33 protein-coding genes (1 of these 33 cut by a window edge) are annotated in these 46,446 nt (G+C 36.9%); 12 read left to right on the plus strand and 21 right to left on the minus strand.

Going from position 1 to position 46,446, the window contains the following annotated elements; genetic code table 11:
• From BC008_RS25315 to BC008_RS25330, 4 genes are all read right to left on the minus strand, one after another.
• Positions 1 to 1,224 carry the start of a carboxypeptidase regulatory-like domain-containing protein gene (locus BC008_RS25315; RefSeq protein WP_027841450.1) on the minus strand. The gene continues 2,187 nt to the left of window position 1, outside the view, so 1,224 of the gene's 3,411 nt are visible here — the first part of the coding sequence; its start codon is at positions 1,222 to 1,224; the stop codon falls past the left edge of the window.
• Positions 1,225 to 1,439: 215 nt separating this feature from the next.
• Positions 1,440 to 2,330 carry a fimbrial biogenesis chaperone gene (locus tag BC008_RS25320; protein ID WP_027841449.1) on the minus strand — a complete coding sequence of 297 codons (891 nt, stop codon included), beginning with the start codon at positions 2,328 to 2,330 and terminating at the stop codon, positions 1,440 to 1,442.
• 51 nt (positions 2,331 to 2,381) lie between these two features.
• The gene (locus BC008_RS25325) at positions 2,382 to 2,918 is read right to left on the minus strand and encodes a hypothetical protein (RefSeq protein WP_161938158.1); all 537 of its coding nucleotides are present in this window, start codon (positions 2,916 to 2,918) and stop codon (positions 2,382 to 2,384) included.
• A gap of 255 nt (positions 2,919 to 3,173) precedes the next feature.
• Positions 3,174 to 3,737 (minus strand): hypothetical protein, encoded by a 564-nt coding sequence (locus BC008_RS25330; protein ID WP_027841448.1) that lies wholly within the window; start codon positions 3,735 to 3,737, stop codon positions 3,174 to 3,176.
• A 906-nt stretch (positions 3,738 to 4,643) separates the two neighbouring features.
• Between BC008_RS25330 and BC008_RS25335 the strand changes: the two genes are divergently transcribed.
• On the plus strand, positions 4,644 to 6,089 hold the full coding sequence (locus tag BC008_RS25335) for a sensor histidine kinase (RefSeq protein WP_027841447.1): 1,446 nt from the start codon (positions 4,644 to 4,646) through the stop codon (positions 6,087 to 6,089).
• A 588-nt stretch (positions 6,090 to 6,677) separates the two neighbouring features.
• Here the strand turns inward: BC008_RS25335 and BC008_RS51530 are convergent.
• The 3 genes from BC008_RS51530 to BC008_RS25350 all read right to left on the minus strand — a co-directional run bounded on the left by BC008_RS51530 (position 6,678) and on the right by BC008_RS25350 (position 10,550).
• Entirely contained in the window at positions 6,678 to 8,246 is a 1,569-nt protein-coding gene (locus tag BC008_RS51530) for a CAP domain-containing protein (RefSeq protein ID WP_235595938.1), read from the minus strand.
• 389 nt (positions 8,247 to 8,635) lie between these two features.
• Complete coding sequence (locus tag BC008_RS25345; protein ID WP_082650628.1) at positions 8,636 to 9,775, minus strand: tetratricopeptide repeat protein; 1,140 nt, start codon at positions 9,773 to 9,775, stop codon at positions 8,636 to 8,638.
• Positions 9,776 to 9,932: 157 nt separating this feature from the next.
• Positions 9,933 to 10,550, minus strand: coding sequence for an RNA polymerase sigma factor (locus tag BC008_RS25350; protein ID WP_027841444.1), 618 nt, complete (start codon positions 10,548 to 10,550; stop codon positions 9,933 to 9,935).
• A gap of 200 nt (positions 10,551 to 10,750) precedes the next feature.
• On the opposite strand from BC008_RS25350, the gene BC008_RS25355 reads away from it, so the two are divergent.
• On the plus strand, positions 10,751 to 11,341 hold the full coding sequence (locus tag BC008_RS25355) for a hypothetical protein (protein WP_027841443.1): 591 nt from the start codon (positions 10,751 to 10,753) through the stop codon (positions 11,339 to 11,341).
• Positions 11,342 to 11,701: 360 nt separating this feature from the next.
• On the opposite strand, the gene BC008_RS25360 is transcribed toward BC008_RS25355, so the two are convergent.
• The 3 genes from BC008_RS25360 to lysS form a co-directional block, all read right to left on the minus strand.
• On the minus strand, positions 11,702 to 12,166 hold the full coding sequence (locus tag BC008_RS25360) for a hypothetical protein (protein WP_027841442.1): 465 nt from the start codon (positions 12,164 to 12,166) through the stop codon (positions 11,702 to 11,704).
• A gap of 946 nt (positions 12,167 to 13,112) precedes the next feature.
• On the minus strand, positions 13,113 to 13,808 hold the full coding sequence (locus tag BC008_RS25365) for a hypothetical protein (protein ID WP_027841441.1): 696 nt from the start codon (positions 13,806 to 13,808) through the stop codon (positions 13,113 to 13,115).
• Positions 13,809 to 13,959: 151 nt separating this feature from the next.
• Positions 13,960 to 15,495 (minus strand): lysine--tRNA ligase, encoded by a 1,536-nt coding sequence (gene lysS / locus BC008_RS25370; RefSeq protein WP_027841440.1) that lies wholly within the window; start codon positions 15,493 to 15,495, stop codon positions 13,960 to 13,962.
• 334 nt (positions 15,496 to 15,829) lie between these two features.
• Between lysS and BC008_RS25375 the strand changes: the two genes are divergently transcribed.
• Together BC008_RS25375 and BC008_RS25380 are read left to right on the plus strand one after the other, a co-directional pair.
• Positions 15,830 to 16,783, plus strand: coding sequence for an SDH family Clp fold serine proteinase (locus BC008_RS25375; protein WP_058184002.1), 954 nt, complete (start codon positions 15,830 to 15,832; stop codon positions 16,781 to 16,783).
• Between the two features lie 762 nt (positions 16,784 to 17,545).
• Positions 17,546 to 19,780 carry a pentapeptide repeat-containing protein gene (locus BC008_RS25380; protein ID WP_058184003.1) on the plus strand — a complete coding sequence of 745 codons (2,235 nt, stop codon included), beginning with the start codon at positions 17,546 to 17,548 and terminating at the stop codon, positions 19,778 to 19,780.
• 64 nt (positions 19,781 to 19,844) lie between these two features.
• Here BC008_RS25380 and BC008_RS25385 read toward each other — a convergent pair whose 3' ends face one another.
• Entirely contained in the window at positions 19,845 to 20,969 is a 1,125-nt protein-coding gene (locus BC008_RS25385; protein ID WP_058184004.1) for a calcium-binding protein, read from the minus strand.
• A gap of 853 nt (positions 20,970 to 21,822) precedes the next feature.
• Between BC008_RS25385 and BC008_RS25390 the strand changes: the two genes are divergently transcribed.
• A complete protein-coding gene (locus BC008_RS25390) occupies positions 21,823 to 23,037 on the plus strand; it encodes a glycosyltransferase family 4 protein (RefSeq protein ID WP_027846666.1) in 1,215 nt (404 codons plus the stop codon).
• Between the two features lie 24 nt (positions 23,038 to 23,061).
• Here BC008_RS25390 and BC008_RS49675 read toward each other — a convergent pair whose 3' ends face one another.
• Both BC008_RS49675 and BC008_RS25395 read right to left on the minus strand, forming a co-directional pair.
• The gene (locus BC008_RS49675; protein WP_161938159.1) at positions 23,062 to 23,217 is read right to left on the minus strand and encodes a hypothetical protein; all 156 of its coding nucleotides are present in this window, start codon (positions 23,215 to 23,217) and stop codon (positions 23,062 to 23,064) included.
• A complete protein-coding gene (locus tag BC008_RS25395) occupies positions 23,210 to 25,639 on the minus strand; it encodes an ATP-binding cassette domain-containing protein (protein WP_027843422.1) in 2,430 nt (809 codons plus the stop codon). Before BC008_RS25395 ends, BC008_RS49675 begins: the two co-directional genes overlap by 8 nt.
• A gap of 208 nt (positions 25,640 to 25,847) precedes the next feature.
• Between BC008_RS25395 and BC008_RS25400 the strand changes: the two genes are divergently transcribed.
• Both BC008_RS25400 and BC008_RS25405 read left to right on the plus strand, forming a co-directional pair.
• Positions 25,848 to 26,741: a phosphate/phosphite/phosphonate ABC transporter substrate-binding protein gene (locus BC008_RS25400; protein ID WP_027843423.1), complete on the plus strand. Its 894-nt coding sequence runs from the start codon at positions 25,848 to 25,850 to the stop codon at positions 26,739 to 26,741.
• Positions 26,742 to 27,464: 723 nt separating this feature from the next.
• Complete coding sequence (locus tag BC008_RS25405) at positions 27,465 to 28,919, plus strand: serine/threonine-protein kinase (protein WP_027843424.1); 1,455 nt, start codon at positions 27,465 to 27,467, stop codon at positions 28,917 to 28,919.
• Positions 28,920 to 28,973: 54 nt separating this feature from the next.
• Here BC008_RS25405 and BC008_RS25410 read toward each other — a convergent pair whose 3' ends face one another.
• Entirely contained in the window at positions 28,974 to 29,942 is a 969-nt protein-coding gene (locus BC008_RS25410) for a c-type heme family protein (RefSeq protein WP_027843425.1), read from the minus strand.
• 1,236 nt (positions 29,943 to 31,178) lie between these two features.
• Here BC008_RS25410 and BC008_RS25415 point away from each other — a divergent pair.
• The 3 genes from BC008_RS25415 to BC008_RS25425 all read left to right on the plus strand — a co-directional run bounded on the left by BC008_RS25415 (position 31,179) and on the right by BC008_RS25425 (position 36,426).
• Positions 31,179 to 33,107, plus strand: coding sequence for a serine/threonine-protein kinase (locus BC008_RS25415; RefSeq protein WP_027843426.1), 1,929 nt, complete (start codon positions 31,179 to 31,181; stop codon positions 33,105 to 33,107).
• 489 nt (positions 33,108 to 33,596) lie between these two features.
• Positions 33,597 to 35,567: an acetate--CoA ligase gene (gene acs, locus BC008_RS25420; protein ID WP_027843427.1), complete on the plus strand. Its 1,971-nt coding sequence runs from the start codon at positions 33,597 to 33,599 to the stop codon at positions 35,565 to 35,567.
• Between the two features lie 373 nt (positions 35,568 to 35,940).
• On the plus strand, positions 35,941 to 36,426 hold the full coding sequence (locus tag BC008_RS25425) for a DUF4365 domain-containing protein (protein WP_027843428.1): 486 nt from the start codon (positions 35,941 to 35,943) through the stop codon (positions 36,424 to 36,426).
• A 94-nt stretch (positions 36,427 to 36,520) separates the two neighbouring features.
• Here the strand turns inward: BC008_RS25425 and BC008_RS25430 are convergent, their stop codons facing one another.
• The 4 genes from BC008_RS25430 to BC008_RS25445 form a co-directional block, all read right to left on the minus strand.
• Complete coding sequence (locus tag BC008_RS25430; protein WP_027843429.1) at positions 36,521 to 37,462, minus strand: hypothetical protein; 942 nt, start codon at positions 37,460 to 37,462, stop codon at positions 36,521 to 36,523.
• Positions 37,463 to 37,470: 8 nt separating this feature from the next.
• The gene (locus tag BC008_RS25435) at positions 37,471 to 38,145 is read right to left on the minus strand and encodes a glutathione S-transferase family protein (RefSeq protein ID WP_027843430.1); all 675 of its coding nucleotides are present in this window, start codon (positions 38,143 to 38,145) and stop codon (positions 37,471 to 37,473) included.
• Between the two features lie 143 nt (positions 38,146 to 38,288).
• On the minus strand, positions 38,289 to 38,729 hold the full coding sequence (locus tag BC008_RS25440) for an acyl-CoA thioesterase (RefSeq protein ID WP_027843431.1): 441 nt from the start codon (positions 38,727 to 38,729) through the stop codon (positions 38,289 to 38,291).
• A gap of 107 nt (positions 38,730 to 38,836) precedes the next feature.
• Entirely contained in the window at positions 38,837 to 39,430 is a 594-nt protein-coding gene (locus BC008_RS25445; protein ID WP_027843432.1) for a TetR/AcrR family transcriptional regulator, read from the minus strand.
• Positions 39,431 to 39,822: 392 nt separating this feature from the next.
• Between BC008_RS25445 and BC008_RS25450 the strand changes: the two genes are divergently transcribed.
• Positions 39,823 to 40,791, plus strand: a complete 969-nt coding sequence (locus BC008_RS25450) for an ABC transporter ATP-binding protein (protein WP_027843433.1) — start codon at positions 39,823 to 39,825, stop codon at positions 40,789 to 40,791.
• A gap of 11 nt (positions 40,792 to 40,802) precedes the next feature.
• Here the strand turns inward: BC008_RS25450 and BC008_RS25455 are convergent, their stop codons facing one another.
• The 3 genes from BC008_RS25455 to BC008_RS25465 form a co-directional block, all read right to left on the minus strand.
• The gene (locus BC008_RS25455) at positions 40,803 to 42,080 is read right to left on the minus strand and encodes an MFS transporter (protein WP_058184005.1); all 1,278 of its coding nucleotides are present in this window, start codon (positions 42,078 to 42,080) and stop codon (positions 40,803 to 40,805) included.
• Between the two features lie 793 nt (positions 42,081 to 42,873).
• On the minus strand, positions 42,874 to 44,109 hold the full coding sequence (locus BC008_RS25460; protein ID WP_027843435.1) for an MFS transporter: 1,236 nt from the start codon (positions 44,107 to 44,109) through the stop codon (positions 42,874 to 42,876).
• A 209-nt stretch (positions 44,110 to 44,318) separates the two neighbouring features.
• Positions 44,319 to 45,107 (minus strand): Tab2/Atab2 family RNA-binding protein, encoded by a 789-nt coding sequence (locus BC008_RS25465; protein WP_027843436.1) that lies wholly within the window; start codon positions 45,105 to 45,107, stop codon positions 44,319 to 44,321.
• Between the two features lie 215 nt (positions 45,108 to 45,322).
• On the opposite strand from BC008_RS25465, the gene BC008_RS25470 reads away from it, so the two are divergent.
• Positions 45,323 to 46,186 carry a GUN4 domain-containing protein gene (locus BC008_RS25470; protein ID WP_027843437.1) on the plus strand — a complete coding sequence of 288 codons (864 nt, stop codon included), beginning with the start codon at positions 45,323 to 45,325 and terminating at the stop codon, positions 46,184 to 46,186.
• Positions 46,187 to 46,446: the final 260 nt, after the last annotated feature.

Raw genomic sequence — 46,446 nt, forward strand, 5'->3', positions numbered from 1 at the left:
AGGTAAATCTGCTAGTAGACTTAAATCGGCAGTGTTTAATTCTAAATCTATCTTGAGCTTTTCTTTGAGAACTTCTTTACTAACGTAAATAATGCCATTAATCTGCTTGAATAATTCAGGCTTAATATCTACAACTCCCAAAGGGCTTTGAACCTGAAAATTATCATTGTCCACTTCAAACGTAAATTCAGCAATCTCAGCAAAACTTTCTAGAGGTATCAGTAAAGTATTATCTAACTGAAGAATATCTAGAGTACCGACTTCCCTACCATTAATGATTACTCCAACTAAAAAAGGTTCTCCGGGTCTTTGTGCTAGTTGAAGTGAATATTTTTGATAACTTTGAGTATTTTCATTATCTTGTAGTGTTTCCTGCTTTTGATTCGCTAATCTTACTCGAAGACTATCGGTATTCTTATTTAGATTATTGCTATTGTTTTCAGAGCTATTTTTGGTTTTTAGGTTATTATTCGAATTTTTATTAGTTGATATATTTCCTTGAGAAGAAGCGATTTCAATAGATTTTTTACCGTCGTCACTTAATTTTATTGCTTCGCTATTTGATTGCTGCAAAGAAGTAGATATGGCAGTAACAATTAATTCTTGAACTATTGATAGAAATTTAACTGCATTAAATTTAGTATTCCTAGAAATTGTTGTACTATTAAGATTATCTTTATGTCGTTCTGTTTTTTCTGTACTATTAGTTTCTTCAGGATTAGCATCTCTTGAAACTGGGACTTTACCAATTTTTAAATCACTAATAAGAATTGGTTTTTTAAAGGATGGTTTTTTAATGATTTGTGATTCGACCTCAACTGCACTATTATTAGTAGTGATATTGTCAATCGAAGCATATAAAGAAACACTGATAATTTCTTGAACAGCAGCGAGAATTTTCCCCACCGTATTTTTTTGCTTAGCCTTTTGAACTGCTAATTTTGTTGTAGAATCATACTCTTGTGGAAATGTATTTACCTGAGAATTATTTTGGGGAGTTATATTATGATTTTTTTGTTCTAATAATGTATTGGTAGCTGATAAAGAATTTGATTGACTGGTACTATCAGCTTTTTGACTTGAATAATTTTTTACCGCAAAAGCTTTTACTTTATCAGGTTTTCGCAGCTTTTGAGCGACTAGATATTTGTCTGCAGACACCTTATCAGATGTCATCATCAGAATAATTGCTGGGGGTGTAGGTGGTAAAGCTGGGTAGAGCATATCTAAGTAATAAAATTCAAATAACTAGCCAAAATATCCAGCTGTTAACTCTAATTAAAAGAAGTTAAAAATAGCTTATGTAGTTTTGCAATTTTGCAAATTTTTAAATCTTCGATTTTTCAAATTCTCGACTTTTCAAATTCTTAAATTTTTAGACTCTTGACTTTTTAAATATCTCAGAATAAAAGTATCTTTAAGTCTTCTTATAAATAGAATCAAAACTTTTTATTTACGGACTTAGAAGTATTAGATAAAGGCGGAACAGTGAAAGGAATACCCTTATCAATAGGAATTCCACTTAAATCACCATTAATGTCTAAAATGTATTTTCCTGGTGGTAATTTCTTTGCTACTGGAAGTATCTGCTGACGACGGGTTGTAGCTAAAACAGGCTTGATTTTAATTTTTCCTGCAGCTAAGACATTAGCCGGTAATTTTATTTTTGATTTATCTAAACCTGGTATATTTTTAGTTACTTCTGAACCTGGATACTTAGCTGCTTCCCAAATAGCATACTGTCCATTCATACGCACATGGGCATTTCCTTGACTGGAAATATCAAAAACCGCTGTTGTCAAACCATTGGAATTAGTATCTAAGTTTACAGAATTAAGAATGCCAACTCTTTTTATTTCACCAGAATAAGCATAAATAACTACCCCCATGCTAGCAACAGTAATTAAAGAGTTTGGATTCCGGTTTTTATTTTGTCGTGGAATTTCTTCAAGGTTGATGATCGCTCGATGTTCTCCAGGAGCCAGTTTAACTTTGGGACGAATAGCAAAGCGAATTGTTTGTTCGCCACCAGGGGGAATAGTAAATCTAGAAGGGGTAAAAATAATTGCTTGGTCTAAAGTCTGCTCGGTGGATTCTATTTCTTGTAATTTGCTATTTTTGTCCAGAGTCCACGAGCGGATATTAGCCTTCATTTGTACTGGCTTATCGTCAAAATTTTTAATTTTGAGGGACTGTGAACGCTTTTTACCACCAATGGGAATTTCAAAACGAGGGGGACTAACACTAACCTCAATTCCATCGACGCTCTCAATCCCAAGTGTTAAAAGTGCAATCAAACTTAAACCAATACTTTTGAATTTATGTAACATTTGAACCTTTATACTCCTCACAGATCGAACAAAATATTTTAGGAATACCTTTTACAAACAACCACTATCGTTGCGTTTGACGCATACTGATATTTGTCCTTGGTAACTACCTGCATTCCCAGTTTTAAATGCATCCCCAAACAGCAGGCGTACGCCTCCTTCTACTACACTTGTGCTGGTATTAGGGTCGTTAGATACTTCCCTAATGTCTAACGGTTCCAGGGTTACACTCAGAAAAGGATTGCCATTTTCATTAGAAGTTGTAATTGTGTATTGGGCTACTAAGTCGGGTACATCTTCAGTTGGAACTCGCATTCGCCAAAGTTGTGGTAGCTCGCGGGAAATTACTTCATTAAATGAGGGAGCTACTAGTAACTGTCCTTGAGTACTTGCAGTTCCGCTCTGGCTTGGTAAAATATCTTGAGGTCTTAAAGGAGAAATATTTACAGGTTCGGAGCTAAAAGATAATTCGTAATCACTGCTAGGATCTGGTGGTGGTGATGTTTGCGCCGTAACTTGTAATTGAGGTATGACTAAAAGTGCCATAACCATCAACCAGTAGTATCTCAAATTGAGTTGGCAACTCATGGTATTTAAAATTTATGTTGCAGATATTTCTTTGAAAGTAGTATTGGGAAGGGAAAATAATATTGTGTTTGGATGAGTATTGTGTCCGTATTAAATACTTGTCATTAAATTTTCCTCGCTCTCAACTCTGTTTGAGAGAGTTTGTGGAGTCTTCTGATTACTTTGAATTTTCTTTTTACAGGGATAACCTGATTTGAAATATTACTGGAAGCAGGCGAAACGCCTGCACCCGAATAATTTGTAATTGGATCTGGATTAGAGTTGTGCTTCTGCTTTCACTCTAACCATACCTCCGCTATATGTTCCAGTAGCCCTAGCATTTGTCAGATCAAATACAAAGTCAGCACCACCAACCAAAGGTGTGGTTGCAGTTGGACTTCCATTAGGTTGAGTGGGTGTAACGCTAGTGATTGTTGCAGTAGATGCAGTATCTGTAGTGCTTGTCAATGTGTCTTGAGTTGCTTCAATGGTCACATCAACATTTGTACCACTATTAGCCCAAACGGCGTAGAGTTCTTTAACTTGTTTTGGTACCGCTGATAATTGATTTCCATCAGCAAGAGATGGTCTTGGGGCTACAGTAAGGTTGGTATTCCCATCAGTTGTATTGTTAGTTGGGTCAAAATCTTTGTCATTTGCTCCCAAATCTCCTTGAGTAATATCCAAACTGATATTTTCAAAAGTCCGCAAGAACATTGTCGGTTGAATAGTGATTTCAACATTGACCTCTTGCTCTACTGCATTTGCAGGCGCACCTATTACAATGCTACCAACTGCACTCAAGCTAGCAGCAATAATTGCTAAAAATTTGGTTTTCATTAAAATTTTCCTTCAGTTTTGTGGTGTAAATGTTGGAAGTTTGATTAACTCTCTTTTTCCCAATCTTCAAAACTAATTGGATTATGCTAATTAATTTTTGTTTTTAGATTCCCTGGTAATCCCGAGAGTCGAGGGTCGAATTATTTTTGCAAATATGAGATTTATTACAATATTAAATTTCTAGATAGGTATATCACCTCCTTAATTAATTAAGCTAAATACTTTAATGTTTATCCCATAATTGAGTTGCAAAAAATTACTTATAATTCATAGCATCTAATATTTATGTGGAGTTATTATTGATGATGTAATTTACATTTTTGCAATCTGCGATAAATACATGTTTATGGGGCGTTTAACCGCAAATCTTAACCTTACAAGAATGAGATAAACTAAAGATATATATGGTATTAATTCTGTATAAGATAGCTTTTTAGTCAAAAAATATATTTTAATTATTCTTTTGGTAATAAATGCAACTATTAAGGAGAAAAAGTAGAATTTTCGGGTTAAAGTTTGTAGCCCCACATATACATTATGCAATCAAGATGCAAATATAAATTCATAATTGAGCACCGTTATGAATTTACTCAAAAACCAAAGTAAAAAGTGTCAAAAAATACATGTCCAGTTATTAGTATTACAAATCTCCCCTGCTGAGGAGTTACATAAAGAATTTAACCTCTGTAACTAAAAGATTACTTCAGTAAGAATATGGAATTATTAGTTAACTAAATCGAAAAATAATTAGTATTAATACTTAAGTAAACATATAGGCTTATATACCCCTATGTAGATAACACCTATCTTATTGGACCCAAAAAGGCATATTCAATAATTTTGAGATAATTATTTCCCATTTACATTGAGCGATCTACCAGTAAAAATACCAAGCCCTCCAAGAATATGTTCCAAGCAACTCGGCGTCGTCTAGCACTTTGGTATACAGCTATTACAGCAGTACTTTTATTACTTTTTGCAAGTGGTGTTTATTTGTACGTTCGCTCGACCTTAGTAGAGCGAATCGATGACACTTTAAATCATGTAGTCGAAGTAGTAGAGCGATCGCTAGTTATAGAATCAGTAAGTCTAGGCAACAGTAAATACAATCAATTGCGTGTTAACCCTGAAGCCAGCTTTCGCAATAATGCTGATTCAGTGGAAGACGACCGCATCGATTTGGAGTGGTTTAGTCCTAATGGTAAATTACTTTGGTCTACTTTCTCAGAACCTTTAGATATTCCAATTCATGCTAATCGTGATGGTGAAACTGTCCGGGTAATTAGACCCAATAGTAGTTCAGATTGCAGTGATATTTCAGTAGACTGTAATTACAATATTTTACTTCGACAAGTAACTGAAAGAGTAGAAATAGGAAGACAAGTTTTAGGTTATTTACGTGTTAGTCATCCTTGGTTTGAAGTAACGAAACCCAGTCATCAACTAATATTTGATTTGGCTGGAGGTAGTGCTTTGATGTTACTTTCTGTTGCTGCTAGTGGTTGGTTTTTGGCTGGAAAAGCAATGGAGCCTGTGGGAGAATCATATCAACGTCTCAAGCAGTTTACTGCTGATGCTTCCCACGAATTAAGAAGTCCGATTGCTCTAATTCAAACTAATGTTCAAGTTGCACTTACAGATCTAGATTTAACAGAATCAGATAACTTGGTAGATCGAAATTATCGCCAACAATTAAAAGTTATCGAAAGACTGACAAAAAGGCTGGGAAAATTAGTTAACGATTTGTTATTTCTTGCGAGACAAGATAGCGGTATCAATAAAAATACTTTTTCTTTCTGTCCCTTGGATGTATTATTAATTGAATTAGTTGAAGAACAACAACTATTAGCAGCAGAAAAAAATATTTCTTTGACTTTGGAGTTGATAGAACCTCCCATTAGCGAAAGTGATTTTGAATTACCGGATGACTGGTTCTCTTTGAGGGCTAATTGGGAACAACTAGTACGGCTATTTACTAATTTAATTAGCAATGCTTTGCAATATACTGATAGTACAGGAAAAGTCCAAGTAGAGCTAATGCGTCTAGAATCGAACCATCGAGTATCTGGATTGCGCGATCGTTATCCTCAATTGGAAGTGAAAGTCAGTGATAATGGAGTAGGTATTCCTCCAGAGGCTTTACCCAGGTTATTTAATCGTTTTTATCGGGTAGATCCAGCACGCGTTCATCACTCGAGTAATAAACATATTGGAGCTGATACAGGTTCGGGATTAGGATTAGCGATCGCCCAAGCGATTGTGGAGTATCATCACGGTCAAATTCAAGTTGAAAGTACTCTGAATCAGGGTACAACCTTTACTGTTTATTTACCGATAATTCCCGAATCTTGATTTTTAAGTGTTTAGCTTGCTCGGTGTAAGCCCCACGTCCTACCTGTACTGAGGTGTAGGATATACTAAATCTCAAAATTAAAGTAGGTTGGGTTGACGAAAATGCTTAACGGTAACCGTATTGGGATATAACCTCCCAACCGGAATGGCACTAAGAAAAGTTGTTCGCCGCTAGGCGCGGGGTGAAAGCCTTGCTATTCGGGAAGAGGGGGTAGAGAGGGGAGAGAGGGGAGTTTAATTAATGAGGATTGTTGCACAAAACTGAATGGCACGCTTCCCACACCTCCCACACTCCCCACACCTCCCACACCCCTCATCAGTTCAAGGTTTGAGTCTTAACGAGCGTGCCATTCCCTCCTAACAGTTAATTAACCCAGGGAAGAGCAGAATGAAATATAGCGCTACAGTTTTAGGTTAGGACATTTATTGTTTCCTGTTCCCGCTTCCCTTTTAGGAAAAATATAATATCCTAACCTACACGCTTACCGATCAAATTTGCGTTGTGAAAAAATTAAGGTACGTCATTACCTTCGGTTTTACTGTGGGCTAGTGAAACTTGCGCTTAAGAATGTATAAACTTTGATCTGGTTAAGAAGTAACTTGCGTACTGAAATTCTGAGTCCAATAGTCTCTATAGTTGACATTACCAGTGTCATTTTCTAAGTAGTAGTAACCAATACCTATTTCTTCGTAATACGGATTAAGGATATTTCGACGATGTCCGGGACTATTCATCCAGGCTGCAACAACAGCTTCAGGTGTAGAATATCCTGCAGCAATGTTTTCTCCAATGTAGGGATATAGATAGCCTTGTGCTTCTGCTCGTTCAACAGCAGAAGAACCGTCGGGACTTTTATGACTAAAAAAGTCATTAATAGCCATATCCAAACTATGATTTTGAGAAATTTGACTCAATTCTGTACCCAAAACTAATGGCTCTAAGGCAAATTTAGTACGTTCCTGATTTGTTAGTCTTAAAACTTCTTGGATAAATTCGTCATTACTACCAGTGGGTATTGGAGTCTGTGGAATAGGAGTTTCTGACGCAGTAGGTTCCGATCTATTGGGTGTTGCAGATAAGCTCAAATTGTAATTTGTAGAGCCACCTTCAGGCTCGAAATAGACCTCTATATAAAAAGTACCAGCACCTAAATGATCAATGATGAGTGATTCTCCCATTGTTCCTGGATTGTTCACACCAGCAACAATTTCACCACTAGTATTACGCAAATTTACACCTGCATTATGTTTTAAACCGTTAAGTGTCAGATTGAACTCATTACTTGCTTCTTCTAAGGTGAATTTATAGATATCTTTCCTATCATTACTACTAACAGCCTCTCTCCATGTAACTGAATTGTGACCGAGTAAAATATGGCGAGAAGTATCGATAGTGTCTCCTGCAGAATCCTCGAAAATGTGGTTACTTGCCATACGACCTTCAGTCAAACCATCGGTGATAAAGTGTTCGTAGGCCATTTGATAGTTTAAGTTATCTCTTCCAAGGTCAGAATTGAAACCTAAATAACGTTTCACATCAAATGATTCCGATGAAGCTCGACCTTCACTCAAACCATAAATCCGAAAGTGTTCTAAAAGTTGCTGGTTAGTAAGACTTGCATTTGCTAAGTCTGGGTTATTATGGCGGTAAAAATTAGGGTCAAATGCAACTGAAAATCTACGTCCTTCATCCAAGCCATAAATCACAAAATGTTGTAGTAACGCTGATTTATCCTTACCAAACTCTGTTAATAAATCCGGATTATTGGCTAAATAGTAATTAACATCAAAAAACTGAGAAAATCTCCGTCCTTCTGCAACACCATAATTTTGCAGATGCTGAAATAATTGTTCATTACTAAAAAAAGTTAAATCAGTATTATTTTGGCGATAAAAATTCAAATCCCATAATTCAGAAAATTGACGCCCTTCTGAAATTCCGTAGTTTTGCAAATGTTCAAAAGCATCTTTATTGCTAAAGTGACTCAAGTCACTGTTGTTAGCTCGATAAAAGTCTAAATTTACTAAGAGGGAAAAGGATAAATCTGCTTCTAAACCATGGTTTTGAAAGTGAGACCATAGGTCATTATCACTCAAACTTTCTAAGCTTGGGTTAGCAGAGCGATAAAAGCTCGCATCAAAAATATTGACAGGCATAGGTTAATAGGGAACACAAATTACTGAGTATTTTCTAGGTAGAGCACAGCCTATGCCACGTGGCTGAAATTAAAAAGTTATTTTCCTTGGAAATCGAAATTAAATTATAGTTTATATTTTTTTAATCGTCATTATAAGAAAGTGTTATTAAATTAATTTCTACATAATTATGTAATGGTAATTACTTAAACGTCCACATCAAATTAAGATTTATCCAAGAGTTATCATTAAATTAACTTTTTTGAATTTCACCAAAAATATTTAATATTCATAATTAACAATAGATGAATGTAGTGATTTTCTTGTATCAAGTAATGCATTTATAGAAATAGAGACGCAGTAACACGTCTCTAGAATTAGCAAGTAGTTAAATTCAGAAAAGCTTTCGATCAGCGTTTGCTGATACGGGTAATTTTGTCGAGTAACAATAACTCTTCTCTGCTATCTTCCAAGGTTTTTGCAAGTAAAATAGCTCTTTCGTAAAAATTACGAGCTGTAGAATATTGACCCATTTGCTCGTACAATTTGGCGTAAGATTCAAATGATTTCAACTCTTCCCGAATATTGTTGAGTTTCTTCGCTATACTCAAACGTCTTTCAAGCAATTCAAAAGCCCGGTCATAACGCTTCACGGAACTATGAGCAGTTATTAGCCCATCCATCGCACGTAATTCATTTGAGCGGTCGCTGATAGTTTTTGCAATCCGTAGTGCTGCACCGTAAGTAGCAATGGTCTGTTGATAATTATCGACTAAGAGGTAAGCATCCCCTAAATGATTGAGAGTATTTGCTTCTCCGAGGGAGTCCCTAGCTTGACGGCGAAAGTTTAATGCATTTTCATAAAGCTCCATGGCTTGGTTATGATTTCCCAAACGAAAATTTGCTAAACCTACATTGCTTAAAGAAAGTCCTTGACCTTCAAGACTTTCAATCTCACGAGCAATGTTGAGGGCTTCTATAAAAGTTTGAAGTGCGGGATTAAAATCGCCTTTTTGCATCAATAAAGTACCGATGTTATTTAATGCAAAAATTTGAGAGCGAAAGTCTTTGAGATCGCGAGCGATCGCTAAACGCCGGCGAATAGCATTTTCGGCTTGTTTAGAACGACCTAATTTTACATAGCTTTTACCCAATAAATCGTAAACTAAACCTTGAGCCTTTATGTCTCCAGTGAAATGATAAATTTCTAAAGCCTGTAATAGTAAATTTACTGCTGAGTCTGTTTTTCCTTGTTTTAATTCCCGTCGAGCTAAACTTACCTGTCGATCAGCTTCCTCGCGTAATTGAGATGAATTTTTTACATAGGATGAACCATGAAGTTGTTCTGTTACTTCAACTGCATTCACTGTCACAGGAACAAAAAAAATACTCACAAGCAAAATCTTGCAGGTCAATAATATGATGTTTTCGATTTTTATTTGACCTCTACTTTTTTGACCTTTACGGGGTGATTCTTGAAATTTATTATTCTCCCCAGCACAAGAAAAGAGATATTCCCAAAATAGATGTTTGAAAAATAAGTTTTTCATAAAATATTCCCACAATAATGCAGGTTTGAATAATTTAAAAAAGTATTAAAAAAGTAATCGGAAAAAAGTAGTTAAAAGGAAGTAATTAAAAGAAAGTTATTAAAAAAATATTGAAAAACAAAATTGATTAAGTTCCACTGTTATTTGCCACTAGATTTTAAGTTTCGCTCAGGTAGATGTTGCGAATATCTAATGGTAATTTTTCTTCCAATAAAGAGTATCCTTCTCTAAGTAAATTATTTACTTCTGGTGGGGAAATTTCTTCTCCTTCTGCTTGCAAATAAGCAGCAATTCTAGTCTCGCTCCAGTGGAAAGTTTGTGCCATCAGTAAAATTAATCTAAGTTTGGGCGATAGTTGTTCTAATGCTTGTTCGACATAACACCAAAGTGGTGGAGAAGTATCTTTAATCGAGTAGTGAATCGCTTCCGTGGGGGGTAATTCTGTTTCATTGATAGAGTAAGCAGTCATATCTATTAGCCAATTCTGCAAAGTCATACCTTCCTGCTCGGGTTTAGAAACATTTAAGTCCAAACCGCCCAACTGGTAATAAATATTCCGCCAGGTCAAAGCAAACAAGTAATCTGCTTGCACTGGAGAACGTGCCGAATGTCGAATTAATGTATAGACTATAGGGCTATAGCGGCAAAAAATCGCAGTAAAGTATTTACCAGCATCCGGATGAGCAACAAACAGATTTAACAGTTCCAAATCACTGTGATGGAATAATGATTTCACTAATGGATGATTGGCTTCAGAAAAACTTGGTATTTGCACGATCCTAGTTCGAATATATTGGTAATATAAGGGTAGTGGCTTATTTATGTTAGATGGTAAAGTATCTTGCTTAGCATTAACAGCTCGTAGTTAACAGCAAGACTTAGCAGGCAATTGATACACTATAGAATACAGACTTAAATTTAAGTCGAAATTTGCAAAACGAAAAGTAGCTCCGTTATACAATTTTTAATGTTTTCATGTTTATAGCAGCTAGTGTGATATCGTTCCTGCTTCAGCCATTTACTATAGGTTCCTTTTTACCTTCTTTACCATTAGATAGTCTTTTCTCCACTCAGGGGATAATGGTCATGTTACTGGCAGCATATGCCGGTGCAATGTGGATGTTTCTCACCAGCGCTCCAAAGGTGCACACGGTGATGGTATCGGATTTAGAAATAGCCCGACAGTTGTATGAAGGTTTACTGGATTTACCTGCGGCGGAAGTACCTTTACATTATTACTACAATTACGAACAAACCATTGGTGCGACTGGAATAGATCCGCTTTATTTGGGAAGTACTCCCACATACAATCGCACAAATAATGCTGCAGAAGGACTGTGGTATCAGCTGAAGAAAAACACTCAGCTACATGTGATTACGGGAGCCAGTTTGGGTAACAAAAATCAGCAGCGTCACGTTTGTTTCGACCGCGAATGCTTAGAAATGATTTTATTGCGGGTGGAAATGCGGGGTTTGAAGTTTAAGATTCGCAGCCGCAAGCCTTTAAATTTTTTAGTAAAAGACTATGAAAGGCGTGTTATTGAGATGGCTGAAATGGCAAATTAATCTTTGCTATGAAGGTGGGTTTTTCCCACCATTGCTATTTTCACAAGATAAAAACACTTGGAAAAAATAAATTTTAAGCATCTTTATTGATCGATATCTATCCGGATTTAGGATTTGTAGTTGATAAAAATTCTGGAAAGTTAGCTTGCAAGTCCAACTTCCTACTAGTGTGGAGGTGTGGGGTGGAATATAACCTTCTCCTAACCTCTCCCAAGGGAGGAAAGGGCGAGCAAAATAGCTCACTTTCCAAAAAAATTAACCAGTTAAAATTTTGGTACATTCAAATTTTTGTACGCCCATAAATCCAAATACTAAATTTGAGATATCCTAATTTCTACAATATTTCTGATTTGTTAATAATCAATCCAAAATATCTGTCAATTTCTCTAGTAATTCTTCTGCTAAATTTACTAGATTCACTAAATCATATCCATCATTAGCAGTTGAATTGTTTCTTCCTGCTTTCGAATTGTGCAACAAGAAATCTTTGATTGCAAAAATTTGCTCTGCTCTTTTCGAAAAACTTAAACACCTCTCTAATTCAGAGACTATCTTTGTCAGAGGTTTATCCCCAATTCTTTCCCATAATTTGACAGCAACTGGATCCCCACTTTCTAGGAAATTCGTAATATGTTCTGTAATATTTTGTTCTTCTTCATCTTCGCTCCATTTTTCCAGCCAGTCTCCATCTAAGTCCTCAACATAAAAATGAGCAGCTTCAAGACCATATTTAATGATGTCATTCTGTAGTTTTTGGGCTGATTCTACAGCTTGTAAAAAATCTTCTAATCTCTCTTGACAGCCAGTTGGGTTATTTTTGAGCATGGTGACTTAGTTTTTTAGGAGCACTTAACGAAGAAAGATTCAATCTAAGTAACGGAAAAAGACTTAAAGTTTTCAGAGTTGGGAACTCAGTTAACGAGGTGCTAAGCATTAGTGATTCTGCTGTTAATCTTCATCTTGAAACAAGATTATTTCGTAAACTGAAAGTATCTCATGTGAGAAATAGTAAATACCGTAATTTTTACAAATACATTCACCTAATACGTAAGTTCATATAGTCGATGATCTTGAAATTCAATGTGTTAAGTAAAAAAAATTTTGAGTAAAACTTTTGGAATACAACAATAGCAATCCGTCCTGTCTAAGGTTTACGTTTTATATGATACCTGCCGGAATATAAGTAATTTTACAGTGCTAAATATAACAACATGAAGGAATTATTAGTCAACAAGTCAGAGTAACCCATCCAGTTTTGATAATTTAACTTTAAAGAGAACCCAAAACTGGAATTTGTAAGGTTGTGTAAACATCAAGCAAAACTCCCCATTTGGTTCCTCACCAAAATTCTGCAAAGATTTATGATTATGTACTCAATGACTCTATAAACATTCAAAGTCACAGCTTTAACTAGCAGAAACACACGGAATCAAAACAGTTGTTTTTCATTTTGATTTGGAGACCCGCTCGCTAAAAAAAAATTTATTTATTGGAAGCATAAATATGCTGGTTTGTATAGCTACTTACTTAAAATGAAACAAGTATGTTTACGCGCACTATTTGTAACAGACTATCTTTAGTTTTCTACTGAATTTTATTAACACTACCTTCTAAAAGGAAACTGAGACTGCCTATTACGAATGAATACTTCATCCTTCATTCATTCTGACTCCTAAATTTTAAATTTTATGTTTCTGAAGAAACTTTTTTTAATAATCTCGAGAATAAAATTGATAAAAAGTCATTTATAAATATATTACATTAAAACTTTTCACAGATTAAACCTGAGATAAACCCCAATCTTAAGATTATTACTGTTGTAAAGAGTTATGTTAGCGATCCTATTCACAAAATTAGGTTCTCCAGGATTGTAACTTAGAAATAACCCCCGTTCTATGCTCCAAAAACGTAGAGTACTTTCCCAATCATTAGATTTTTCTTGACAAAATTCTTGATTGAGAGTGGTCAATTGGACGCACAATGAACTTTCCTGCCCAGCACTGACTATTATATCAGTAGACATTGAAAGGTCTATTACATAACGTTTGACTACTGTCCCGCCACGAAGTTGAATTTCCTCAATCGCTGAAGCTATTAAATCTTCATCTTTTTGCTCAAATTTCCCAGCCATAAGTTTTCTTCGCCAAATATAAAATTTGGGATCTTTATGGTTTAACCATTGGGGAAACAAGTAGTTGTACCAATATTTTAAGGTTGGATTTAGCGCCTCTAAAGCTGCTCTTCGCTCTTCTTGAGAAGGTAAAGATTTAAATTTTAGCCAAGCTTCAGCATCCCTTATTATTTGCTCCAAAAACAAAATCAAGAATCTTTTTGCAGTCAAGGAACCTGTTTTTATATCTCCAACCCAACGGTCGATTTCAATCAATCGTTTCTCCAAATTCGGATCGACAAGGGATGCTTCTTTTATGAGTTTTTTTAATCTTTTTTTAATATCTTTTGCTAACAAAAATTAATTTACCTCATTCCCTGAATAAATTTATTGTCCTTGTGTTTTTTGCTACTGAATCGTATAAGTTTGACAGTCAATTGGAGAATTAATTAAAGAATCAATTTGAGAGCAGTGCGTTAGGTATAACTAACGCACCCCAAATTTCATATCACTCAGGTTTATCAGGGTTTAATTCTTCTGTTCCTGATTTTTCTGGCTTGAGTAGGGGGAAAGCGATCGCATCACGAATACTGGCACAATCGTTTAACAGCATCACCAATCTGTCAATACCAATACCTAAACCACCAGTGGGTGGCATTCCATACTCTAAAGCTGTGAGGAAATCTTCATCAACACCTTGGGCTTCTAAATCTCCAGCGGCTTTTCTGGCTGCTTGTTCCTCAAGGCGTTGGCGTTGATCGATCGGATCTGTCAACTCAGAGAAACTATTAGCGGTTTCCCGTCCGACTATAAATAACTCAAAACGTTCTACCAATCCGGGTTTAGAGCGGTGGGGCTTAGATAAAGGTGATATTTCTACGGGGTAGTCCACTACGAAGGTGGGCTGAATTAATTTTTCTTCCGCTTTTTGTTCGAAGGCTTCATTTAATAACTTACCAATTGATGGGCAATCTTCTACCCCTTCAATTCCCGCTGTTTTACATGCAGCTTTGGCTTCTTCCAAGGTACTAAATTCTTGGAAATCTAATCCAGTATTTTCTTTAACTAGATCGTGCATTGTTACCCGTCGCCAAGGAGGAGTCAAATCAATTTCTTGTCCCTGGTAGGTAATCTTCAAAGTGTAGAGTGTTTCTTGGGCAACCGTAGTAATAATTCCTTCGGTAAGCGCCATCATATCATTGTAATCAGCGTAGGCTTGGTAAACCTCGATAGAAGTAAATTCTGGATTATGGCGAGTGGAAATTCCTTCGTTGCGGAAAATTCTTCCCAATTCAAAAACTCTTTCAAAACCACCGACGATCAACCTTTTCAGGTGTAACTCCGTGGCGATACGCAAATACAAATCCATTTCTAAGGTGTTATGGTAGGTAACAAATGGACGTGCATCTGCACCTCCAGCCTCACTTTGGAGAACTGGGGTTTCAATTTCAATAAAATTCTGCTCTTCTAAATAGCGACGAATACCTGCAGTAATTTGAGCGCGACGACGAAAAGTTTGCCGTACTTCAGGATTAACAATTAAATCTACATAACGTTGACGATAACGTTTAGAAACATCTGTTAAACCATGCCATTTATCTGGTAGAGGCAACAAAGATTTGGTAAGAATGGCATATTCTTTAACATAAATAGATAATTCGCCCTTTTCAGTGCGTTTAATTGTTCCTTTAACTCCCAGAATGTCGCCGACATCTGTAAGATTTTTCAGATTATTAAAAGCATTAGCATCAATTTCAGCCATGCTTTCGGAAATACGTTTTTTCTCCAGATAAAGCTGAATTGTGCCAGTTTCGTCTTGTAAAGTGAAGAATGCTAGCTTACCAAAAACCCGACGTGCCATAATGCGTCCGGCAATGGAAACTTCTAAATTAACTTCTTCACCTTTACCTAAATCGGCAAAATTTTCTTGTAATAGCGCCGCGCAATCGCTAGATTTCCAATTATAAGCATAGGGATTCATCCCTAACTGACGCAGTTTTTCGACTTTCTCTAGCCTTGTGGCTCGAATATCTTCTTCGGACATGGTTAACGAATTTTAGAAGGGAAAATTTCTCGGGGGAAAGATTTAATTATAAGACCCTGGGAAATTGTACATTCATTTTTATCTCAGTGTTCCAGATTGCAAAATTCTTTCCCAAGATGATCTTCTTAATTTCCAAAACTCTTAATTTCCAAAATTTGTAATTTCCAGAATCTGTACTTTCTAGAATTTATACTTTCCAAAATTTGCCAGTAAGCAGGTAAATAGAAAGATGATTGTATGATTTCTGACTTTAAGTTTAAAAATGATTTCGTAATAATTTTAGAATCAGTATTTTAACTGTATTCAAGTATCAGTATTTATACACATCAACTAAATGATACAAAAACTACTGTTAGCAAACTCCGTTCAAGAAATTACCTCAGAACTTGAAGCTGATATTTTTCTCTATAGTGCAGCAATTTCTGATGTAAATGCTGATAAATTAATTAACGAAATAAAGCAAACTATACCTAAAAGAAATAACGTTGCCTTAATTATGACCACCTATGGTGGGGATCCAGATGCGGCTTTTAGAGTTGCGCGTTATTTAAAGAGAAAATATAAGCACTTTACTTTATTTGTATTTGGTTACTGTAAAAGTGCTGGAACTTTACTAGCCTTAGGAGCGGATGAAATTGTTATGTCCGATTTCGGCGAATTGGGTCCGCTTGATATTCAAGTTACTAAAGATGATGATTTTCGCAGCGAGTCAGGTTTAGATATACAGCAAGCATTATCTGTAATTAGTTCTCAAGCTTTTGAAATGTTTGAGAGTTATTTTTTAGATATTATTTCCAGTTCTCAAGCGGCTATAACAACTAAAACAGCTGCAGATATTGCAAGTTCCATGGCTGTCGAACTATTGTCTCCCATCTCCAGTCAGATAGATCCCCTAAGAGTTGGCGAGATGAATAGACTAATGAATATCGCTTTAGCCTACGGACAAAGATTAAAACCCCAGGGAATCGAAGTAATTAAGGATTTAATTTACAACTATCCTTCCCACAGTTTTGCGATCGATTTTGAAGAAGCAGAAAAACTATTCGATACGGTCAGGGAACCCTATGAAGCGGAGTTGTCTTTAGAAGAAGCCATATTTCCTTTAGTTCGCAAACCAGCATCGACTGATGTAATTGTAAATTTAGAAACATTAATTGAAGAGGATGACGACAACCAAGCCGGAAATTATTCAGATAGCGAAGGAACTGAGGAAGAGTCAATTGATTCAGACGATGGAGAGGATGAAACGTTTGAACCGAATGTATTGCCCTTTGAAAAGAACAAGTAACATTTTCAAACATTAGGGTTTCATTTAATACCAAACCAACAAATAATTGCAATGTACTTATTGGTAGATAAGTTTAATTGAAGGTCTCAGCAAAAATCTACTTGTCCCATTCTTTTTCCAAATTGCTATAAGTTTTGAATCTGGTATGTTGGGTGTGCACTTAGCGAAACCCAACAGCCCAAACCACTAAATTAATGACATAATTATGTATGTTTTGCGTAAGTCCTGAAATAATCAAAATATAGTAATCATTTTTATTTGTTTTTTTAATTTTTTTAATATTACTTATCATCATTTTTTTAAGCAAATTGTTGAACACAGAAATCAACATGTCCTTAATAAATCGTAAAGCGGTCTATTTCAATCTCCTAACTTGCAAACTTTTAAAGACTTACATCGCAAAGGTTTTAGTTATAGCCCAAAATATGATAGTTTCATTGCATTGCAAGGAATTTTATACTTTTGACTTTTGTTAGCGTTTGCGCAGCGCGTTCTCAGCGTAACCGCAGGTTATATTTTGAATTTTTACTTTCCTTCCTGGGGCGCTTATACCTAAAATAATGATTCTCATTTCTTAAAGCTTGATTAATCTGATAATTGTTGTTAGAAGATTTTTTTGTTGTAACTATCTTTCAGATTTATTATCATTTTATCAGCATTTATCGTCTAAAATATTGATTAATATTGATTAGTTGACGCTTACTTGAGAAGTGCCAACCAGGGTGATGAGTTTGCTTATCAAAAGAGTAGGGGGTTGACGGGATGAATCTTGATTTATCCGATCAAAGGTACAAAGAATTACAACATATTTTTATTGAAGCTTTCCCTAGCAAAGCTTCACTGAAGCGAATGTTAGCCTTTGAGTTAAATAAAAACCTGGATGAAATCGCTACAGACACTAACAAACTACAGGACATAATATTTAACTTAATAAAGATAGCTTATAAAGAGAACTGGATTGAAAATTTAATTGATGCTGCACAAAATATAAATCCTGGAAATACCAGCTTAAAAGCTATTGGGAAAATAATGAAATTAGATGAAGCTAGTGTAATAATTGGTCTTAACTCGCGTTATGAACAGGATAGAAACGGAGAGTTAGATAAAAATAATCTAGCATCTTATATCAATACCAGTTTTGAAAAAAATAAAATTAATATAGCAACATTAAAAGCGGTCGAAGTAAGTTTGCGAAAACTTGTTGGAGATCCTTCTATAAAAATTGTTGGCGTTGACGAAGACAGTATCAGATTAATTTTAGAAGGTTCTCAAGAAGGACTTAAGATGGTTGAGCAACTATTCAAATTAAAAAAACTTACTCAAGTATTAGATATCCCTACTGAGAATGTGAATTTTTTAGATGCGGGGAATTCTAAAGGTGATAAAAAACGATTAGTATTTACCATTGCTGAGAATGGTAAGAGGGCTGACATAAAAAATTTAAAAACCGGCTTTACTCAAACCTCAAATCAAGAGAATACTGAAATTGATAATAAATCTCGTTCAGTTCAAGAAATCATTGAAAATGGTGCTTATAGACAAGACCTAACTGGTACTAACCTCAGTGGTGCCAATCTCAATCGTTTTAACCTCAGTGGTGCCAATCTCAACCGTGTTAACCTCAGTGGTGCCAATCTCAAACGTACTAACCTCAGTGAGACCAATCTCAGTGGTGCTAATCTCAGTGGTTCTAATCTCAACCGTGCTAATATCAGTGGTGCCAATCTCAGTGGTGCCAATCTCAGTGGTGCCAATCTCAGTGGTGCCAATCTCAGTGGTGCTAATCTCAGTGGTGCCAATCTCAGTAACACCATCCTCAGCCATACAATCGTCGACTCTACGACAAAACTTGATAGTAAATGGCGTTTAGTCTGGGAAATTCTTAATCAGCCAGTTTATAGGCGAGACTTCAGTGGTTCCAACCTCATAGAAGCTAACCTCAGTGGTGCCAACCTCATAGAAGCTAACCTCAGTGGTGCTAATCTCCAGGGTGCTAATCTCGTAGAAGCTAACCTTAGTGGTGCGAATCTCAAGCGTGCGAATCTCAATGCTGCCAACCTCACAGAAGCCAACCTCATAGAAGCTAACCTCAGTGGTGCCAAGCTCATAGAAACCAAACTAAGTAGTGCTCATCTTAGTGGTGCCGACCTCACAGAAGCCAAACTAAGTAATGCTCATCTTAGTGGTGCCGACCTCATAGAAGCCAATCTCAGTAATACCAGCCTGAGGAATGCTGACCTCAGGAGTATCGATCTCATGGGTGCCAACCTCAGTAGTGCTAACCTCATGGGTGCCAACCTCAGTAGTGCTAACCTCAGGAATGCTGACCTAAAGAGTGCTGACCTCAGGGGTGCCAAACTCAGGGGTGCAAANATGGGTGCCAACCTCAGTAGTGCTAACCTCATGGGTGCCAACCTCAGTAGTGCTAACCTCAGGAATGCTGACCTAAAGAGTGCTGACCTCAGGGGTGCCAAACTCAGGGGTGCAAAACTCAACCGCTCCAACCTCACAGAAGCCAAACTCAACCGCTCTAACCTCATAGAAGCAAACCTCATGAGTGTAATCCTCACAGGAGCAAACCTCATAGAAGCCAACCTCATGAGTGCCATTCTTGTGGAAGCAAACTTCATGAATACCAATCTCATGAGTGCCATCCTTAGTGGTGCCAACCTTAGTGGTGCCAACCTCAGTGGTGCCAACCTTGGTGCTACATACTTCAGTGGTGCTAACCTTAGTAGTGCCAACCTTAGTAGTGCCAACCTCATGAGTGCCAACCTTAGTGGAGCTACCCTCATGAGTGCCAACCTTAGTGGAAGCGACCTCAGAAGTTCTAACCTCAACCGTACTGACCTCAACCGTGCAGACCTTAGAAATGCCAACCTCAACCGTGCCAAGGTTGAAAATGCCAGACTTGGAAAGAACCCTGGCATTTCTGAACAAATGCAGATTGATCTAATTCAACGTGGAGCAATTTTTCAGGATACCCTCCTACCATAGCTCCAGATTTGTGCTTCCCCGTTAAGAATAGCAATGCGCTCCAGAAAGCTGCTAATTACCAAATTTAAATCAAATTAAAATCTGTATTACTCAATTCTGGAATACCTTCCAAATTGGCGAATTGTCCCCCAGTTCCCAAACCGAGGTCACTACCATTTTGGTTGTAAAATAAGTTTCCTGTAGCCATGCTGTAAACAATCGAAGCATCACTACTACCCACACCTGCATCATCTGTCACTAATGCAAATTCACTTGGCGACAATAAATCGTCTTCTAAACTCGCGAGTGCAAAAGTTTCACGGGACAAACTAATTGTATCGATCCCCGAACTAAAGTCTTTAATGTCGGTCATTCCAAAAACTTCTTTGTTGAAACCTAATCCATCATTCGAAGCAAATTCAAAGCGATCGCTACCCCCGCCCCCAATTAAAGTATCATCGCCTAAACCACCATTGAGGGTATCATCGCCTAAACCACCATCAAGGATGTCATTACCAACATCACCAAACAGAAAATCATTTCCAGCTTCACCGTAAATTAGATCGTTACCAAAACCTCCATCTAAGGAATCATCATCTCTTCCACCTTTGATGGTGTCATTTCCCTCAGCCCCAGAGATGGTGTCATTTCCACTTCCACCCATGAGACTATCGTTATCTTCTCCAGAGAATCTATTACTACCACCAGTAATAGAATCATCTCCACTACCACCCATCAAGGTATCATTACCACCTTCTCCGCCGAATATTGTATCGTTACCTTCTCCACCACGGGCGAAATCATCACCGAAGAATGTAGCTTGAATCAGATCGTTACCAGCACCACCGTAAAAGGTATTATTCCCACTGGTGAGGAAGGTTTCACCACCTAAAAGAGTGTCATCACCTTCTCCTCCCATGAGGGTATCGTCCCCTAAACCACCATCGAGAGAATCATCACCTTCACCACCAATTAAAAAGTCATCACCGTTGATCCCAAATAGCGAGTCGTCTCCTTTACCTCCATCGAGGAAATCATTCCCTCCCCCTTGAGGATCGGCTTCGTAAATGTCAGTACTGTTCTCACCGATGAGAATATCATTTCCATCAAAACCAAAAATTCTGTCTGCTCCTCCTAAACCTCTAATCAAATCATTTTGTAGAGTACCGAAGATAATATTGGAATTTCTGTTTCCGGTAATTTTATTCATATTCAATTTAAAAACCTTTAATAATTAGTTGTGAACTACGATGGGTTGTATTGTGTGAGGGAGAGACAAAAAACAAAAATCCCATTAATTCGGCTTAACTTCTACCAAATCAACGCATCAATCAAAATTTGGTAAAAATCTTATAACTTCAAAATAACTATCAAAAAAGAGGTCTTGGATCAGTCCTCAATCTCTTTTGTTCTAATTAAGCTAAGCCATACAATAACAAAGCTACATTACTGAAACACCATATTTTTATAAAGATTGATATAAGAATTAATTTACAAATCAACTTCATACAGTGACTTAATTAATACAGTTGCAAACATAGTAATTACACTAACTTTAATTCAAAACTAATGTATAAAAACAATTCAAATAATTAATCCCCCTGCTATAGATATTAAATTCTTCACATCAAACTAAATAATCTACACAATTAATCAGACTTTCTAAGCGAGGGAATTAGGATGCGAATATTAGGTTAATTTACTCGCAATCGATATAAATATACTGATGGAACTCCTGAGTATGACAAGTATCTTTATTGTTAACATTTATCTAGTATTTATATTTAGTTTTAGAGCATAATACTTGTATTTTATCGAACAAGGTATTATTACTTTAGAAAATCAACTCTCTTTATCAAAAAAATATTAAAAAAAATATTAAACTATCTCTACTTATTAACTAGAAAGGATTTGGGGAATTTTAACCAACACAAAATACTTTCTCAATTTTTTTACAATTTTCCTCGGGGGATAAGAAGAATATTAGACCACCAAACAATCGACAAAAGTTAATGTAAACTAGTTTACTTGGCAAACTGATTAGTTTTTGCTAAATCAAGTTTATGCGTATTTTATTTTTACATCCTAATTTTCCAGCTCAATTTCGCCATTTAGCGGCAAAATTAGCTTCAGATTCTAATAATCAAGTTATTTTTGGTACTAACCGTCGTGATGGTTCTATAAAAGATGTTTATAAAGCAATCTATAGCCCTTCACGAGAAGTGCGACCCGAAACACATCATTATGTCCAACCGTTAGAAAAAGCTGTTCTTCAAGGTCAAGCTGTCTACCGTTTAGCCGAAGAACTCAAAAAAAAGAATTTTATTCCAGATCTTGTTTACGGTCATTCTGGTTGGGGTCCCACTTTATTTATTAAAGATATTTTTCCTCAAGCGAAGTTATTATCTTATTTTGAATGGTTTTATCACGCACATGGCTCGGATGCCGATTTTGACCCTACAGATCCATTAAATGCAGATAGTGAAGCCCGAATTCGGATCAAAAATGCTCCGATTCTCATAGACCTTTACAGTTGCGATCGCGGTCTTTCTCCTACTTATTGGCAACGTCAACAATTTCCGTCAGAATATCATAGTAAAATTACTGTGTGCCATGATGGCATCGACACAACATATTTTCAACCAAAGCCGGGAGCAAAGTTAATTTTACCGGAAATAAATCTTGACCTTTCCCATACAAAAGAAATTGTCACTTATGTGGCGCGGGGAATGGAACCGTACAGAGGTTTTCCCCAATTTATCCAAACTATAGCTTTACTTCAACAAAAAAGACCCGATTGTCATGTAGTGATTGTTGGTGAGGATAGAGTTGCTTATGGTAAACAGCTTCCCGATGGCAAAACCTATAAACAATTAATGTTAAATAAAGTACCCCTAGATTTAAATAGAGTTCACTTTACAGGTTTACTTCCTTACAATAAATATCTACAAGTTTTACAAGCTTCCTCCGTTCATGTTTATTTAACTCGTCCATTTGTGCTTTCTTGGTCAATGCTAGAAGCTTTATCTACAGGTTGTTTAATAGTTGCTTCTAGCACCGCTCCTGTTACAGAGGTAATTGAAGATGGTGTTAATGGCTTACTAGTAGACTTCTTCTCACCTGGGGAAATTTGTGCTCGCGTAGAAGAAGTTCTCGACCACCCAAATCAAATGTCTTCAATTCGGGCGAAAGCACGAGAAACAATCTTAGAAAAATATGATTTAGCAAAGCTGTTATCCCAACATTTGGAGTGGATTCAGGAAGGGATTAGGGATTAGGGATTAGGGATTAGGGATTAGGGATTAGGGATTAGGGATTAGGAAGTCAATTCTTGTTCTTCTTGATTCTGGCTCCTGACTCCTGAATCCTGAATCCTGACTCCTGACTTCTGACTCCTGAATTCTGAATTCTGGCTTCTGACTCCTAACTCCTAACTCCTGACTCCCAAATTCACACAATATCTTTACGTTTTTGTAGAATCAACGCCACAATCAAATAGACTGCGGAGTGCAAAAGTAAAATACCCCAGTTTAAACCTAAATTTTTCCAAGTAGCATCGTATACAGAAGATGCAGTAAATATATCATCAAAAGATGGTGCACCTGGAGTTTTGCTAGGTATCATGTCATTGACGTCAATGAGCGATCCATAAGCACCCATTGACCATCGACTAATTGTCAACCAGCCCAGCTTCGCGGATATTCCTTTTAATTCAAATAAAACTCCCGAAAGAATTATTTGGGGAATCATAATTAAAGGCAAAATACTATTAGCCTCATTTTCATTTTTGACCGCAGCAGAAATCATTAAACTGAGACTGACACTAGCAAACAAGGTTAAAAAAGTCGTAACTCCCAAACCTAAAGCCCAAGGCATAAGATTATACTCCGGTGCTTTAAAACCAATTAACACCGTCGCTGTAACTAACAGAGTCTGCAGGATTACCAAACCAGAACGAATGAGAACTTTTGAACCTAAGTAAGAAAATAAACCCAAGTTAATCAGCCTTTCTCGGGCGTAAATAGCTGCTTCCTTAACAATTTCTCGTACTGAGCTAGAAAGTCCCACCCAAATACCAATACAGCTAAAAATAAACAGTAACTTCAGTGCCAATGGTCCTTGAGTAATTTCTGCAGGATCTAATTTATTTAAGGGAGTTTCGTCTTTTAATATCCAAGCCGTTAAAGCAATCGCAATTGGACCTGATACCAATGAAAATATAATACTGGAACGATCCCGAAGAACTAGTTGCAAATAACGCTTAGAAAGCAACCATAACTGCTTGAGTGGAGATATCCCCGTATGGATTCGATCGTCTGTTTTAAATTTACTTTCTTCACCTGGTTTTAGCTGCCTAGTAACATACTTTTGATACTGGGGAGATTGATGATATCTCTGGGACCAATTATTAACTGTCTGGACTACCTGTGCTGGAGCACCACCTTGGTCTAGTTTTATATAAATATCTGAGAAATATTTTAAATCTTCTGAAGGCATGTCAAAAAAGCTTAGGGCTTCCTTTGGCGGTCCAAAGTAACATAGTTTCCCACCACGTCCCATAAATGTAATGCGATCGCAAACTTCAATATTTGCAGTAGCATGAGTAACCAGCACAACTGTTCTACCTTGGTCTGCCAGTTCTCGTAGTAACCGCATCATTTCTTTGTCTAAACCAGGGTCGAGACCGGAAGTTGGTTCGTCCAAAAAGAATAATTTAGGATCGGCTAAAAGTTCAACGCCAATACTAACTCGCTTGCGCTGTCCGCCACTTAAATTACGGATGAAGTTAGTTCTGACATGGGTCAGTTTTATTTGCTCTAAAGTTGTTTCTACAATTTGTCTAACATCAGTATCGGGGGGTAATCTTAACTTACAAGCATAAGCAATTACTTCTTCAACTCTTAAATCGGGATGGACAATATCATCCTGAGGTACATAACCAATTTGCGAGCGATACAATGCCCAATTTTGGCGTAAATTATCTCCATTCAGATACACTGTACCTGATGATACTCGTTCTATTCCCAACAATGATTTCATTAAAGTGGATTTACCCGCACCGCTACCCCCCACTAAAGCCACTAACTGTCCGGGTTCAATAACTAACGAAATATCATTAAGAATAGCCTTTTCAGCCCCACCTTTTATTTTCACTTTGCGTGTGAGGCGATCGACATCAAGACGAATTTGACTGCCACTATCCAGTAATTCTAATGAATCTGGAGAATAAGCCAAAGTAAAAGGACCAATATTAATCCGATTTCCATTTCTTAATTGGAAACGCTTGGATATTCTCTGACCATCAACGAAAGTACCGTTAGTGCTTAAATCTTGTAAAACATGTCCACCTTTACCATCTGGATAAATTGTGGCGTGTAAGCGAGAAACAGTCGGTGCGTCCAATTCCATCGAGGAGTAATCATCCGTCCTGAGGGCTCGACCTATTTGTACTGGCCATTGTTTAAGATTTCTTAAGCCTAAGCGACGATTACTAGGGAGTGAAACTGGTCGGTCACCGGGGTGATAATAAGTTAAGGTAATGCGATTGTGGGGAGATAAGCCAATTTCCAGTTGTATCCCATCCCTAAGAACGCAACCTTCTGTCGGATTGATTCTAACCCGATCTAGAAAGATACCATTTCGGCTAGGAGTAGAACCGTCACCATCAAAAATTCTGTAATCTTCGCCTTCTTTACGTAAAGTTGCTTGTTTTCGGGAAACAACTTCCCAACCAATTGGAACATCTAAGTCAGCCCATTCACGACCCCGTCCTAGGCGATGTTCTAATTTTTCTAAATCCAATCGTAGTCTTTGACCTTGATTTTCCAATTCTAAAAAAGGTTGTGGTCTAAAAAGAGTTTCATCGAATCTAGCAGTCATGACTGTTTTTTATTAATTGCTTTTATAATGATCGGGGACTGAGTATTTCTGTCAATATCTATTTATAAGTTTCATCTGGTAATAACATTTTTCCAGCAAAAATAAAGTTTTTTTGGTATTTACGCCACCCGCTTCAAGTAACAGAGATAATGAGTCTAAAACCTGCTCCAAAATAAATTCAGTTTCATTCCTTTTACATAAATCTATTATGTTTTCCCGTAGCTTACTGCTGTTGCAGTTATTAATATTTATTGGTATATCGATTTCGGGATGCTTCGGTGGTAGTGAAAAACCAAAAGTTCCGAAAAAGTTGACGGTAGGTGTAGTTAATTATGGTCAAACCAAGCTTTCCCAACAACAATACAACCGTTTCAAAACATATCTATCTACCAAAACACAATCCGTAGTTGATATAGAGCCAACTTACAACGAATTACGAGCCATCAGACAAATTCGCTCGCGAAACTGGGATATGGTGTTTGCACCTCCTGGTCTAGCAGCGATCGCAATTGGTAAAAAACGCTACGAAGCTATATTTTCAATGGCGGAAGTCAGCAGTGTTCAAACTCCTTTAATTATTGTCCGCGATGATAGTCCGATTCAAAAGATTTCCGATTTAGCGAATAAAACCATTGCTTTAGGACAAAAAGGTTCTGCTGCTGGCTATTATGTCCCCCTGTATGATCTATTTGGTCTTACCCTCAAAGAAATTAACTTTGCTTCTACCCCCAAAAAATTGATGGAATTAATTAGCCAAGGAACAGTTGATGCTGGGGCGATATCCAAAAAGAATTTTGAACGTTATCGACAAGTAAAACCAAAAACAAATTTTAGAATTATACATGAAGGTCGCTATATCCCATCAGGAGTTGTACTGCTAGCACCAACAGTTGAAAGAAATCGCGAGCAGCAAATTCGAAGAGCAATGGAGCAAGCTCCAGCACATATTACTGCTGATGCGGGCTATGTCCCCAGCGCCACAATTCCTAATTACAAACAATTTATTAAATTAGTCGAAAAAGTTAGACCACTCGAACAGCGAGTTGAAGAAACACCTGCGGTTTTACTTTACCCGACAGAATCTACTGCTGCGAATGAATAATTATCAAGGTTCAGGAATTAGAAGTCAGAACAGACCGCATTCTTACTTAACTTAGGTTCGTGCAAGCATGATTTGCACTTGGGATTAGCAGCTAGTAACCAACGGATAATGTACTTCTTGCGTAACGTAGTTGTCCATAAAGTGATTCAGCCGTAGGTATTGGGGCGTAAACACAGCAGGAGTTAGCAAAGCAAAATTATAGAAACGCCTTTTAAAGATGTACGCAATCGGTATGTATGCAGGCGTTTCTCGAGAGGAATTATTAATAAAATATTTGATTAATAATATTTTATTAAAGAAAAAAATAGAATACTTTATTATTTTTCAAGTTATTTATTTATAACACTCAAGCAGTATTCTTGCTAAATCTAGTCTTTAATCTACGTATTGATGAAAATTGATATATAAAACTTAATAGTTTGTTGTCATTTTTTTGTGGAAAATCACTTATAGGTACAGTATTCGTAAATAGTGCTTTATTAAGCATAGCTTTTCGAACATCCCTGCCTAACACTCGCTGCAGGAGAACTCATTTAAACTTAACTTATAAGCATTTGCTACTTTTTTGAGAGTGTCAAAGTCATCGCTTAATTTCGAGCGTACAATCCTCAATAATAACAACAGAAAAAATATTTATATATTTTTTTGCATAATTTTGTGCATACCTTGCAGCAACCACAGCTATATATATATAAAACTTGATATAATCGGGAGCTTAATAAGATGTCTTATTCCCCTATAACAAAACCAGAAATTACTTCCGGTACTTTGGTTGATAATCGCTACATAATTGAGCGACTGTTAGGTCAAGGGGGTCTAGGGCGAACTTACCTAGCTTTTGATAGTCGGCGTTTCAATGAACCTTGCGTTCTCAAAGAATTTGCTCCAGTAGGAACTGGCTTGGGAGGTTTAGAAAAATGCCGAGATTTATTCAGAAGGGAAGCAAAAATTCTTCACCAGTTGGAACATCCCCAGATTCCGCGTTTTCTGGCGTGTTTTGAGGGAGATAACAGACTATTCCTAGTGCAAGAATTTGTAAATGGAAAAACTTACTCTGCCTTGCTAGCAGAACGTCAAAGACAAGGTCTGACCTTTACTGAAAATGAAGTTATTGATTGGCTGAAAAATTTACTACCTGTTTTGGAATACGTCCATCAACATCATATTATCCATCGCGATATATCTCCTGATAATATCATGTTACCTGATGGCAAAAATATACCCGTGCTGATTGACTTTGGTGTTGGAAAACAAATTGCTGGTATTGGTCAAACACTTCAGACTGAAAGAAATACCTTTGTAGGAAAAGTTTCTTTGGTAGGAAAAGTTGGATATGCTCCCCGAGAACAAATAAGTTTGGGAATTTGTTCCCCTAGTAGCGATCTTTATGCTTTGGGCGTGACTGCAATCGTTTTGATGACAGGTAGAGAGCCATCATCCCTGATGAACCAATATTCCTTAGAGTGGCAGTGGCGTCAATATACTAATGTGAGTGATGCTTTTGCTCGAGTACTCGATAGAATGTTAGCTGATACTCCTAAAGTACGCTATCAAACAGCAATAGAAACTCTTGCTAGCCTGGAAAATTTGGGTGTAGAGAATCGGAGTGTAAACAATCTAAATAATTCCTCTACATTATTGCAAAATCCTATATCCAGTACGCCCCCTACAGCATTTATTTCTAACCCCGACAATTCATTTGCAGGAGCGCCAGAAAACTCCTATTTCCCAGAGAATCAATCAAGGAATATTTCTTCAACTAATCGAGGTTTTCACTCACCAAACTCAACCAATCGGGGGTTAAACTCACAACATCACACCAATCGAGAATCTTACCCACAACATCACACCAATCGAGAATTTTACCCACAACATCAAACTAATCGAGAATCTTATCCACAATATCAAACCAATCGAGAATCTTACCCACAACATCAAACTGATCGAGAATTTCGCCCCGAACAGGGAACCGGGAGAATTTCTTATCTAGATGCAAACTTTATCCGATGTTGTCAAGAAAAATTAGCCTATCATATTGGACCAATGGCAAATTTGATTGTCGAAGATACTTTAGCCGATAACCCAAATTTTTCACCTCAGCAATTTGTTGAGCTACTCGCGAATGAAATTCCCGATTCGCAAGCAGCTATTGAATTTGTACGTAGCTTGCTGAACTAATTCTTTTGCTAAAGCTTTCTGCTAAATTCTTCGCATTAGGTAATTCGGTTATGGCTAATAGCCAGAATTACCATAGTTACCAGAATTACCAGAGTTACCATAGTTACTAGGATTACCAGTGTTAGTATTTCCTGGTGGGCGCTTAAGTCTTCTCATTGCCATTTCCAGACTTAATTTCATACGTTTGAAAGCTTTAGCTAAGTTACCAATCTCGTCATTTGATAACTGCTCAAAATCAACGTCCATATGTCCGGTACTAACTTCTTCTGCAACTCGAGTTATTCGTTTTAAAGGTCGGACTATTTGTCTATTTAGTAACAGATTTACTAAAAGAATAATGGCAACGAAAACAATAGAAACAATTCCTACAATTAGAAACGAATATTGATTTGCCTTCTGAATTACTGCACTTGCAGGAACAGAGATAATTTGGGCTCCCACAATTTCATTTAATTTCCAACCGAAACCACCTACAGGACCATAGTTTTTTATTTGAGTTTTTGGTGCCCTTTCAGGAGTATCGTGACACTCCAAGCAACTTGGTTCTGTTATCTGTAAAGGACGAGCAATATAGAACATGTCAACTGCTGGTTCGGAACGAAATCCTTGCCACTCTTTTAATTTTGTGTTGTTCCTAAATTTCTCAACAATTTCTGTTTCAAAATCATCTGCTTTATCCCGAGGATTTGTAGGATTTAAGGTTGCTTCCTTATAAAAATATTGCCCATATTTCTCTTTACTTCGTAGATTATTGAATACTTCAGTAGCAGAGTAAGCAGGAATAACTTGAGGCAGAAATTCTCTTTCTAACTGTTCATTTAATTCAGGCTTGATTTGTTCATTAGTATATTGGCGTACTGATGTCATTGTCTCCATCAGTAAAAGACCTGTTGAAGCAATTTCCCTCTCAGCATTTTGTCTGAGAATTAGTGACAAAGATAACCCACAAAAACTTAACCCGACAATAAGAATGACGAGTAAAATCATGGTGAATTTTTGTTTTAATTTAAGATTTTTAAACATTATCTTCAATCATTCTTTGTAAGATATATTGGTTAATTTCAATTGTTGCTGAGTAGTCGTTGGTAACAGTCAATAATTATAGGCAATATAGTATCTAGTAGAAATAATACTATTTAATTCCAAAGGCTATATCTAAATTTTACACAAAGTTTTATACTACGGAGTTATATTTAGAATCTTTTATTAATTTCATTCCTATAAACTCAAACTATTCCTAAATTAAACTCAAAATTCCAAAATATCAAACATAAAATATCAAACTTAATTCATAATTTTGCAAACAGTTATGGCTGAGTTTTAAAGAGTTATAACCAATCAAACTGAAAAATACTGAAGTCAAAAATAAATATTATCTTTACAAACCATCTAAATTTGTAATTTATTTGCTTAGTGTTTTGATATATATAGAAATGAAAAAACTATAAACAAGGAAAACCTATCATACTTTGCTTAGAGTATTAATATTTTTCATTAAAATTTTAGAGAAAAGAACAAAAGTAAAGCTATCGCTTGCAACTAAAAGTTTCTACTCTGGAATTTGCCAAAATCTGAGTATTTTATATAGGCACTTAAACCCATTAATTTTTACCATCCCCTGACATCAGGCATGGATTTGTAGAAATGTATTAGCAAGCATTTCCATCGATGAAAATGTTATGGTGTCCACAGAATTTCAATAATTTTTAACAGCTGCTAATATCAGGTTTGCCTACACCAATTACAAATAAATTTGTTTGTAGTTGGTTTGTAGAACTAAATTATAGGCTCTGACACTCAAGGATTACTGTTTTCCTCTGAGGAACAGCATAATAATGAGCCATGCTATAACTTGTGTGTCCAAAATTTATGCGTTCAAGTATTAGCTGGCAATTACAGAGGCTTAATTAGCCTTGATGCATGCTCTGAGAGAATTATTCTGAAATATTCTGAAACAATCAATAAAATACTGAGTCACCTAATACACTTGTTTATATTTGCCAATACTTAATAAATAGTGTCTCCTGGTAAACTTATTCCCTAATCGCAAAAAAACTATACTTAAGTCTACTATGAAACTTGATATATCTCGGGTTATTTCTCAGACAATTTGTCATCTAAGTTTAAGGAAAGATCAATAACTTCCCTTAAACCAAGCGGATAATAATTAAAATATAGCTGGAGTTACAAGTTATATTCTACCTATAAAGCTTGAAATTGTATGAAAAAATAAATACCAGCAAATCAAAATTTATACTAATGGTCTGGAGTGCAGGAAAAAAATTATTTGGAGAACGTTACACTATCGTCAGAAAGCTAGGCGAAGGGGGGATTGGGATTACCTATCTTGCGGTTAATGAAGAAAATCAACCAAGGGTAATAAAAACCCTCAGACAAGAAGTTCTCAGGGATCCTCAATGGAAAACCCAGCAAAAAAAATTACGCCAAGATTTTCGTGATGAAGCGGTGCGGCTTGCTGTGTGTCGCCACCCCCACGTGGTGCAAATCGAAAACATTTTTGATGATGGAGATTTGCCTTGCATGGTAATGGAATATATTGAAGGCGAAGATTTAGGACGTTACATACAAAAAACTGGAGCACTCTCAGAGTCTGAAGCATTATTATATATCCGCCAAATTGGTGATGCACTAACAGTTGTTCATCGTAAGGGTTTATTACATCGCGACATTAAACCCCGCAACATAATGTTGCGTCGAGGTAAACCCGAAGCAGTATTAATTGATTTTGGAATCGCCAGAGATTTTGTTCCAAATGTAGTTCAAAGACATACTGTTTATCGTACTCCTGGCTTTGCCCCACCCGAACAATATCAGTTAGAAGCAGCAAGGGGAGAATATATTGATGTTTATGCCTTGGCTGCTACACTTTATAATTTGCTGACCGGGGTGATGCCCACTAGTGCCGATGATCGCCGTCATATTCCATTGCAACCGCCACAAAGCATAAACCCCAATATTAGCGACAAAGTAAATCAAGCAGTTATGCGCGGAATGGCTTTGAAAGCTAATTATCGCCCCCATTCCGTACAAGAATGGTTAAATCTATTAGATACTGATGGCGATCCGGGGCTACCAGCAGTCACTCCTACAAGAATTATTACTCCCGATGAATCTTCTCAAGTTCCCATTAATACCGACGACCGATCGTCTTCTCATCAATCACCCCCATTATCCTTTGGGCATGGAGTTAGTTCTGCAAGTTCCGCAAATGTAGAATTTAATATATGGCAATGCATACATACTCTTGGGGGTCATGGAGGTCAAGTTCATAGTGTTGCTATTACTCCAGTAAGTCTGCAATCATCAAAGGGATTTTTAAATGCTATAGCCAGTGGTAGTAGCGATAAAACAATCAAACTATGGGATCTAGGAACCGGTCAATTATTACGAAGTTTTGGAAAGTGGTTTTTTGGTCATTCCAGTTTAATCCATCAAGTAGCATTCAACTACAATGGTGAAGTACTTGCTAGTGCGAGTTGGGATGAAACAATTAAATTATGGCAAGTAAATTCTGGTAAGGAAATTCGTACTCTAAAGGGTCATACAAATAGCGTCAATTCAGTTAATTTTAGTCCCAATGGCAAATTATTAGCAAGTGGTAGTGCAGACTTTACAATTAAATTATGGGAAATAAATTCTGGTAGAGAAGTTACTACCTTCAGAGGTCACTCTGAATCAGTTTGGTCAGTTGCATGGAGTCCATTTCCGGTCAACTTCCCCAATGGGTTTGGGCTTTTGCTTGCAAGTGGCGGGGCTGACTTTACAATTAAATTATGGGAAATAAATTCTGGTAGAGAAGTTTCTACACTTCAAGGTCATTCCTTGTTTGTTAACACCGTAGCTTTTAGCCCTAACGGACAATTACTTGCAAGCGGTAGTAGCGACAATACTATTAAAATTTGGGATATTAGTACAGGTAGAGAAATTCATACACTTGAAGGTCACTTTGATTCAGTTTGGTCATTAGCATGGAGCCCAGACGGACAATTACTTGCGAGTGGTAGTTGGGACAATACTATTAAAATTTGGTTAGTAAGCTCGGGTAAAGAAATTGCTTGTTTAGTGGGTCATGATAATTACGTGCGATCAGTTGCGTGGGGTCGGGGTGGACGAACAATCGTAAGTGGTAGCGATGATGCAACGATTAAAATCTGGGAAAGAAGTTGATATTAAGTCAAAAGTCAAAAGTCATTAGCGTACCGTAGGTAGCGCAGCTAGAGGCTATAACTACGTTACCTGCGGATCTGCCGTCGCCGCAGGCTCTAGCGTGTCCGTAGGAAATAAGTCAAAAGTCAAAATAAAAATTCAGGTGTAGGGTGTGTTAAGCGGACAAGAATACATTTTTTTCGTTACTTTTCTAGAAGCGCCGTAACGCATCGTCCAAAAATTACAACCAAATCATTATTTTTAAATTTATCCCCTAATCTGACCATATTGGTCTACAAAAATTTAAGGCAGTACCATTGCTAACTTAATTATCGCTTTGTATCTTTGTGTGTTGCTTCACTTTGTATTTTGTAAATGGATTGTTATTATGCGCCAAAGATACATAGTTTAAAAATTTCTATGCTTAACAAGAATCTAAATATTTTTTGATTCTGACCAATATCCGTTAAAAATAGTGTTCAGTAACAATAGGGACTAACTATTATCATTATGTCTGAAGCAAACATAGAATCAATTCTTCACGAAAAGCGCATTTTTCCTCCCAGTTCTGAATTTTCTCAAAATGCTCATATTAAAAGCCTCAAAGATTACCAGCAACTCTATGAAAAAGCAAAATCTGACCCCCAAACCTTTTGGGCTGAACTTGCACAACAGGAGTTAGACTGGTTTCAAAAGTGGGATACTGTGTTAGATTGGCAACCACCTTTTGCCAAATGGTTTGTTAATGGCAAGATTAATATTTCTTACAACTGCCTTGACAGACATCTGACAACTTGGCGCAAAAATAAAGCAGCTTTGATTTGGGAAGGCGAACCAGGGGACTCCCGAACTTTAACCTATGCCCAATTACATCGAGAAGTGTGTAAATTTGCTAACGTCCTCAAGCAGTTGGGTGTCAGCAAAGGTGACACAGTCGGTATATATATGCCGATGATTCCCGAAGCAGCCATTGCAATGCTAGCCTGTGCCAGAATCGGCGCGCCACATAGTGTGGTATTTGGTGGTTTTAGTGCCGAAGCTTTGCGGGATAGACTCAACGACGCTCAAGCAAAAGTGGTAATTACCGCTGATGGTGGTTTCCGCAAAGATGCAATAGTTCCCCTTAAGCCTCAAGTTGATAAGGCTTTGGAAAACAATGCAGCCCCGAGCGTAGAAAATGTTTTGGTGGTACAGCGAACGCGTCAACAAGTAAGTATGAAAACCGGACGCGACCATTGGTGGCATAATTTAGAACCTAATGCCTCAGCCAATTGTCCAGCCGAACCGATGGATAGTGAAGATATGTTATTTATTCTTTACACTAGCGGTAGTACTGGTAAACCGAAGGGAGTTGTTCACACTACAGGTGGTTATAATCTCTACACCCATATGACCACCAAATGGATTTTCGATTTGCAAGACACTGATGTATATTGGTGTACTGCGGATGTCGGTTGGATTACTGGTCACAGTTACATTGTTTATGGACCTCTTTCCAACGGCGCAACAACCTTAATGTACGAAGGTGCCCCCCGCAAATCCAATCCGGGTTGCTTTTGGGATGTAGTAGAAAAATATGGTGTAACGGTTTTTTATACTGCACCAACAGCAATTCGTGCTTTTATCAAAATGGGCGACAGTCATCCCAAGTCTCGGAATCTTTCCTCTTTGCGTTTACTGGGAACCGTCGGCGAGCCAATTAATCCAGAAGCTTGGATGTGGTATCACAAAGTCATTGGTGGGGAACGTTGTCCAATAGTCGATACTTGGTGGCAAACTGAAACTGGTGGAGTAATGATTACACCATTACCTGGGGCAATTTCTACTAAACCTGGTTCGGCTACTCGTCCCTTCCCTGGCATTCTTGCAGACATTGTAGACTTAGACGGAAATCCCGTTCCTGAGAATGAAGGTGGTTACTTGATAGTACGTCACCCTTGGCCAGGTATGATGCGCACAGTATATGGTGACCCCGAACGCTTCCGCCGCACCTATTGGGAACATATTGCTCCTAAAGATGGAAATTACCTATATTTTGCTGGTGATGGTGCTCGCAAAGATGAAGATGGTTACTTCTGGGTCATGGGTAGGGTTGATGATGTAATTAATGTATCCGGTCATCGCCTAGGGACTATGGAAGTAGAATCAGCTTTAGTTTCTCATCCCGCAGTTGCAGAAGCTGCTGTTGTTGGCAAGCCAGATGAAATCAAAGGTGAAGATATAGTTGCCTTTGTAACATTGGAAGGCGGACATGATGCTGGTGATGACTTAACTAAAGAACTTAGAAAACATGTTACTGAAGAAATAGGTGCGATCGCTCGTCCTGGAGACATTCGTTTTACTGATGCTTTGCCAAAAACTCGTTCTGGTAAAATCATGAGGCGCTTATTACGCAATCTAGCAGCAGGACAAGAGGTATCTGGTGATACTTCAACATTGGAGGATAGAAGTGTGCTGGATAAGTTGAGAGGAGGTGCTTGAGCTTCCATGCTTTTTGAGCAAAAATAAACGATTTTGAGATTGCTGTTAGCCTAGATAATACAAAAATATTATTTGTTAGTTTGCCCAGACACGATATAATTTCCTCCGGATAAACTTGTGCTAACAGCAATTCTCTAGTTTTGTTTTGGTGCTTATAATACTACCTCTCTAGGAAAAACAATTAATTAACACACCTGTTACAGGTTTGCGTTATAAATTTGGGTATGTGTTTGCACAAGCTTTAAGGATATATACCAAATCTTATCCGAAAATATATTAGTATTTTGGGTAATACATGTTGCTTACCCTATACTTATGGGAAGATATGTCAAACAGTTAAGTAAAATTTAGGATTTGCTTGGGAATATTTTAGATGAAAGATAGATTGGGAGAAAAAGGTGAAGAAATCTTCGTCGCTTTAATGACGGAATCTCACTCTGATAAAGGTGCTATTTTTAAACCAAGATACTTGGATGATAAATTGCCCTACGTTGATTATATTGTGGAGTTGGTAGGGGCAGGACAATCAGCACCTTACTTTTTTGTGCAAGTTAAATCTACAACACAAGGTTGTACAAAAAAACAAAATCGCTTGAAGGTTAAATTTTCCCAAGAGTCTATGCGGGGTATAGCTTCATATCCAGCCCCTACTTACATTATCGGTATTGACGAAAAGGAAAAAACTGGTTATCTGATTTCTGCGAACGGAGAAGAGCTTGGTTCGATGTCCAGTCTTCCAACAATTTTCCCCATCGATATGCAAAACCGGGGGGTTCTTTGGAATGAAGTCAATGATTTTTGGTTTAAGTGCAGTAGAAATAAAATCAAATGGAAATTTGTCGAACCTGAGGATGAGTAGAGGAACTAAGAAGTAAGGAGTAATAAGTAAGAAGTAAGGAGTAATAAGTAAGAAGTATACTTTTTATCCTTACTTGTTTCTCAAGTTTACGCACTCAAATCGCTGTAAAATTGATATCTTCTGCTAGCATCTGCTCGCAAATTTCTTGTCCGTGTTTGTACAACGCAGACAAACCTTCAGGAGTTGCATCTGTAAAATCAACTCCAAACTCTTTGGGGTCCACATCTGGTTTGATAATGTGGATATCAACTCCTCGATAATTTCCAGGAATTTGCTCTAGCTGAAACATATCTCGATATAGAGTACCCGGTTCGTTTGCTATGGCGATTACTTTTTTGTACCCAGCTTCAACCATTTCAATCGCGGGACATAAACAAGTATAAGAAGCATCTATATAGGGTTTTCCATCTATCCAAGCGGGAATGTCCCAGTCATGAAGCATTCGTGAGGTTGCATAAGCAACTTCCTCAAAGTTGTTTGCATTCAATTTAGAAACATCCCTTGGATCTACACCGGAATTATCTATCCTTTCTGTTACAAGATTCTGATTTTGCAATAAAATATCTTTTGACTTGTTACTAAACATCTTCATTTGCAAGTTTTCATCTACCCAACTACGGTCTTTTTTTGCTGCTGATAATAATAAACGTCGTCCTAAACGTCTAAATTTTTCACCTTGAGTTTCTTTCGCAGCTTCGGGAGTAGTAACCGCACTCACAGCAACAAAATAGGCTGGTGTTTCTGGCGCAAATAACTCTTCTTTCGGGGGACTAAAATTATTGATTCCCCCTTTTACTACCTGACTAATTCCCATATCTGGTTGTCCTAGAGCTTGTAAACCTGCGAGCCAATAATCGACCCCTAGTTCGCTAGCTTTCTTTAAAACAGCCCAAGCGGAAGGTATTACAGATGAAGATGCTGCAGCATAAGCATTTGCAAAGATCCCATTAGCTTCCAAAGCACTCAATACACCGTGAGCGAAAGCACCTTTGAAACTACCCGATGCACAAGCTATTGCTAATAATTTATTTGTCATAGATCCGGTTAATTTGTTTTACCTGTTCGACTTAACTCACGCTTCCGCATTTTTGCTAAAATTCGTACTCTACGCTTAAATTCTTGAAAGTCTCGATCACTAAGTTTTGTTTGTTCCCATATAGGGCGTTCCATTAGCCTTTCAAACCACCGATTTAGAGTCGGATAATTACAGAAATCAACTCCTAACTTAGGTAATAAAGAAACATCTGTTCCCAAAACAATATCTGCCAAACTTAATTGTTCCCCACCAAAATAAGGTTTATTTTGCAAGGTATTTACTAGAAAACCCAAGACTTTGTCTATGTGCTCCCTTGCTTGAATAAATTGAGGGGAATCTTCAGCCTCAAAAATTAGAGAAACGACTTTTGCTAGCAATTCATTGGTAGATACCATTTGCACCATTCTTACTGTTGCTATTTCTTGAATATTTGTTGGTAACAGTGCTGGTGTAGGATACTTAAGTTCCAAATATTCCAAAATGGCTATAGATTCTAGTATTCGCAAACCATCATCAATAATTACTGGTACGTGATGAAAAGGGTTAATAGCTAAATAATCTGGTTGTAGATGATCCCCATTTAATTCCACCAAAATAGGTTCAAAGGGAATCTCTTTTTCGAGTAAACCTCGCCATACCCGACGCGACATCGGTGAAAGGGGGTTGTAGTAAAATTTCAACATCGATAATTTCTCCTCAATTTATTCACTTTAATCTTTCCAAGAAATTCAATATTTAATTTTTATAAGGAGTGATATCCGCAGCAGATAATCTATCTCCGACTAAATATTTGCGTTCACCAAACAATAATTCACTTACTCATCGGTTAAGATTGTGAATTTAGTTTAAATTGTGAATATGTTTGTAGTAATTTATCTGGTATTTTTACTGGACGACCATTATCCGTACTAATAAATGTTCCTATCTGGGTTGCAGTCGCCGCAATATTATTATTAGAGATAATTTCAGCTTGGATTGTATATTTTATTCGCCCGAAATTAGCAACCCAAAGTCTACCAATTACTGATTCAAAAAGTTTTATTGGTCGTTTATATTCAATTTCAGTTTTAGAAACTATCGGTACACTTCCGCGAGCAATTTCTGTTTCGAGTGGTAAGTGTTCGTCTAGAAATTTCAAGCGTAAATCTTCCAGCCATTTAATATAAACAATGTTACTGACAATTCCAGCAAAATCTATGTCGTATGTTCGTACCGGGATGGTAATTTCTACCTCTAACGGACGAGATAATTTATCAGTTTCAATCATAAATTAATGCCAATAATACAATCGTCGCTCCAGACAAAAAGACCTTTCGGTCTGTTTTTCGAAACAAAATATCCTCAGGGTAAAAATAGTCAGGGTATGTATTATTTTTATCTTGGAGAGAAACTTTCAATATACTGAGAGAGATGAGTCATGGCTCTCTTAAGATAAATAGGATCGTCATGTAGTTGAGTCATCATTAATCCACCTTCAAAAATAGCAATAGTCACCGTAGCGACTTGCTCAGGGTCAATGTCTGAAGAAATTTCTCCCCTCCTAATTCCTTTTTGCACAACTCTGCGAATCATATCGTACCAAGAGTTCATTGCCTCCTGGGCGCGCTTTCTCAAAGCTGGGTGAGTATGGTCGCTTTCAACAGCAGTATTCAGTAAAGGACAACCCCCCTTTAAAGGTGGTTTGTCTATATAACTCACAAAGACTTGAACAATTCCTTGTAAGCGCTCGATCGCATTACGTTTACTTAACAGTGCAATCCTGTAGCGATAACTAATTAGACTAACAGCATAATCAAAGGCTTGTAGTGCTAATTCATCCTTATTTTGAAAGTGATTGTAAATTCCTCCTTTTTTTAGACCCGTTACTTGCATAATGTCAGACATCGAAGTTCCAGCATACCCCTGTTTGTTAAACAGTTCGGCTGTCTGTTGAAGAATTCTCTCCTTTGTCTCTTGACCTTTAGACATCAGTTTTTTTCGATTACTACTCAGGGAAGAATATTATAATGACCAATAGTGCATTACTTCGATTTTACCTATTATTATTGAAGGTAAGACCAATCGGTCGGAATCATATTAATGAATAAACTGCTCGCAGTCAAGCATATGTGATGTTTTGTTAATATCAAAGATAGCAGTTAAACTTCCAGGAAAGAAACGGTTTGTCGAGTTTTCGCTTCTATTATATGATACGGTCAAAATTTAACCCTAGGATACTTAGGGTTATCATCCTAAATATTCCGTCTGGATACTGTTTTAATTAATCTTTGTAATTAATTAAAACTTATAACCCAAGTATAATTGGGTTACTGATAGCTAAATGCTAATGTGGTGTAGCTGTAGTTACCTGTTACTCAGAGATGAAGTCTGTTGCAGATGCTCCTGATTCGCAATCGAATATTCAAGATAATTTGCCGGTAATTTTAACTTCCGACTTGCGAAAAAGTTATCGCACTGGCTTTTTCTTGAATCAAAAATTTACTTCCCTCAAACATTGTTCTTTAACAGTTTACAAAGGAGAAACCTTTGGGTTGTTAGGACCTAATGGTGCTGGGAAAACAACACTATTAAAACTACTGTTGGGTATTATTCATCCAACTTCCGGGAGGGGGTTATTGCTGGGTAAACCCTTGGGCGATCGCAATATAAAGCAACGTATTGGTTATTTACCAGAAAATCCATACTTATATGAATATCTTACTGGTTGGGAGTTTTTGCAATTAGCAGCAGGGCTGTTTGGACTCTCAAAGCGAGTACAGAAACAAAAAATTCCTCAACTTCTAGACTTGGTGGGTTTATCCCAAGCTGATGCTTGTAAAAAACGTATGCGTCACTACTCTAAGGGTATGCTCCAACGAGTGGGAATGGCACAAGCATTAATTAACGATCCAGAATTAATATTTCTTGACGAACCAATGTCAGGACTCGATCCTGTCGGACGTTATCAAATGCGGGAAATTATTTTACATCTCAAAGCTACTGGAAAAACTATCTTCTTTAATAGTCACGTTTTGAGTGAAGTAGAACAAATTTGCGATCGCATTGCAATCCTGGCAAAAGGTGAATTAATCTGTACTGGTTCTCTAACAGAATTATTAGGAACTCCCCACACCTATCGAGTTAAAGGTCAGGGTGGTGATTGGGAAGTTCTTAAACAGTGGATACCTGATATTGGAGGTTTAGCGGATGGTTCTTGGGAAGGAAAACTAGAAGGTGATGTTTATGACTTTATTGCGAGTCTAAGACTCATGGGAGGATTACTCATTTCTACTGAGTTGCACAGTCTGAGTTTAGAAGAATTCTTTGTGCAAAAGATTCAAGGAAAATAGTATTTACCAGATCACAATAAGCTGTGTTGTCCGCATTTGAACTCTAACTTAATTTGTTTTAGAGCAAAAAAAGCTATTAACACACTTAATCCACCCGTAACCCAAAAGGGGATTAAGTCACTAAAAGTCACTAATAAACCAGATATAGCCGGACCAATAGCATTAGAAAGACTGACGTAGGAAGTATTGAGTCCTAGTATTTCCCCTTGTTCATTTTCGCTACTATTAAGAGATAAAATAGAATCTATCAATGGTATCGGAAAAGAATTCACCACACCAAATATTACAGTAAACATCAAAAAAGGTGTAAGAGTAGGAAACGTAGGAATTAACAAAAGCATTATTCCTCGTATTATCAATGCTAAAAATAAAATATCAACAAGGTTGAACTTCTGACGCAGCGGGTCGAGGATAAAAATTTGTGATCCGAGTCCCAACATTCCGATTACAGCAAATACGATCGCTAAGGTTTTAGAAGTCTGCTCGAGAATATTTAGAGTAAAAATTCGGAATGCAAAGGTAAAAGTAGTAAAAATTACACCATTTAAAAAAGTGAGGATAAAAATATCTGTAAATTTAGGTCTAGGTGCAAACTGAAGAATTTTAATGAAACCAAAATCACTCCATTTAAATCGAAAATTTTCAGTTGTTACCCGAGGTGCAGTTTCAGGAAGAAAAACTAATATTAATAAAGTTGCAATGGAAGCGACAATTGCTGCAACTAAAAAACTCATTCCTAATGAAGATATCCCCATAAAAGTGGGAATTTTTCCTGCGAGGTAACTTATGATTGGTCCAGCGACAAACCCCAAACGAAATATAGCATCAAAAATCCCGAATGCTTGAGCGCGCTGCTTTTTTGTCGTGATGTCGCTGACAATAGCTCTTGCAATAGAATTATTTCCACCTGTTAGCCCATCGATGATACGAGCCAGATATAATAACGACACAATGGGACTAAAAGCGGCAACAATATTAGCTACTATAGTTCCGATTAAACTTAAAATTAATAACGGTTTTCTTCCCAAACGGTCTGAAATTCTTCCTAAAACTGGTGTTGCAAAAAATTGAGAAATTGCATAAGCTGTGCTTAATAAACTTGCCTGAAAATCACTTAAACCAAAGTATTTTGCATAGGGATAAAGTAGAGGAATAATAATCGTAAAGCCAAGAGAGTTAATAAAGGCAATTAGAGTTACTAACCAAAATTCTATAGGAAAGTCAAATTCTTCCTTAACAAATTTTGATTTAATTTCTGTCTGTATTTTTTGTACGCTCGTGGTTATCATATATTTTTTGATTTAATATCTATAAATCGAGCGGAAATAAGGTACAAGGAAATTAGTTTTATTTCGAAAACCTGCACAACTGATATATTTTTCTTGCGAGGGATATGATACAAACGAGTTAATTTGAATATATAAATAAGGTTCTTAGTGTCACATATCACCAGTATATTGTGACAATTGTGTAAGTCATAATTTAGTATGGTGTAAATTTGTGATGCTAACTGTTTGATGACTAATTTTATATTTTTCAGTATGTGAATACCGTTTGATAAATTTAATTATAAAATTAGGATTTAAATTACTTGATTTTTTTCACTTATCAAGAAGATGAATTTTTAATACATTATTTTTTAATAAAATAGAGATAAGATGATATTAATCGACTGTTCAAAATCATATATATTGCTTAAAAGATTCCAATATTTACACAGGGTATGTTATTTCTATTCATATACAAACAATTGTATAAAATCGATATTTTTAAAGTCTATATGTATAAAGAAAGAATAATTTTTTCAAAAATAGTCAAAAGGAATAAAGTCTAAATTCCCTTTACTATTTCTAAAGTTGACCGACTACGTCGGAAGGAAGAGGAAAGAAATGAGAAGGAAGAAGTGTAATAAATTTATCAGGACTTACGCACGGACAAGGAAATTAAAGTCATTGCGACGTAAGGAAGCAATCCCAAACCCCTGAAAATTGGTAACAAGTGCGTAAGTCCTGTTTATATGTAGATTAATCCTTCTTCCTCCGTACTCCTTCCTTAACTATCGATAATAGAAAAATCTAAGTGTTATTGATCGCTGACACTACACTTAAATTGAAACTTGAGTTGCAAAGCAAATAAAGCCGTACATACAGTCAAAACCCCTGTAATCCAAAAAGGAGCCAAATAACCGAGTGTAACTAGTAATCCAGAAATCGCTGGTCCCAAAGCATTGGAAAGACTAAGATAAGAAACGTTAGTTCCTAGTACTTCACCCTGCTCTTTTTGAGTGCTATTGAGGGACAAAATAGACTCGATTAAAGGCATAGGGAAAGCAGTAATTAAACTGAAAATCGCAATAATGATAAAAAAGGCTGTAATGTTGGGGAATGTGGGAATTAATAAAAATGTGATTCCTCGCACGAGCAACGCTGTAAAAAGAATATCAATCAGATTGAATCTTTTTCGTAATGGATCTAGAGCAAAAACTTGAGAGATGAATCCTATTACTCCAACTAAAACAAATATAATTGTTAGAACTTTTACGTCTTGTTCTAGTACTTCTAACAAAAAAGGTTGAAATGCAAAGGTAAAAATTGTAAAGGTAGTACCGCTAAGAAAGGTTAAAATAAACAACTTGCCCAACTTAGGTCGAGCTACAGATCGAGCAACTTTGAGCAAACCGAAATCGCTCCAACTCAAGTAGAATTCTTGCTTTTCCGAGCGAGGTAATGTTTCCGGTAGAAAAAAAGCAGTTAACACCGTTGCAAATAAAGCCATACTTGCTCCTAGCAAAAAACTTAAACCCAGTGAAGATATACCTTCCGGTGTTGGTAGTTGAAGAGCAAGATAACTGAGTGCTGGACCAATAACAAGTCCAAGACTAAACACAGAACCAAAAATACCAAAAGCTTTAGTACGTTGCTCTGCATTGGTAATGTCACTGATTACTGCACTAGCTATAGAGTTATTTCCACCGGTAAATCCATCAAGTATACGAGCAGTAAATAGTAGCCAAGCAAAAGGTGCTACAGCTGCAATAATATTTGCTGCGACTGTACCTAATAAACTTATTATCAGTAAAGGTTTTCTCCCCAAGCGATCTGAAAGTCTACCCAAAATTGGCGTACCAATAAACTGAGATACAGAAAAAGCTGTAAGTAACAAACTTGCTTGAAAATCACTCAAATCAAACTGTTTCGCGTAGGGGTACAGTAGTGGATAAACTATGGTAAAACTGACGGAATTAATAAAACCAACTAGCGCCACAATCCAATATGTAGTTGGTAAGTCAAACAGCCCCTTAATATTCTTAAAATTCATCTACTTTTGCTTGGATTTAACCGCATGTAGAGTTTTTAACTACACCCTTCAAATTAAGCATAACCTTAATAACTGGTCATTACAATTCTTCACAAAGTAGACTTTACTAGTAGTAAGCTATCCCACGGTTAGAAGCCGGGGGCTTTCAGTAGCCCTTCATCCCAGATAGTGAAAATCGAACTAAAAAATTGTTTTTAAAGTGATTTTCTCTACTTTTCATCTCTCAACAACCAAAAACCGCTATAAGTCATTCCCGAATCATCAGGTTGTATCAATAAAAAGTGCAATCCTTTACTTTCTTGCTTGCGCTGTTGATAATTTTGTGCTGCTGCTGCAACTTCTTTGTCTTCAAAAGTCACAACAACCCATCGATCTATTAAACCTGCTTCCAAAACAAAACCATCTGGTGCACCAGCAATGTAATTTATCTCTACCGGACGAACTTCTTGAAACCATCTTGCTAAACGCATCGATTGTCTGCCACCATAAATAACAATTCCGGGAATTTTTACAGTTGAAGCCAAACCCAAATTAATTGGCAGGCAATAATCTGGCATATCTAAAATTGGAATTGGGCGATCGCCAAAGATATCAACAATATCACCCGCAGGTAATGTCGCTAAACGCCATTCTTGACCCCAAAGATTTTCTGGTAAAGGCATTGGAGGGGGCTTATCCAAAGCTATCGGATACTGTTTTTCTTGCAACCATTCTTTTAAAGCTGTGGTGCGACGAGTCGGTTCAACCTTAATTCCCAAATTATTTCCAGCTTGCTCAATTAAACTTAAAGACTGGGGACGAAATACTTGAATTACATCCGGTTTTTCCCCTACTTGTTGGAATTGGGAAGCAAGCCAAGTAGAATTCGCTTGTGATTGGGGACAACTAGCCTCATATTTAAAATCGAGTTTGGGGTCACAAATCAATAAATCCCAGAATACCTCAGTTGATGCATCTTGCTGGGGACTTCGATAAAAATCAGCTTGCCAGATTTTCATAGGGCTTTTTCGTTCAAAATTCCGTTGTACTGTTAAAAGCAAATTTGACTAAAAGCAAATTTGACAATCCCATTTCTTCAGATTTAAGTCAAATTTCCCAATAAAATTTACCGAAAACCCACGTATGGGTTTGTAGACAGAAAATATAAGCTTATATTTTTGATTTCTCATAAACTTTCCAAGCTAATAATCCCACATAAGGTCAGGAGTTAAACATGGCTCAGTGTCCCATTTGCCAAACAGAATCCCTCAGTGAACTGGCAGATTACTGTTCCATTTGTGGGTGGTATGTAAAAAAATATTCTTCATCTGAAAAGATCTCAGAAGAATCTTTCCAGCGAGAACTATCAAGAACAATTTGGGCGCGCGAATGGTGGAGAAGGTCGCAAGATAACTTGTCAAAACTGGAATCAAAGCTAGAACGAGCGACTCAAGAGCAAAACAACTTAAAAATTGAATTAGAACAATTAAAGCAAGAGCGATCGCAATTGTTAAATCAACTATCTGAATTTCACAGCCAGTATTTTGATGTAGAAACAGAAGGAGAAAGGTTCAGAGTACTTCCTAAATCTCAAGAATCTCACTCGCAAGAAAGTACTCCAACAATTGTGACATTTGATTATGGACGCTTGCAAAATTTACTAGCTAATAAAATGTGGCGTGAAGCGGATCTGGAAACAGCTAATATTTTATTGACATTGTCAAATAGAACAGCAGAAGGTTGGTTGCGAACGGTTGACGCAGAAAATTTATTTGCTTCTGATTTGCAAGATATTGATGAACTGTGGAAGAGATACACTAACGGACATTTTGGATTTAGTACTCAACAACAGGTTTGGAATAAAATATCAGGAAATATAGATGCTAAATACGAAACTTGGTGTCAGTTCGGTAATTCTGTTGGATGGTACCAACAAGGTACTTGGAAAGCATACGAGCAACTTGACTTCAACTTAAATGCACCTTCTGGTCATCTTCCTGCTGCTTACTGCGAATTGGGATTAGGTAGTGAGAGACTTTATTATTGGTGGTGGTTAATACCAACTATTCTTTTTTCTTACTTTAAAGAAATTGTTTGATACTGAATTATTTTAGCCCAAAAAACCCGAAGATAGCAGCCGATAATACTACCTCGGCTGAGGAAGATTGGGGATGTTTAGCGTCTACGAAAAAAACCAAATATGCCTACAATATTTCATTGATGTATTTATTCAATGCCTTTTCTTTAATCATCATTAAAAGATATAAAGCTGACAATAAAGGTTATATAGCAATCGCCAGCTTAGTTAGGACGTAAGGTAAGATAGATCGAGAAGTGATTAGTCTGGACAATTCCAAT

Origin of the sequence: Mastigocoleus testarum BC008 (assembly GCF_001456025.1) — a bacterium.
GTDB lineage: Bacteria > Cyanobacteriota > Cyanobacteriia > Cyanobacteriales > Nostocaceae > Mastigocoleus > Mastigocoleus testarum.

Coding starts and splice junctions, on each gene's coding strand:
- BC008_RS25435 (WP_027843430.1), bottom strand. CDS start 38,145: ATGTTGAAATTTTACTACAACCCCCTTTCACCGATGTCGCGTCGGGTA.
- BC008_RS25325 (WP_161938158.1), bottom strand. CDS start 2,918: ATGAGTTGCCAACTCAATTTGAGATACTACTGGTTGATGGTTATGGCA.
- BC008_RS25375 (WP_058184002.1), top strand. CDS start 15,830: ATGATACAAAAACTACTGTTAGCAAACTCCGTTCAAGAAATTACCTCA.
- BC008_RS25395 (WP_027843422.1), bottom strand. CDS start 25,639: ATGACTGCTAGATTCGATGAAACTCTTTTTAGACCACAACCTTTTTTA.
- BC008_RS25390 (WP_027846666.1), top strand. CDS start 21,823: ATGCGTATTTTATTTTTACATCCTAATTTTCCAGCTCAATTTCGCCAT.
- BC008_RS25460 (WP_027843435.1), bottom strand. CDS start 44,109: ATGAATTTTAAGAATATTAAGGGGCTGTTTGACTTACCAACTACATAT.
- BC008_RS25470 (WP_027843437.1), top strand. CDS start 45,323: ATGGCTCAGTGTCCCATTTGCCAAACAGAATCCCTCAGTGAACTGGCA.
- acs (WP_027843427.1), top strand. CDS start 33,597: ATGTCTGAAGCAAACATAGAATCAATTCTTCACGAAAAGCGCATTTTT.
- BC008_RS25355 (WP_027841443.1), top strand. CDS start 10,751: ATGTTTATAGCAGCTAGTGTGATATCGTTCCTGCTTCAGCCATTTACT.
- BC008_RS25465 (WP_027843436.1), bottom strand. CDS start 45,107: ATGAAAATCTGGCAAGCTGATTTTTATCGAAGTCCCCAGCAAGATGCA.
- lysS (WP_027841440.1), bottom strand. CDS start 15,495: ATGTCCGAAGAAGATATTCGAGCCACAAGGCTAGAGAAAGTCGAAAAA.
- BC008_RS25335 (WP_027841447.1), top strand. CDS start 4,644: ATGTTCCAAGCAACTCGGCGTCGTCTAGCACTTTGGTATACAGCTATT.
- BC008_RS25445 (WP_027843432.1), bottom strand. CDS start 39,430: ATGTCTAAAGGTCAAGAGACAAAGGAGAGAATTCTTCAACAGACAGCC.
- BC008_RS25320 (WP_027841449.1), bottom strand. CDS start 2,330: ATGTTACATAAATTCAAAAGTATTGGTTTAAGTTTGATTGCACTTTTA.
- BC008_RS25330 (WP_027841448.1), bottom strand. CDS start 3,737: ATGAAAACCAAATTTTTAGCAATTATTGCTGCTAGCTTGAGTGCAGTT.
- BC008_RS25345 (WP_082650628.1), bottom strand. CDS start 9,775: ATGAAAAACTTATTTTTCAAACATCTATTTTGGGAATATCTCTTTTCT.
- BC008_RS25430 (WP_027843429.1), bottom strand. CDS start 37,462: ATGACAAATAAATTATTAGCAATAGCTTGTGCATCGGGTAGTTTCAAA.
- BC008_RS25440 (WP_027843431.1), bottom strand. CDS start 38,729: ATGATTGAAACTGATAAATTATCTCGTCCGTTAGAGGTAGAAATTACC.
- BC008_RS51530 (WP_235595938.1), bottom strand. CDS start 8,246: ATGCCTGTCAATATTTTTGATGCGAGCTTTTATCGCTCTGCTAACCCA.
- BC008_RS25425 (WP_027843428.1), top strand. CDS start 35,941: ATGAAAGATAGATTGGGAGAAAAAGGTGAAGAAATCTTCGTCGCTTTA.
- BC008_RS25385 (WP_058184004.1), bottom strand. CDS start 20,969: ATGAATAAAATTACCGGAAACAGAAATTCCAATATTATCTTCGGTACT.
- BC008_RS25450 (WP_027843433.1), top strand. CDS start 39,823: ATGAAGTCTGTTGCAGATGCTCCTGATTCGCAATCGAATATTCAAGAT.
- BC008_RS25410 (WP_027843425.1), bottom strand. CDS start 29,942: ATGTTTAAAAATCTTAAATTAAAACAAAAATTCACCATGATTTTACTC.
- BC008_RS25415 (WP_027843426.1), top strand. CDS start 31,179: ATGGTCTGGAGTGCAGGAAAAAAATTATTTGGAGAACGTTACACTATC.
- BC008_RS25405 (WP_027843424.1), top strand. CDS start 27,465: ATGTCTTATTCCCCTATAACAAAACCAGAAATTACTTCCGGTACTTTG.
- BC008_RS25360 (WP_027841442.1), bottom strand. CDS start 12,166: ATGCTCAAAAATAACCCAACTGGCTGTCAAGAGAGATTAGAAGATTTT.
- BC008_RS25400 (WP_027843423.1), top strand. CDS start 25,848: ATGTTTTCCCGTAGCTTACTGCTGTTGCAGTTATTAATATTTATTGGT.
- BC008_RS25455 (WP_058184005.1), bottom strand. CDS start 42,080: ATGATAACCACGAGCGTACAAAAAATACAGACAGAAATTAAATCAAAA.